At 68.1% G+C, this 54,737-nt stretch carries 51 protein-coding genes (1 of these 51 running past the window's edge); 21 read left to right on the top strand and 30 right to left on the bottom strand.

Translation table 11 applies throughout. The features are described from left to right. The 3 genes from ACE3Q6_RS16375 to ACE3Q6_RS16365 form a co-directional block, all read left to right on the top strand. Positions 1 to 335 carry the end of a lysophospholipid acyltransferase family protein gene (locus ACE3Q6_RS16375; RefSeq protein ID WP_374434635.1) on the top strand. It extends 394 nt beyond the left edge of the window, so the window shows 335 of its 729 coding nt (coding positions 395-729); its start codon lies off the left edge, out of view; it ends in the stop codon at positions 333 to 335. Further along, the gene (locus tag ACE3Q6_RS16370; protein WP_374434633.1) at positions 332 to 655 is read left to right on the top strand and encodes a TfoX/Sxy family protein; all 324 of its coding nucleotides are present in this window, start codon (positions 332 to 334) and stop codon (positions 653 to 655) included. Before ACE3Q6_RS16375 ends, ACE3Q6_RS16370 begins: the two co-directional genes overlap by 4 nt. A gap of 89 nt (positions 656 to 744) precedes the next feature. After that, positions 745 to 1,350: a pyridoxamine 5'-phosphate oxidase family protein gene (locus tag ACE3Q6_RS16365; RefSeq protein ID WP_374434631.1), complete on the top strand. Its 606-nt coding sequence runs from the start codon at positions 745 to 747 to the stop codon at positions 1,348 to 1,350. Positions 1,351 to 1,395: 45 nt separating this feature from the next. On the opposite strand, the gene ACE3Q6_RS16360 is transcribed toward ACE3Q6_RS16365, so the two are convergent. The 6 genes from ACE3Q6_RS16360 to ACE3Q6_RS16335 form a co-directional block, all read right to left on the bottom strand. Continuing rightward, positions 1,396 to 1,881, bottom strand: coding sequence for a hypothetical protein (locus ACE3Q6_RS16360; RefSeq protein ID WP_374434629.1), 486 nt, complete (start codon positions 1,879 to 1,881; stop codon positions 1,396 to 1,398). Beyond that, complete coding sequence (locus ACE3Q6_RS16355; RefSeq protein ID WP_374434627.1) at positions 1,878 to 2,192, bottom strand: multidrug efflux SMR transporter; 315 nt, start codon at positions 2,190 to 2,192, stop codon at positions 1,878 to 1,880. The genes ACE3Q6_RS16360 and ACE3Q6_RS16355 overlap by 4 nt, the downstream gene beginning before the upstream one ends. Continuing rightward, the gene (locus ACE3Q6_RS16350; protein WP_374434625.1) at positions 2,189 to 3,148 is read right to left on the bottom strand and encodes an acetyl-CoA carboxylase carboxyltransferase subunit alpha; all 960 of its coding nucleotides are present in this window, start codon (positions 3,146 to 3,148) and stop codon (positions 2,189 to 2,191) included. Before ACE3Q6_RS16350 ends, ACE3Q6_RS16355 begins: the two co-directional genes overlap by 4 nt. Before the next feature lie 80 nt (positions 3,149 to 3,228). Then, the gene (locus tag ACE3Q6_RS16345; RefSeq protein WP_374434622.1) at positions 3,229 to 3,996 is read right to left on the bottom strand and encodes an FCD domain-containing protein; all 768 of its coding nucleotides are present in this window, start codon (positions 3,994 to 3,996) and stop codon (positions 3,229 to 3,231) included. Positions 3,997 to 4,098: 102 nt separating this feature from the next. Beyond that, positions 4,099 to 4,755: an OmpA family protein gene (locus tag ACE3Q6_RS16340; protein ID WP_374434619.1), complete on the bottom strand. Its 657-nt coding sequence runs from the start codon at positions 4,753 to 4,755 to the stop codon at positions 4,099 to 4,101. Between the two features lie 119 nt (positions 4,756 to 4,874). Further along, on the bottom strand, positions 4,875 to 5,705 hold the full coding sequence (locus ACE3Q6_RS16335) for a methylated-DNA--[protein]-cysteine S-methyltransferase (RefSeq protein ID WP_374434617.1): 831 nt from the start codon (positions 5,703 to 5,705) through the stop codon (positions 4,875 to 4,877). A gap of 159 nt (positions 5,706 to 5,864) precedes the next feature. On the opposite strand from ACE3Q6_RS16335, the gene nth reads away from it, so the two are divergent. Beyond that, the gene (gene nth, locus ACE3Q6_RS16330; RefSeq protein WP_374434615.1) at positions 5,865 to 6,509 is read left to right on the top strand and encodes an endonuclease III; all 645 of its coding nucleotides are present in this window, start codon (positions 5,865 to 5,867) and stop codon (positions 6,507 to 6,509) included. Further along, positions 6,506 to 7,489: an adenosine kinase gene (locus ACE3Q6_RS16325; protein WP_374434613.1), complete on the top strand. Its 984-nt coding sequence runs from the start codon at positions 6,506 to 6,508 to the stop codon at positions 7,487 to 7,489. The genes nth and ACE3Q6_RS16325 overlap by 4 nt, the downstream gene beginning before the upstream one ends. Here the strand turns inward: ACE3Q6_RS16325 and selD are convergent. Continuing rightward, positions 7,486 to 9,666: a selenide, water dikinase SelD gene (selD, locus tag ACE3Q6_RS16320; RefSeq protein WP_374434611.1), complete on the bottom strand. Its 2,181-nt coding sequence runs from the start codon at positions 9,664 to 9,666 to the stop codon at positions 7,486 to 7,488. The genes ACE3Q6_RS16325 and selD overlap by 4 nt on opposite strands. Positions 9,667 to 9,769: 103 nt before the next feature. Between selD and ACE3Q6_RS16315 the strand changes: the two genes are divergently transcribed. Next, the gene (locus tag ACE3Q6_RS16315; protein ID WP_374434608.1) at positions 9,770 to 10,231 is read left to right on the top strand and encodes a GNAT family N-acetyltransferase; all 462 of its coding nucleotides are present in this window, start codon (positions 9,770 to 9,772) and stop codon (positions 10,229 to 10,231) included. On the opposite strand, the gene ACE3Q6_RS16310 is transcribed toward ACE3Q6_RS16315, so the two are convergent. Beyond that, positions 10,207 to 11,265, bottom strand: a complete 1,059-nt coding sequence (locus ACE3Q6_RS16310) for an NAD(P)/FAD-dependent oxidoreductase (RefSeq protein ID WP_374434605.1) — start codon at positions 11,263 to 11,265, stop codon at positions 10,207 to 10,209. The genes ACE3Q6_RS16315 and ACE3Q6_RS16310 overlap by 25 nt on opposite strands. 43 nt (positions 11,266 to 11,308) lie before the next feature. Between ACE3Q6_RS16310 and mnmD the strand changes: the two genes are divergently transcribed. Next, a complete protein-coding gene (gene mnmD / locus ACE3Q6_RS16305) occupies positions 11,309 to 12,010 on the top strand; it encodes a tRNA (5-methylaminomethyl-2-thiouridine)(34)-methyltransferase MnmD (protein WP_374434603.1) in 702 nt (233 codons plus the stop codon). Here mnmD and ACE3Q6_RS16300 read toward each other — a convergent pair. Continuing rightward, positions 11,971 to 12,180 carry a helix-turn-helix domain-containing protein gene (locus ACE3Q6_RS16300; protein ID WP_374434601.1) on the bottom strand — a complete coding sequence of 70 codons (210 nt, stop codon included), beginning with the start codon at positions 12,178 to 12,180 and terminating at the stop codon, positions 11,971 to 11,973. The genes mnmD and ACE3Q6_RS16300 overlap by 40 nt on opposite strands. After that, positions 12,180 to 12,707, bottom strand: a complete 528-nt coding sequence (locus ACE3Q6_RS16295) for a DUF2975 domain-containing protein (protein WP_374434598.1) — start codon at positions 12,705 to 12,707, stop codon at positions 12,180 to 12,182. The genes ACE3Q6_RS16300 and ACE3Q6_RS16295 overlap by 1 nt, the downstream gene beginning before the upstream one ends. Before the next feature lie 69 nt (positions 12,708 to 12,776). Between ACE3Q6_RS16295 and ACE3Q6_RS16290 the strand changes: the two genes are divergently transcribed. From ACE3Q6_RS16290 to rlmH, 3 genes are all read left to right on the top strand, one after another. Continuing rightward, the gene (locus tag ACE3Q6_RS16290) at positions 12,777 to 13,337 is read left to right on the top strand and encodes a hypothetical protein (protein ID WP_374434596.1); all 561 of its coding nucleotides are present in this window, start codon (positions 12,777 to 12,779) and stop codon (positions 13,335 to 13,337) included. Between the two features lie 209 nt (positions 13,338 to 13,546). Further along, a complete protein-coding gene (rsfS, locus tag ACE3Q6_RS16285) occupies positions 13,547 to 13,870 on the top strand; it encodes a ribosome silencing factor (RefSeq protein ID WP_374434717.1) in 324 nt (107 codons plus the stop codon). Next, the gene (gene rlmH, locus ACE3Q6_RS16280; RefSeq protein WP_374434593.1) at positions 13,870 to 14,340 is read left to right on the top strand and encodes a 23S rRNA (pseudouridine(1915)-N(3))-methyltransferase RlmH; all 471 of its coding nucleotides are present in this window, start codon (positions 13,870 to 13,872) and stop codon (positions 14,338 to 14,340) included. The genes rsfS and rlmH overlap by 1 nt, the downstream gene beginning before the upstream one ends. Here rlmH and ACE3Q6_RS16275 read toward each other — a convergent pair. Continuing rightward, positions 14,337 to 15,668, bottom strand: a complete 1,332-nt coding sequence (locus ACE3Q6_RS16275; protein ID WP_374434589.1) for an amidase — start codon at positions 15,666 to 15,668, stop codon at positions 14,337 to 14,339. The two genes, rlmH and ACE3Q6_RS16275, sit on opposite strands and share 4 nt — an antisense overlap. Positions 15,669 to 15,747: 79 nt before the next feature. Between ACE3Q6_RS16275 and ACE3Q6_RS16270 the strand changes: the two genes are divergently transcribed. Next, positions 15,748 to 16,977: an FAD-dependent monooxygenase gene (locus ACE3Q6_RS16270; RefSeq protein ID WP_374434586.1), complete on the top strand. Its 1,230-nt coding sequence runs from the start codon at positions 15,748 to 15,750 to the stop codon at positions 16,975 to 16,977. Here the strand turns inward: ACE3Q6_RS16270 and ACE3Q6_RS16265 are convergent. After that, on the bottom strand, positions 16,913 to 18,259 hold the full coding sequence (locus ACE3Q6_RS16265) for a cation:proton antiporter (RefSeq protein ID WP_374434584.1): 1,347 nt from the start codon (positions 18,257 to 18,259) through the stop codon (positions 16,913 to 16,915). The two genes, ACE3Q6_RS16270 and ACE3Q6_RS16265, sit on opposite strands and share 65 nt — an antisense overlap. Positions 18,260 to 18,444: 185 nt before the next feature. Here ACE3Q6_RS16265 and ACE3Q6_RS16260 point away from each other — a divergent pair, with 185 nt between their 5' ends. The 3 genes from ACE3Q6_RS16260 (at position 18,445) to ACE3Q6_RS16250 (ending at position 21,023) form a co-directional block, all read left to right on the top strand. Continuing rightward, the gene (locus tag ACE3Q6_RS16260) at positions 18,445 to 19,647 is read left to right on the top strand and encodes a winged helix-turn-helix domain-containing protein (RefSeq protein ID WP_374434580.1); all 1,203 of its coding nucleotides are present in this window, start codon (positions 18,445 to 18,447) and stop codon (positions 19,645 to 19,647) included. A gap of 147 nt (positions 19,648 to 19,794) precedes the next feature. Then, positions 19,795 to 20,190 carry a DUF2382 domain-containing protein gene (locus ACE3Q6_RS16255; RefSeq protein WP_374434577.1) on the top strand — a complete coding sequence of 132 codons (396 nt, stop codon included), beginning with the start codon at positions 19,795 to 19,797 and terminating at the stop codon, positions 20,188 to 20,190. Continuing rightward, a complete protein-coding gene (locus ACE3Q6_RS16250; RefSeq protein ID WP_374434573.1) occupies positions 20,190 to 21,023 on the top strand; it encodes a YsnF/AvaK domain-containing protein in 834 nt (277 codons plus the stop codon). Before ACE3Q6_RS16255 ends, ACE3Q6_RS16250 begins: the two co-directional genes overlap by 1 nt. Positions 21,024 to 21,058: 35 nt before the next feature. On the opposite strand, the gene ACE3Q6_RS16245 is transcribed toward ACE3Q6_RS16250, so the two are convergent. Next, positions 21,059 to 21,880 carry an LOG family protein gene (locus ACE3Q6_RS16245; RefSeq protein ID WP_374434571.1) on the bottom strand — a complete coding sequence of 274 codons (822 nt, stop codon included), beginning with the start codon at positions 21,878 to 21,880 and terminating at the stop codon, positions 21,059 to 21,061. Positions 21,881 to 21,962: 82 nt separating this feature from the next. On the opposite strand from ACE3Q6_RS16245, the gene ACE3Q6_RS16240 reads away from it, so the two are divergent. The 3 genes from ACE3Q6_RS16240 to ACE3Q6_RS16230 are packed head-to-tail and all read left to right on the top strand — an operon-like array spanning position 21,963 to position 24,056. After that, a complete protein-coding gene (locus ACE3Q6_RS16240; protein WP_374434569.1) occupies positions 21,963 to 22,835 on the top strand; it encodes an aminoglycoside phosphotransferase family protein in 873 nt (290 codons plus the stop codon). 54 nt (positions 22,836 to 22,889) lie between these two features. Next, positions 22,890 to 23,714: a 2,3,4,5-tetrahydropyridine-2,6-dicarboxylate N-succinyltransferase gene (gene dapD / locus ACE3Q6_RS16235; protein ID WP_374434567.1), complete on the top strand. Its 825-nt coding sequence runs from the start codon at positions 22,890 to 22,892 to the stop codon at positions 23,712 to 23,714. Positions 23,715 to 23,717: 3 nt separating this feature from the next. Then, entirely contained in the window at positions 23,718 to 24,056 is a 339-nt protein-coding gene (locus ACE3Q6_RS16230; protein WP_374434565.1) for a hypothetical protein, read from the top strand. A 3-nt stretch (positions 24,057 to 24,059) separates the two neighbouring features. On the opposite strand, the gene ACE3Q6_RS16225 is transcribed toward ACE3Q6_RS16230, so the two are convergent. The 7 genes from ACE3Q6_RS16225 to ACE3Q6_RS16195 form a co-directional block, all read right to left on the bottom strand. Continuing rightward, a complete protein-coding gene (locus tag ACE3Q6_RS16225) occupies positions 24,060 to 25,631 on the bottom strand; it encodes a choice-of-anchor L domain-containing protein (protein WP_374434563.1) in 1,572 nt (523 codons plus the stop codon). Between the two features lie 264 nt (positions 25,632 to 25,895). After that, on the bottom strand, positions 25,896 to 26,942 hold the full coding sequence (locus ACE3Q6_RS16220; RefSeq protein ID WP_374434561.1) for a serine protease: 1,047 nt from the start codon (positions 26,940 to 26,942) through the stop codon (positions 25,896 to 25,898). Next, positions 26,943 to 28,895, bottom strand: a complete 1,953-nt coding sequence (locus tag ACE3Q6_RS16215; RefSeq protein ID WP_374434559.1) for a caspase family protein — start codon at positions 28,893 to 28,895, stop codon at positions 26,943 to 26,945. It lies immediately after the preceding gene. A gap of 199 nt (positions 28,896 to 29,094) precedes the next feature. Then, the gene (locus ACE3Q6_RS16210) at positions 29,095 to 30,528 is read right to left on the bottom strand and encodes a patatin-like phospholipase family protein (protein ID WP_374434557.1); all 1,434 of its coding nucleotides are present in this window, start codon (positions 30,526 to 30,528) and stop codon (positions 29,095 to 29,097) included. Positions 30,529 to 30,544: 16 nt separating this feature from the next. Continuing rightward, positions 30,545 to 31,852 (bottom strand): ATP-binding protein, encoded by a 1,308-nt coding sequence (locus ACE3Q6_RS16205; RefSeq protein ID WP_374434554.1) that lies wholly within the window; start codon positions 31,850 to 31,852, stop codon positions 30,545 to 30,547. A gap of 50 nt (positions 31,853 to 31,902) precedes the next feature. Further along, positions 31,903 to 32,586, bottom strand: coding sequence for a response regulator transcription factor (locus tag ACE3Q6_RS16200; protein ID WP_374434551.1), 684 nt, complete (start codon positions 32,584 to 32,586; stop codon positions 31,903 to 31,905). Positions 32,587 to 32,595: 9 nt separating this feature from the next. Next, positions 32,596 to 33,909 (bottom strand): trypsin-like peptidase domain-containing protein, encoded by a 1,314-nt coding sequence (locus ACE3Q6_RS16195; protein ID WP_374434548.1) that lies wholly within the window; start codon positions 33,907 to 33,909, stop codon positions 32,596 to 32,598. A gap of 150 nt (positions 33,910 to 34,059) precedes the next feature. On the opposite strand from ACE3Q6_RS16195, the gene ACE3Q6_RS16190 reads away from it, so the two are divergent. Continuing rightward, positions 34,060 to 34,680, top strand: a complete 621-nt coding sequence (locus ACE3Q6_RS16190) for a hypothetical protein (RefSeq protein ID WP_374434546.1) — start codon at positions 34,060 to 34,062, stop codon at positions 34,678 to 34,680. Next, positions 34,680 to 36,728 (top strand): caspase domain-containing protein, encoded by a 2,049-nt coding sequence (locus ACE3Q6_RS16185; protein ID WP_374434544.1) that lies wholly within the window; start codon positions 34,680 to 34,682, stop codon positions 36,726 to 36,728. Before ACE3Q6_RS16190 ends, ACE3Q6_RS16185 begins: the two co-directional genes overlap by 1 nt. Positions 36,729 to 36,796: 68 nt before the next feature. Here ACE3Q6_RS16185 and ACE3Q6_RS16180 read toward each other — a convergent pair whose 3' ends face one another. Together ACE3Q6_RS16180 and ACE3Q6_RS16175 are read right to left on the bottom strand one after the other, a co-directional pair. Then, positions 36,797 to 37,987 carry an MFS transporter gene (locus ACE3Q6_RS16180; protein ID WP_374434542.1) on the bottom strand — a complete coding sequence of 397 codons (1,191 nt, stop codon included), beginning with the start codon at positions 37,985 to 37,987 and terminating at the stop codon, positions 36,797 to 36,799. 72 nt (positions 37,988 to 38,059) lie between these two features. After that, a complete protein-coding gene (locus ACE3Q6_RS16175; RefSeq protein ID WP_374434540.1) occupies positions 38,060 to 39,469 on the bottom strand; it encodes an FAD-binding oxidoreductase in 1,410 nt (469 codons plus the stop codon). A gap of 115 nt (positions 39,470 to 39,584) precedes the next feature. Between ACE3Q6_RS16175 and ACE3Q6_RS16170 the strand changes: the two genes are divergently transcribed. Then, positions 39,585 to 40,232, top strand: coding sequence for a YceI family protein (locus ACE3Q6_RS16170; RefSeq protein ID WP_374434538.1), 648 nt, complete (start codon positions 39,585 to 39,587; stop codon positions 40,230 to 40,232). Here ACE3Q6_RS16170 and ACE3Q6_RS16165 read toward each other — a convergent pair. From ACE3Q6_RS16165 to mnmH, 8 genes are all read right to left on the bottom strand, one after another. Further along, positions 40,223 to 40,882, bottom strand: a complete 660-nt coding sequence (locus tag ACE3Q6_RS16165) for a helix-turn-helix domain-containing protein (RefSeq protein ID WP_374434536.1) — start codon at positions 40,880 to 40,882, stop codon at positions 40,223 to 40,225. The two genes, ACE3Q6_RS16170 and ACE3Q6_RS16165, sit on opposite strands and share 10 nt — an antisense overlap. A gap of 69 nt (positions 40,883 to 40,951) precedes the next feature. Beyond that, entirely contained in the window at positions 40,952 to 41,512 is a 561-nt protein-coding gene (locus ACE3Q6_RS16160) for a sarcosine oxidase subunit gamma (RefSeq protein ID WP_374434534.1), read from the bottom strand. Next, the gene (locus ACE3Q6_RS16155) at positions 41,505 to 44,444 is read right to left on the bottom strand and encodes a sarcosine oxidase subunit alpha family protein (protein ID WP_374434532.1); all 2,940 of its coding nucleotides are present in this window, start codon (positions 44,442 to 44,444) and stop codon (positions 41,505 to 41,507) included. The genes ACE3Q6_RS16160 and ACE3Q6_RS16155 overlap by 8 nt, the downstream gene beginning before the upstream one ends. Continuing rightward, the gene (locus ACE3Q6_RS16150; RefSeq protein ID WP_374434530.1) at positions 44,441 to 44,725 is read right to left on the bottom strand and encodes a sarcosine oxidase subunit delta; all 285 of its coding nucleotides are present in this window, start codon (positions 44,723 to 44,725) and stop codon (positions 44,441 to 44,443) included. The genes ACE3Q6_RS16155 and ACE3Q6_RS16150 overlap by 4 nt, the downstream gene beginning before the upstream one ends. Positions 44,726 to 44,737: 12 nt before the next feature. After that, on the bottom strand, positions 44,738 to 45,988 hold the full coding sequence (locus tag ACE3Q6_RS16145) for a sarcosine oxidase subunit beta family protein (protein ID WP_374434528.1): 1,251 nt from the start codon (positions 45,986 to 45,988) through the stop codon (positions 44,738 to 44,740). Positions 45,989 to 46,314: 326 nt separating this feature from the next. Beyond that, the gene (gene smc, locus ACE3Q6_RS16140) at positions 46,315 to 49,770 is read right to left on the bottom strand and encodes a chromosome segregation protein SMC (protein ID WP_374434526.1); all 3,456 of its coding nucleotides are present in this window, start codon (positions 49,768 to 49,770) and stop codon (positions 46,315 to 46,317) included. A gap of 177 nt (positions 49,771 to 49,947) precedes the next feature. After that, a complete protein-coding gene (locus ACE3Q6_RS16135; RefSeq protein WP_374434523.1) occupies positions 49,948 to 52,788 on the bottom strand; it encodes an error-prone DNA polymerase in 2,841 nt (946 codons plus the stop codon). A 66-nt stretch (positions 52,789 to 52,854) separates the two neighbouring features. Then, positions 52,855 to 53,904: a tRNA 2-selenouridine(34) synthase MnmH gene (mnmH, locus tag ACE3Q6_RS16130; protein ID WP_374434521.1), complete on the bottom strand. Its 1,050-nt coding sequence runs from the start codon at positions 53,902 to 53,904 to the stop codon at positions 52,855 to 52,857. Positions 53,905 to 54,004: 100 nt separating this feature from the next. On the opposite strand from mnmH, the gene ACE3Q6_RS16125 reads away from it, so the two are divergent. Beyond that, on the top strand, positions 54,005 to 54,610 hold the full coding sequence (locus ACE3Q6_RS16125; protein WP_374434518.1) for a DUF1287 domain-containing protein: 606 nt from the start codon (positions 54,005 to 54,007) through the stop codon (positions 54,608 to 54,610). The last annotated feature ends 127 nt before the right edge of the window (positions 54,611 to 54,737 follow it).

The raw sequence follows: 54,737 nt of genomic DNA, 5'->3' as shown, positions 1-54,737 counted from the left end.
TGAAATCCGACGTCGCCGCCGGGGCAGCAGAGCCCGGGCAGCTCATCATCTACCCGCAGGGCACCCGCGTCGCGCCCGGGGCGACACTGCCCTACAAGGTCGGCACCGGCCTTCTGTATGAACAACTCGGCCAGCCCTGCGTCCCCGTCGCCGCCAATGTCGGTCTCTTCTGGCCGAAGCGTGGCATCCTGCGGAAACCCGGGCTTGCCGTGGTCGAATTCCTGGACCCGATCGCGCCGGGCCTGAAGGTGCAGGAGTTCATGGCGCGCCTGGAAGCCGAGGTCGAGACGCAGTCGAACCGCCTGATGGCCGAAGCCGGGTTCCGTGCGCCATGAGCACCCGGGCCGAGTCAATCGAGCACCTCCTCGACGCCCTCGCGCCCCTCCCGGTCAGCCCCCGCAAAATGTTCGGCGAATACGCCCTCTACCTGGATGGCAAGGTCGTGGCGCTTGTCTGCGACGACCAGCTTTTCCTGAAACCCACCCCCGGCGCGCAGGCGGCCTTCCCCGACTGCCCGCGGGGCGCGCCCTACCCCGGCGCGAAGCCGCATCTCCTGGTGACCGATGCGCTGGATGATCCCGACCCCGTTGTCCTCGCGCTAAGGGCCATCGCCGCAGACCTGCCCCCACCGAAGCCGAAGAAACCCAAGGCGTGACCCGGGCTTCCTTTCACATTTGCCCAGATATCCCACGGGAGGTCCGGAGGGTGTGAAACCCTCCGGGGCCAGACAAGAGGCGGAACGACATGAACTGGATCACCACTCTCGAAGACCTCCACGCCCACTACGGCACACCGGCCGAGGCCGCGACCGTCAAGGTCATGGCGCATCTCACCCCCGCCTACCGCGCCTGGATCGACCGCGCGCGGTTCTGCATCCTGACGACCGTGGGACCCGAGGGTACCGACGGAAGCCCGCGTGGGGACGAGGGACCGGTGGTCACGGTCCTAGACGCGCAGACTCTGGCGCTGCCGGACTGGCACGGCAACAACCGGATCGACAGTTTGCGCAACATCGTCCGCGATGGCCACGTGAGCCTGATGTTCCTGATCCCGGGCGCCAACAATGCGCTGCGCGTCAACGGCACCGCCCGGCTGACCGCCGACGCGGACCTTCTCGCCCGCTATGAAAGGGACGGCAAACAGCCCCGCACCGTGATCGTGATCCGCATCGCCGAGGTCTATTCGCAATGCGCCCGCGCGCTGATCCGCTCGGCACTCTGGACCTCGGGCGACCAGTCGGCGGGTCTGCCGACCGTGGGCGACATGCTCCGCGAGATCACCGAAGGCCGGATCGACGGGCAGGCCTACGACGCCAACTGGCCCGCCATCGCGGCCCGGACGATGTGGTAGGCGGCCGGGAAGGTAGCGTGGGGGACAGGCCCACCCTCGAACCGGTCAGCTGAGCGGGCAGTCCGCCACTTCGAGATCCAGCGCCAGCCGCGCCTCGGGTCCGTAGGCCAGCCCCGAGACGTTGATGTACAAGGCCCCCGTCTCGGCCCAGACCTCGGTCACCTTCATCGTGGTCGCCGTGGAATCCACCGTCACCTTCTCGAAAAGCGCACAGTCCGTCTCGAAGCGCAGGACATAGCCGTTGAACTGGGCCTCGTAGAACCGGCCGATCCCGGTCGGATAGCTCAGCTCGATCCGGCTTGGACCGATCTCTACCGCGACCGGCACCACGTCGAGCCCTCCGGTGAAGCCCTCCGGCCCCAGCCCGAACTCGGTCCCCTGGCCCACCGCCACGGTCCGCCCCCGCGCGACCAGAAGCGGGGCCTCGCGATCGTCCCAGGTCTCGACCGTGAAGGTGACCAGCCGCCCCTCAAGCGTCCCGGCCTCGACCGGCGAGACCAGCGCGGCGGCAAGGGCCAGCGGGCGGATCATGCGAACTTGAGCGCGGCGATCCCGGCAAGGATGAGAAGCACGCCCATCACACGCATCAGGTTCACAGGTTCCTGGAACAGGAACACCGCGGCGATGGCGGTGCCCACGGCCCCGATGCCGACCCAGACCGCGTAGGCCGTTCCGACCGGCAGCGACTTCATCGCGACCGAGAGCAGGTAGAACGACCCCAAGGCCAGCACGATGGTCACCACCGACGGCACCAGCCTAGTGAAGCCTTCGGAATACTTCAGCCCCAGCGCCCAGCCGGTCTCCATCAGCCCCGCGATGACGACGATCACCCAGGGGTTCACGCGGCCAGGCCCTTCGCGCCCATGTCGAGGAACTTCTGCCGCCGGTCCTTGATCAGCGCCTCGCGCTTCTTGCCCGAAAGTTCGGACAGCATCGCCTCGATGGCTTTGCCCACGGCATCCACCGCCTCTTTCGGGGCCCGCTGCGCACCGCCGAGCGGCTCCTTCACGATCCGGTCGATGATCCCCAGCTTCTGCAGGTCCTGCGCCGTCAGCCGAAGGGCTTCGGCCGCCTCGCGCATCTTCTCGGCGTCCTTCCACAGGATCGAGGCGCAGCCCTCGGGCGAGATGACCGAATAGATCGAATGCTCCAGCATCGCCACCCGGTTCGCCGTGGCAAAGGCCACCGCGCCGCCAGACCCGCCCTCGCCGATCACCACGGAAATCAGCGGAACGCCGATGGCGAGGCACTTCTCGGTCGACCGGGCGATGGCCTCGGCCTGGCCGCGTTCCTCGGCGCCCTTGCCGGGGTAGGCCCCGGCGGTGTCGATCAGCGTGATCACCGGCAGGCGGAAGCGGTCGGCCATGTCCATCAGCCGGATCGCCTTGCGGTAACCCTCGGGCCGCGCCATGCCGAAGTTGCGCTGGATGCGGCTTTTGGTGTCGTTCCCCTTCTCATGCCCGATCACCATGACCGGTTGGTCGTTGAACCGCGCCAGCCCGCCGATCACCGCATGGTCGTCGGCAAAGGCGCGGTCGCCGGCCAGCGAGGTGAACTCGGTGAAGAGCTGTTCGATGTAATCCTGGCAATGCGGCCGGTCGGGATGGCGGGCCACCTGGCACTTCTGCCACGCCGTCAGGTTCTTGTAGAGATCGCGCAGCGCCTGGTCCGCCTTGCGGTCCAGCGCCTCGGCCTCTTTCGAGACATCCATGCCGGGATTGGTCTTCGCCATCGCGCGAAGCTCTTCCGCCTTGCCTTCGATGTCGGCGAGAGGCTTTTCAAAGTCGAGATATTGCATGGCGCTTCCTTTACGGGACCGCCCTTATATGCCCGCGCGACCGCATCGATGCAACTCGGCAGGGCGGCAAGTGGCGAAGCCTAGCGGCTGGCTTCCTGCTCCAGCCGTTGGCGGGCGATGGATTCGTGTTTTTCGGCGCGCATCTGGTCGTGGAAGGCCTGTTCGACATAGGCCATATGCGCGCCAATCGCCGCACGTGCAGCCTCGGGGTCCCGCGCCTGGATCGCGGCGTTGATTGCCCGGTGCTGGTCCAGAAGCTGGTCGCGCGTCATCCGGTTCTTGAACATGACCTGGCGGTTGTAGAAGACCCCCTGCCGCAGAAGGTCGAACATCGACCGCAGCATGTGCAGCATGATGACGTTGTGGCTGGCTTCGATGATCGCCATGTGGAACTCGGCATCCAGCTGCGCCTCGTCCGAAGGGTCGCGCTTCTGGTGCGCGACCTCCATCTTGCCGAAGATCGTGGCGATGAGCTTGAGGTCGGTTTCCGACCCGAAGACCGCCGCGCGTTCGGCGGCCAACCCCTCCATGTCGCGCCGGAAGCTGATGTAGTCGAAGACGGCCTCGTCATGGGTGGAGAAGAGCTGCGTCAGGGCCGGCGAGAAGGCCGAACCCAGCACCTCGGCCACGAAGATGCCCGAGCCGGCCCGGCTGACCAGAAGGCCGCGTTCCGCAAGCTCGGCGATGGCATCGCGGAGTGAGGGTCGGGAAACGCCCATCTTGTCGGCAAGGTCGCGTTCCGAGGGCAGCCGCTCACCCGGGCGCAGGATGCCACGGAGGATCAGCTGCTCGATCTGGCGGACCACCGAACTGGACAGCTTCTCGGGCGTGACTTTCAGGAATGGCATGACGGACCCTGGTTATTGGTCCGAAAATATGACCGATTTTCGCGGGATCACAATGAAAAAGGGGCCAGGTGACCTGGCCCCCTTCGCATTTCTGCCGCGCGATCAGCGGGTCGGGCGGATGATGATCTCGACCCGGCGGTTCTGGGCGCGTCCTTCCGGCGTCAGGTTCGACGCGATCGGCTGGTCCTCGCCACGGCCAAAAGCCGCGACGCGGTTGCCCGGCACACCGCTTTCGCGCAGCACGCTGGCGACCGCCACGGCGCGGCGCTGCGACAGGTCCTGGTTGTAGGCCGCGCTGCCGGTGTTGTCGGTGTGGCCGATCACCTCGATCCGGCTGTTCGGATAGCGCAAGAGGCTGGAGGCCACGGTGTTCAGGTCGGCGCGCAGGTCCGGGCGGACCGAGGCGCTGTCGGTCGCGAAGAGGAGGTCCTGCGGCATGTTCACGATCAGGTATTCGCCCGTGTTCGTGACCGAGATGTTCGAGTTCAGCGAGCCGCGAAGTTCCGCCGCCTGCCGGTCGAGGTCGGCCCCGATCAGCGCCCCGGTACCGGCGCCCAGCGCGCCGCCGATGATTGCGCCCTTGAGCTCGTCCCCGTCGCCGGAAACGGCCACGCCGGCCACGGCACCCGTCAGGCCGCCGATGATTGCGCCCTGGCGCTGGCGTGCGTTCGGGTCGTTCGGGAATGCATTGGGATCAACGCAAGCGGTCAGGCCCAGCGTGCCCGCCACGGCCAGGATCAGGGGGGTCTTCATCTTCATGTCCACTCTCGCCTCGTGTAGTTCGCCCATTGGTGGGCCTGTGGTACGTCCCGTGCCACATTACATCAACGACGTCGAGAGGATGCCGGTTCCCATGGAACTCGGCAGGGTTCCGCGCATCACAATTCGGTCCGCGCGGCTTCCCAGGCCAGCATGGCCCGCTTGCGCGGCAGGCCCCAGTGATAGCCGCCAAGGCCGCCATCCCGGCGCAGGGCGCGGTGGCAGGGGATCAGGAAGCTGATCGGATTTCTTCCGACCGCCGTCCCCACGGCGCGGTGGGCCTGCGGATGGCCGATGGCGCTGGCGATGTCGGCATAGGTGGTGACATGGCCGGTCGGGATCGCCAGCAGCGCCTCCCAGACCTTGATCTGGAACGGGGCGCCGATCAGGTGAAGCGAGGTCGCCTTGCCACCGAAGGCCGCCTCGACCAGCGGACGGATCGTCAGGGGGTCCTCGACATAGCTGGCCCTGGGCCAACGGCTCACCAGGTCTTCGAGTGCCGCCTCGGCCCCGACCTCGTCAGCAAAGCCGATCCCGCAGATCCCTTTCTCGGTCGCCATGACCAGGGCGGGGCCGAAGGGGCTTTCGAACCAGCCCCACCGGATTTCCAGGCCCTCGCCGCCCCGGGCATATTCGCCGGGGGACATCGCTTCCCAGGTCAGGAACAGGTCGTGCAGCCGCCCGGTGCCCGACAGACCGGTTTCCAGTGCGGTGCCAAGGAGGGTGTGGCGCTCGGCCAGAAGGCGGCGGGCGTGGCCCAGGGTCAGGTATTGCTGGTAGCGCTTGGGGCTGACGCCCACCCATTGGCTGAAGAGCCGCTGGAAATGCGCGGGAGACATCTTCATCTCGGCGGCCAGCGCTTCGAGGGTCAGCGCCGGACCCGCGGCGTCGATCACCTGCAGGGCGCGGCCGATCACCTGGTAGTGGTAACTGGGGGACAGGTCGGTCATGGGTCATCTCCTTGCCCGCCACCTTAGCCAGCGGCACGCCGGGCCGCGACCCGCTTCCTGCGCATCCGGAAGGCGGGTCACGTCCGGTCACCGGCCCTGCGGCCACGGCCGCCGCGCTGACCCGTTGCGCGACGGGTTCCGCGCTGGCAGAAAGGCCCGATGACCCCACAGCTGCCCTATTCCGCCCTAAAACAGGTCTTCGCGCGCTTCGCCGAGGCCGAGCCGCGTCCGAAGGGCGAGCTTGAGCACGTGAACGCCTTCACCCTTCTGGTCGCGGTGGCCCTTTCGGCCCAGGCGACCGATGCCGGGGTGAACAAGGCCACGCGCCGGCTCTTCCAGATCGCGGATACGCCGCAGAAGATGCTGGAGCTTGGGGAAGAGGGGCTGATCGAGCACATCAAGACCATCGGCCTCTTCCGCAACAAGGCGAAGAACGTCATCAAGCTCTCGCGCCTTCTGATTGACAATTTCGGGGGCGAGGTCCCCTCGTCCCGCGCCGCGCTGGTCACCCTTCCGGGGGTGGGCCGCAAGACGGCGAACGTGGTGCTGAACATGTGGTTCCACCACCCCGCCCAGGCCGTCGACACCCATATCTTCAGGGTCGGCAACCGGACCGGGATCGCGCCGGGCAAGGACGAAACCGCCGTCGAGCGCGCCATCGAGGACAACGTCCCCGCTGAGTTCCAGCTCCATGCGCATCACTGGCTTATCCTGCATGGCCGGTATATCTGCGTCGCGCGCAAACCCAAATGCGGCATCTGCCCGATCCGGGACTGGTGCCTTTACCCGGAGAAGACCGCATGAAGTCCTACCAGGTCGTCGGCATCGGCAATGCCATCGTTGACGTGTTCTCGACTGCCGATGACTCGTTTCTGGACCTTATGGGGATCCAGAAGGGCATCATGCAGCTCGTCGAACGCGAGCGGGGCGAGATGCTGTATGGCGCGATGACCAACCGCCAGCAGGCCCCCGGCGGGTCAGTGGCGAACACGCTGGCCGGCCTTGGCAACCTCGGCCTTACGACGGCCTTCATCGGCCGCGTCCATGACGACGCGCTGGGTCGGTTCTATGCGCAGACGATGGCGCAGGAGGGCACCGATTTCGTCAACCCGCCGGTCCCGGGCGGCGAGCTTCCGACGTCGCGCTCGATGATCTTCGTGTCCCCGGATGGCGAGCGGTCGATGAACACCTACCTCGGGATTTCGTCCGAGCTTGGCCCCGACGACGTGTCCGACAGCGTGGCGGGCAAGGCCGAGATCCTGTTCCTGGAAGGCTATCTCTACGACAAGCCCAAGGGCAAGCAGGCCTTCGAGCGCGCCGTGGAACTTTGCCACAAGGCGGGCGGCAAGGCGGGGATCGCGCTGTCGGACCCGTTCTGCGTCGACCGTCACCGGGACGACTTCCGGCGGCTGGTCAAGTCGCTGGACTACGTGATCGGGAACGAGCACGAATGGTCGTCTCTTTACCAGACCGACCTGTCCGCCGCGCTGGAACAGGCCGCGCAGGACGCGGGGCTTGTCGTCTGCACCCGGTCGGGCCATGACGTCATCGTCGTCCGGGGCGATGAGGAAGCCGTGGTTCCGGTGCGGCGCGTGGTTCCGGTCGATGCCACGGGCGCGGGCGACCAGTTCGCCGCGGGCTTCCTTTACGGGCTTGCCACGGGCCAGTCGCTGGCGACCGCGGGCCGCATGGGTTGCGTTGCGGCGGCGGAGGTCATCTCCCACTTCGGCGCTCGGCCCGAGACCGACCTAAAGGCGCTGTTCCGTAAGGAAGGCCTGATCTAGACGACGGTCAGGCGCGGCTCCCCCGCGACGATCTCGCCGATCACCGCGGCCTGATGCCCGGCCTCCCGCAGCCGGGCCACCAGTCCCTGCGCCTCTCCGGCGGGGATCGAGGCCAGGAGCCCCCCGCAGGTCTGCGGGTCCGTCAGCAGCGCCACGCGGGCGTCCTGCGGCGCTTCCATCCGCCAGCTGACCGCCACAAGGTTCGCGGGTTGCAGCGACGAGCCAATACCGGCAGCGGCAAACTCCACCGCGCCCGGCATTAGCGGCACGTCGTCCAGTCGCAGCCGTGCCGCCACGCCCGAGGCCTCCAGCATCTCCAGAAGATGCCCGGCCAGCCCGAACCCCGTCACATCCGTCATCGCACGCGCGACCGGCGCCAGGATCGCCGAAGCCGTTCCCTGCGCCACGGACATCTGCGCGATGCACCCGGCCCAGACATCGCCCAGCATCGGCCCCGGCACCCGCGCCAGCGCCATCTCGGCCGCCAGGATCGTCCCCGAGCCCAGGGGCTTCGTCAGCACCAGCGCATCGCCCGGCTGCGCCCCGCCCTTGCCAATGGGCCGGTCTGCCAGTCCCGTCACCGTGAAGCCGACCGTCAGTTCGGCCCCCTCGGTGGAATGGCCCCCGACCACATCCGCCCCGGCGGCGCGGAAGACGGCGCCGGCCTCTTCCATCACCTCGGCCAGCATCCGCGCCTGCAGCTCTGGCCCCAAGGGAGGCAAGGTCACCTGCGCCAGCGCCACCTGCGGCGCGGCGCCCATCGCCCAGACATCGCCCAGCGAGTGGAGGGCCGACAGCCGCGCCATCAGCCGGGGATCATTGCAGAAAGCCCGCAGATGATCGGTCGTCAGCACCTGCACCCCCGACCCGGCCAGAAGGACGGCTGCGTCATCCCCGGGTCCCGAGCGCACCTCGGGACGGACCGGGAGGGGCAGCGCCACAAGCGACGCGGACAGCACCCCCGGCCCGAGTTTCGCGCCGCAGCCCCCACAAAGCGGCCGTCCGGCCAGATGTGCGGCCAGCCCCTCGGTCGCCTCCCGCGGAACGCCGGGCCTGCCCATCGCGGGATAGTCCGCGAACTTCGCCATGAACTTGCGGTCGATCCGGTCCTTGAGCCGCCACCAGCGCGGACCCGAGGCGATGAGGCCCCATTTCTCGGCCACGGCCGCCTGTTCGCCCAGCGAAACAAGCTTCAGGTAATCGCGCTGCGGCCGGAACGCCGTGAGCGGCTTGCCCGTCAACGATGCGCGCAGGTTGGCGTGCAGCACCTTCGCCGCCCGGACCGCAAAGACCCCAGCCTTCGGGCGCGGATCGCCCTCGATCCCTGCGCAATCGCCCGACGCGAAGATCAGCGGGTCCGAGGTCCGCAGCAAGGCGTCGGTGACCAGGAACCCGCCCTCTTGCCGCAGGCCGGTGTCCGCCAGCCAGCCATGCGGGCGCGCGCCGGTGACCGTGAGGGTGAAGTCCGATCCGATCTCCTCGCCCCCGGCCAGCGAGACGGATTGCGGGCCTATGGAAACCGCCTGAACGCCCAGCCGGAGGACGATGCCCGCCGTCCGAAGCCGCGCTTCCAGCGTGCGGCGGACCGCCGGGGCCAGCGACGGCAGAAAGGCCTCCGCCCGGTCGAGGAGGGTCACCTGCGCCCCCTGCCCGAGCAAGCGGTGCGCCGAGGCCAGGGCAAGCTCCACGCCGCCAAGGCCCGCGCCCAGGATCACCACCCGCGGACGAGCGGGCGGCGCGGCCGCGAACGCCTCCCAGGCCTCGGCATAGCGGCCAAGGGGCTTTGCCGCGACGGCATGCGCGGTCGCGCCAGGCAGGGACGGCAGGTCCGAGGTGATGCCGATGTCGATCGCCGCAAGGTCGTAGGGCAGCGACGGGCGCCCGGCCAGATGGATCAGCCGAGCCGCGCGGTCGATCCCGGTGGCCCGGTCCAGGATCACGCGTGCCTGGGCGAAACGGCCCAGGCGCACGAGGTCGATCATCAGCTCATCCCGCCGGTAATGCCCGGCGATCAGGCCCGGCAACATCCCGGTATAAGGTGCGACAGGGTCGGGATTGATGACCGTCAGCCGCGTTCCCGGCAGCGGGCTCATCCCCCACATCCGCAGGACCAGCGCATGGGCATGACCGCCTCCAATCAGCACAAGGTCGCGGATATGGGGATGGGCGGGGGTCATTCGGGCGTCCTGCAACGATCTGCGGCAGGATTATCCCACCTCGTGCGGAATGGCGAGGCGCCGGGCCTTGCGATCCGGGCCTGTGGGGCACAGACTGCCCGTGATGACCCCGCGCCTTGCCACCGACCCGGCCCTCTGGCCCGCCATCCTTGCGCTCCTGCGCGAAGCGTTCGCCTATATGGAGGGCCGGATCGCCCCACCATCCTCGCTGCATGACCTGAGCGAGACCGCCCTGACCCGCCAGGCGCAGACCGGCGAGATCTGGATCATCGGCGCGCCGGTCGCCTGCGTCTTCCTCACGCCGAAGCAGGAGGCGCTTTACATTGGCAAGCTGGCCGTGGCGGCAGAAAGCCGCGGCCAGGGCCTGGCGCGGCGGCTGATCGACCAGGCCGAGGCGCGGGCGCGCGCGATGGGCCTTCCCGCGCTGGAGCTGCAGACGCGGGTGGAACTGGTCGAGAACCAGGCCGCATTCCGGCAGATGGGGTTCGTCGAGGTGGGTCGAACGGCGCACAAGGGGTTCGACCGGCCGACGTCGATCACCTATCGCCGGGCGGTGGCCTTCTGAACCAGGGCCTCCAGCCGGAAATCGTCGGGGATGGCGTCCCGGCCCGCAAGGACCAGGTCGGCCATGACCTCGGCGACCTTGGGGGCCATGCCGAAGCCGATCTTGAAACCGCCGTTCGCCACGAAATGCCCGGGTCGGCCCGGCCAGGGACCCAGCACCGGGGCGCGGCTGGCGGCCTTGGGGCGAATCCCGGCCCAGCGGTCCACGACGTCCGCCCCTGCCAGCGCCGGAACCACTGCGAAGGCCTTGGCCAGAAGCGCCTTCAGCTGGTCATCCGGAGCCTCGCTGGTCCACCTCGTCTCGGAGGTCGAACCGATGGCCACAGTTCCATCGGCATGGGGAACGATGTGCAGGCCGTCGGCAAAGAGCTGCGGGAGGTCGCGCGCCTCATGGCGCAGGGCAAGGGCCTGGCCCTTCACGCCCGACCCCAGGTCGGCGGAGAAGGCCCGGGAAAGCTCTGCCAGTCCGGCAATGCCAGTCGCATGGACCACCGCACCCTCTTCGGGGCCGTCGCCCAGCACAAGCTCGGCCCCGCGGTCCCTCAGCGCCGTGACCAAAGCCGCCAGCCCCATCCGGGGCGACAGTCGCGCCGACAGCGTGTCGCGGACCAGCCAGCCTGACGGCGTCACCGGCTCCCAGGCCGCGCCCGTCGCCGGGACGACGCGCCAGTCCGCCCGGCCCTGCCAAAGCGTCGCAGCCTCGCCCTCTCGCCGTCGCGCGGCTTCGACAGCCCGGTCATCGGCAAGGGGCTGCAACCGGCCCAGACGGGCATAGCCCGACGGCTGACCCGAGGCCGCCTCCACCCCGGCCCACCAGCCTTCGGCCAGAAGCAGGCTTTCCAGCTGGAACGCCTTCTTGGCATTCCAGGCTTCGGGCACATGCGGAGACAGCGCGCCCACAAGTCCGCCCGATGAGCCCGCCCCCCAGCCCGCCGTCTCGATCACGCGGACCCGCGCGCCTTGGCACAAGCAGGCCCAGGCGGTGGAGAGAGCAAAGATCCCGCCGCCCCTGACCGTGACATCCACCCTTGCCATTCCGCCGCCCCGCGCCCATCACACGGCCAAAGGACTATCCGCGATGGCCAGCCCCGACCAGACCCCGATGCTCGACTGGCGCGACGAGACGATCCCGGTCTCGCGCCGGTTCGACGACCCGTATTTCTCGCTGGCCGGAGGTCTGGACGAGACCAGGCACGTGTTCCTGGCCGGAAACGGGTTGCCGGGGCGGTTTCGCGACGGGTTCCAGATCGCCGAGCTGGGCTTCGGGACCGGCCTGAACCTGCTGGCAACGCTTCTCGCACACCCCGGGCCGGGTCACCTGCACTTCACCAGTTTCGAGGCCTTCCCGATGGCGGCTGCGGACATCGCCCGCGCGCTGCAAGCGTTTCCCGAGGTGGCCGGGATCGCGCCGGGGTTCCTGCGCCAGTGGGAAAGCGGAGAGACGACGCTCCGCTTCCCGCATCTGACCGCGACGATCATCCTGGGCGATGCGCGCGAGACGCTTCCCGCTTGGCCAGGCAAGGCGGATGCCTGGTTCCTGGATGGGTTTTCGCCGGCGAAGAATCCCGAGCTCTGGTCGGCGGAGCTGATGGCCGCAGTCGGTCGTCACACTGCGCCGGGGGGCTCCTTTGCCACCTATACCGCGGCAGGCCATGTCCGCCGGGCGCTGGCCGAGGCCGGCTTCACGGTGACGCGCAAGCCCGGCTTCGGTCGCAAGCGGCATATGTCGGTGGGGGTCCTTCAGCCCTCGGCCACTGCTTCCAGGATGTCGCCCGGCTGACAGTCCAGCGCCGCGCAGATGGCGGCGAGGGTGTCGAAGCGAATGCCTTTGACCTTGCCGGATTTCAGGAGGCTGAGGTTCTGCTCGGTGATCCCCACCTTCTCGGCAAGCTCGCGCGAGCGCATCTTGCGGCGGGCCAGCATCACGTCGAGGCGCACGACGATCTGCATCAGACGAACCCCTCGTTCTCGGCCTTGACGCGCGCGGCTTCGCCCATCGCGTAGCCGATCACGGTGAGGAGGCCGGACGCCATGAGGAAGCCCAGCGTGCCGCCGTCGATCGCGATGGAGAGTGTCTTCTGCGTTGCGTGCCAGCTGAGGATCAGGGTTTGCAACGTGGGGAGGAGGACGGTGAAGACCGCGACGAGAAGGAGGTTGCGGCCGATGCGCAGGATGGTGTGGGCGTTGGTGTCGCTGAGGACCTCGCCATCGCGGTAGGCGCCGAAGAGCCGGACCATCCCGCGCAGGGCGGCGACCATCGGCAGGACGGAGATCAGCGCGACGGCGGCGACAAGGCCGGCCTGGGACGTGGAGACCGGGGTGCCGGCGGGGACCGTGCTGCGGGAGAGGAGCGAGGCCGGATCGGTCACGCCCTGGGCCGCGAAGATCAGGACGATGATCGGGAGAAGGACAGAGAGGACGAGGGCCACCCAGTAGAGCAGCCCGGACAGGGTCCGCAGGCGATTGGTGTCGGGCATGGTTTCCCTCTTTTCACGACGATAATTTATCGTATTACAGTAAATTTTGTCTGTCAAAGGAGATTCGCCATGTCCCCCTTCCACACCGCCATCCTGGCAATTCTTGCGCTTGCGGGTTGCACCTCGCTTGTCCATTCCACCGCCGCGCGGCTGGCCACGATGGACCCGCTGACCGCCGATCCCGCTGCTTTGGAGCTGGTCGTGGTCCTGCCTCCGGGCCTTGCCGTGACCCCCGGCAGCGCGAAGCTGGAGCTGTCCGCCGACCGGGGTGCGGAACACAAGTCGGGCAGTTTCCAGCTGGCTGAACGCCCGGCGGCGGCGGGGGTGGCGGTGCCGGAGGGCGGCTCGGCGCGGGGGTTTGCGATTGCCGAAGCGGACGTGCCAAAGATGCGTGCCCTGCAGGCGGAGATCGCGGCCTGGAAGCGCGAGGGGGCGGCAAAGGGCTCGCTCGGGATGGGGCTGGGCGGCTGCGCGGTGGATGGCGGACCGGCGGCGGATGCCAGGGGATCGGTGCTGATCCGGGTGCAGGAGGGCGGGCCGTTCCTGCCGCTGATCGCTGACGGAAAGCTCTCTGACCTGTTGGGCGCCCAGGTGCTGGCCGCGATCAAGCCTTGCAAAGGCGCGGAATAAGGCGTACCCGCCCGCCTTCGGTTGAGATTGCCGCCCCCGGGTGCTAGGCTTGACCCATCGGCCCGGCGCGGGGGCCTTTCCCGTCCGCGCTTCCTCTGGAGGACCCGGTCCTGTCGCATTCTGATCCCGCCACCGGCCTTCCGGTCGGTCCGCGTCCCAAATCCACCGATGCCGCCCCGCAAGAGCATCGGTCCGAGGATGTCCTCGCGCTGGTCCTGAAGTCCGTCGATGACGACAAGGCCGAGGACATCGTCCAGATCGACCTGCGCGGGCGGTCGGACGTGGCTGACTACATGGTCATCTGCTCTGGCCGATCGTCGCGCCAGGTCGCCTCGATCTCGGAAAAGCTGGCGGACCGGCTGAAGCAGGACATGCGCATTTCCGTGCGGATGGAAGGCAAGGAAACCGGCGACTGGGTGCTGATCGACGCGGGCGATGTGATCGTCCACGTCTTCCGCCCGGAAGTGCGCGAATTCTACCAGCTGGAAAAGATGTGGCTGCCGGCGGGGACCACCCGCTCTGCCCAGGGCTGATGCGCCTGCACCTCTGCGCCGTGGGTCGCCTGCGGGCGGGACCCGAGCGCGATCTGGTGGACGATTACCTGCAGCGTCTTGACCGGACCGGGCGTCCCCTGGGCCTTGGTCCTGCGACCGAGCACGAGGTCGAGGACAAGAAGGGCGGCGGTATGGCGGCCGAGGCGGTGCTTCTGGCCCGCGCGATTCCCGAAGGCGCGGCGCTTTGCATCCTGGATGAACGGGGCAAGACGCTGTCCAGCCCGGAGTTCGCCCAGGCGCTGGCGTCCTGGCGCGATGCGGGGCGGCAGGATGCGGCCCTCGTGATCGGCGGCGCGGACGGGGTGGACCCGTCGCTGCGCGCCAAAGCCGACCTCCAGATCAGTTTCGGCCGGATGGTCTGGCCCCACATGCTGGTGCGGGTGATGCTGGCCGAGCAGTTGTACCGGGCGGCGACGATCCTTGCGGGCTCGCCCTATCACCGGGTCTAGAGGAGCGCGCGCTCTGCCGCCGCGCCAAGACGCAAAAGCCGCGCTTCCTGCCCTGCCCCGCCCATCAGGCTGATCCCGCAGGACGGCTGCGAGGTCGGCAATGTCAGGGCGCAGACCCCCATCAGGTTTCCGATCCGGGTGTTGCGGAGCGACAGCAGATTTTCGGTCACGTAATAGCTGTCATCGGTCATCAGACGGTTGGCGTCCGGCGGCAGGATGGGCGAGGTCGGCAGGATCACCGCGTCATAGGCCGCGACCCGGGCGGCCCAGGTGATGCGGATCACTTCCAGCCGCCGCCAGGCTGCGACGTAATCGGCGGCCGTGACGGCTCCACCGGACCGGAACCGCTCCAGGATGCGGGGGAACATCTTCTGTGGCGCGGCCTCGATCACCTCGCGCCAGATGCCATAGGCCTCGGCGGTGAAGAGCGTGGCTGCCAGGCTCAGGGCTTCCGACACCTCCGGCGCGGTGATCCGGGTGATCTGCGCCCCCGCACGACCCAGCCGCGCCACCGTATCCTCGAAGCCAAGCGCCGGCCTTTCGCGCAGGTCGTCCAGCGCCACCGTCTCCAGCACGGCAAGGCGCTTGCCGGCGATCTCGGACCCCGCCAGATCGACAAGGGGCTCGCCTGTGATTGCTGCAAGAAGATGCGCGCAATCCTCGACCGAATGGGCCAGCGGCCCGATGGTGTCGAAGCGTTCGCAAAGCGGCACCGTGCCGGACAGCGGCAGGCTGCCCACCGTCGTCTTCAGCCCGACAAGATCGTTCCACGCCGCCGGGATGCGGACCGATCCGCCGGTGTCCGAGCCGATGGCCGCCGGGGCCAACCCGAAGGCGACCGAGGCCGCGGCGCCCGAAGAGGATCCGCCCGGCACGGCCTTGTCGTCGTTCAGGCAGGGCGGTGTCGCCGTCACCGGGTTCAGGCCCAGGCCAGAGAAGGCCAGCTCCGACATATGCGTCTTGCCCAGGCAGACGAGGCCCTGCAGGGTCGCGGTTTCCAGCACCGCCGCGTCACGGTCGGGCGTCCGCCCCTTCAAGAGCGCCGAGCCCGCCTCGGTCGCCACGCCCGCCGTGTCGAACAGGTCCTTCCAGCTGACCGGAACCCCGTCCAGAAGCCCCTTGCGCTGGCCCGCCTTGGCCCGCGCCGCCGCGGCCATCGCCTCGCCCCGGGCGCGGGCGGGGGTGGCGCGCGCGTAGATCCGCCCGGCCATCGGATGGCTTTCGATCCGGTCGAGAAAGAATTCGGTCAGCTCCACCGGGTTGATCCGGCCCTCGCCGATCTCGCGGCCCAACGCGGCCGCGGTCATGTGTGCCCAGGTTCCGCTCATCCCTGCCCCCAAATTTTCGGCGAGGGTAGCGGCTTGGCGACGCATGGACAATCCGTTCCAAGGCGGCCAAACAGGGGCAATGACCTGGGACACCGACATCCTTATCGCGGGCGGGGGGCTCAACGGCCCGGCCCTGGCCCTGGCGCTGGCTCAGGGCGGGTTCCGTGTGACCGTGATCGACGCCCGCCCCGCGCCCGACCGGGCCGAGACCGGCTTTGACGGGCGGGCCTACGCGCTGGCCATCGCCTCGGTCCGGCTTCTGAAGGCCATCGGCATCTGGGACAGCGTGGCGGACAAGGCCCAGCCGATCCTGGAAATCAAGGCCAGCGACGGTCGTGCGGGGGAAGGCTCTGCCCCGTTCTTCCTGCATTTCGACGCGGCCGAGATCGAGGAAGGGCCGATGGGCCACATGCTGGAAGACCGCTTCCTGTACGCGGCCTTCCTGCGGGCCATGCAAAAGACCCCCGGGATCACCCTTCTGTCCGGCGAGACGGTCGTGGCCCAGGATGTCGCTTTGTCCGGGGTGACGGTCATGCTCGCTTCGGGCCGCAGGCTGACCGGGCGGCTTCTCGTCGGCTGCGACGGGCGCGGTTCGGGCACGGCCGAGCGGGCGGGGATCCGGCGGGTGGGCTGGGGATATGGCCAGACCGCGCTTGTCACCGCGATCCACCATCAGCACGACCATCACGGCACGGCGCACCAGTTCTTCATGCCCGCGGGCCCGCTGGCCATCCTGCCCCTGAAGGGCGGCCACCATTCCAGCATCGTCTGGAGCGAAGAGGAGGCCACCGCAGCGGCGATCCAGGCCCTGCCGGACGCCGCGAATCTGGAGGCGCTCCGCCCGCGGTTCGGCGATTTCCTGGGCGAGATCCAGCTTGCCGGGGCGCGGTTCACCTACCCCCTGTCCCTGTCGCTGGCCGAGCGATTCATCGCCCCCCGCCTCGCCCTGGTCGGGGATGCGGCGCATGGCGTGCATCCCATTGCGGGTCAGGGGCTGAACCTGGGCCTTCGCGATGTGGCCGCCCTGGCCGAGGTCCTGATCCTGGCCCACCGCCGCGGCGAAGAGCCGGGAAGCCTCACCGCGCTGGAGGAATATCAGCGCTGGCGCCGGTTCGACGCCACGGCGCTGGCGCTGGGGATGGACACGGTGAACCGCATCTTCTCCAGCGACAACCCCCTTTTGCGGCTGGGCCGGGACCTTGGCATGGGGCTGGTCAGCGCGGCACCGGCCCTGCGGCGCGGCTTCATGCGGCAGGCGGCAGGCTTGACGGGAGAGCTGCCGAAGCTTCTGACGGGGCGCCCGATCTAGTCCCCGCCGGGTCGTCGCCGGGGTTGGCCTTCGCATCTTCCGTCTGCGTCGCCTTCCGCGCCTCGCGCCGGTCCAGAAGGTGGAACAACAGCGGGTTCGCCAGGATCGAGATCATCGCTCCCGCCACGACCAGATCCCGCGCCTCGTTCGGCACGATCTGCAGGGTGACACCCATCGTGATCAGGATGAAGGAAAACTCGCCGATCTGCGCAAGGCTTGCCGCGATGGTCAGTCCCTTGTCGTGGTCATGCCCAAAGCCCCGCACGATGTAGTAGGCGGCGGCCGACTTAACGAGGACGATGATCAGCACCGTTCCCACCAGGGCCAGCGGAGAGCTCAGGATCACGCCCGGGTTGAACAGCATCCCCACCGACACGAAGAACAGCACGGCGAAGGCGTCGCGCAGGGGCAAGGTCTCGCGCATGGCTTGCTGCGACAGTGTCGACGAGGACATGACCATCCCGGCGAAGAACGCCCCCAGCGCAAAGGAGACGCCGAAGAAATGCGTCGCCCCATAGGCCACGCCCAGCGCGATGGCCAGAACGGACAGGCGGAACAGCTCGCGCGAGCGGGTCTGCGAAACGAAGTGCAGGACCCAGGGCACGACCCGCTGGCCGACGATCAGCATCAGCGCCACGAAGGCCGCCGCCTTGGCCAAGGTGATCAGCACCGTCGCGGCAATGGGGCCGATGCCGATGTTGCTGGTGACTTCCGCCACCGCCTCGGCCTCTTCGGCGACGGGGATGGCGGTCCCGCCCAGCAGTCCCGCCAGCGGCGGGATCAGGACCAGGGAGATGACCATCACCAGGTCCTCGACGATGAGCCACCCCACCGCCACGCGCCCCTTGTCGGTCGTCACCAGATCGCGGTCCTGCAGCGCGCGCAAGAGGACCACTGTCGAGGCGACCGAGAGCGCCAGCCCGAAGATCAGCCCCGCCCCCAGATTCCAGCCCAGCGCCCAGCCCATCGCGGTGCCGAAGGCGGTGGCGACCGCGATCTGCCCGATGGCCCCTGGCACGGCGATGGCCCGCACCGCCATCAGGTCCCGCGGCGAGAAATGCAGCCCGACCCCGAACATCAGCAGGATGACCCCAAGCTCGGCCAGTTCCGTCGCCAGCTTCATGTCCGCGACGTAACCCGGCGTGAACGGCCCGATCACCACGCCGGCCAGCAGATACCCCGCGATCAGCGGCAGCTTCAGGCGTTGCGCCAGAAGGCCGAACAGAAAGGCGAGGCCGAAGCCGGCGACAAGAGTGGTGATCAGGGGCGTTTCGTGGGGCAATGCTTCATGGTCCTTTCCGGTGCACAGTCCGGCAAAGCCGGGCGCCACCACCTTCGTTTCGGGGAATTCTGTCAGGAGACAAAAGGATAGTAGGGACTGATTCGGTCTTTGCAACCGGCTGGACCGGCGACCGCGATAACAATTCCACCATTTGCCGAAACAGTCTGAAATGTTAGGCAGTGTCGATGCCCGACCTCATCCCGAACCGCGCTGCGCGGCACCTGTTCCTTCACCGCCACGCCCTTTCCGCAGCGCCCGTGGGCCCGGCCTCTGGGACGGCGTTGCTGGATCTTATCGAGCGGATCGGCTTCGTTCAGGTCGACAGCATCAACACGGTCGCGCGGGCCCATGACATGATCCTGTGGTCCCGGCGACAGTCCTACCGGCCGCAGGCGCTCAAGCGATTGCTCGAGCGGGACAGGACCTTGTGGGAACACTGGACGCATGACGCCTCGATCCTGCCCGCGCGGCTGCACGGGATATGGCAGCACCGCTTCCGACGGGACGAACAACGGCTTCACGCCAACTGGAAGCGCTGGTTCCGCGAGGGGTACGAAGCGCAGTTCGACAGCATCCTGGACCGGATCGCCCGGGATGGCCCCGTCGGCACGGCAGACGTCGGCGAGGGCGAGGTGCGCGGCAAAGGCGGCTGGTGGGACTGGCACCCGTCGAAGACCGCGCTGGAATGGCTGTGGCGCACGGGACGGCTGGCGATCACCCGGCGCGACGGCTTCGCCAAGATCTACGACCTGACCGAACGGGTGATCCCCGAAGCGCACCGCAGTCCGGTCCCGGCCGAACTGGTCAGCGACTGGGCCTGCCGGTCCGCCCTGCAGAACCTGGGGTTCGGCACATCGGGAGAGATCGTCGCCTACTGGAGCGCGATCAGCCCCGAAGCCGCGCGGACATGGTGCAAGTCGGCCCTCGCGCGGGGAGAGATCCGGGAGGTCGAGATCGAAGGTGCCCGTGGCCAGCGGCGCAAGGCCTTCGTCTTCGATCTTCCCCAGGAGACTTTGCCGGAACCCGCCTCCCGGCTCCGCATCCTTTCGCCCTTCGACCCTGCGCTGCGTGACCGGGACCGGGCGGAATTCCTGTTCGGCTTCCATTACCGGATCGAGGTTTTCGTACCCGAACCGAAGCGGGTCTATGGCTACTACGTCTTCCCGGTCCTCGAGGGTGACAGACTGGTGGGCCGGATCGACGTCAAGGCGTACCGGGACGCCGGCAGCCTGCGGGTGAAGGCATTCTGGCCGGAAGCCGGGATCACGCTGACCAAGGCGCGCAGATCGAAGCTGGAAACGGAACTTGCGCGCCTTGCCGCATTCGCTGGCTGCGACAGGGTCGAATTCCTGGACGGCTGGGAACGGGAGACCCTTCGCCAGGGCTAGGGCAAGACGGCTGCCCGAGGAACAAGCGGTGGCTGTCGCGGTTGAGAGGACAGTGGGCCACGGTCTGCTGCCTTCCAGCAAAAAGATCCAGCAACCGTGCCGAACTCAAAGCCGCCCCCTCCTTTCGACCCGGATGTCACGATCGCCTTGGCTTCCGAGACGGCTTCGGTCTCCGCGGTTCCGCGCGTTACCGGGACCGTCCGGGTGGATGTGCGGACCGAGACCGTCGAGGAACTGGTCAGGCTAAATCTGTCCCGAACCGACGTGGCGGTGACCCGGCACGAAGTCGACCGGATGCTCGACCCGGCCGAGGACCTGCCCGGCATCCGTTCCGAAGACGGGGTGACCATCGTTCCGATCCTGGAAGAGCGGGTGGTCGTCGAGGTCAGGCCTTACCTCAAGGCCGAACTGCACATCACCACGACGACCCGGACCGAAGATGTCGCGATGCCCGTCACGCTTCGGCGCCAGACGGCAGAAGTGACGCGCAAGAGCGTGGACGCAGACACGGGGCCCCATTCACAGCAACCTGGAGAAGACTGATGCAAACCACCGACCAGACCCGCCGCGAGCTTGCGGCGCTATACGACGACCTCGACGCCGCCAAGCGCGCACAGAGCTCCCTTCTGGATCTTGGCATCCCAAGTTCGGACATCCGACTGCTGGAAGGTGAAGGACAGGGCAACGGCGAAGTCCGTCGTGAAAGCATGGGCTTCTTTGAAGCGCTGGCCGACCTTTTCATGCCCGATGATGACCGGACCACCTATGCCGAGGGACTGACCCGCGGGGGTCACCTTCTGACGGTCCGGGTTCCTGACCATCTCACGGACGCCACCCTTGATGTCCTCGACAACGAAGGCGCGGTCGACATGGAAGACCGGATCCGCCAGTGGCAGGGCGAAGGCTGGACGGCACCCGGCAGCGGATCGTTCGAAGAGACGCGGATGTCCGCCGCCCCGACGATGGGCGATGTAGCGGGCGAAACCGGCGGCCTTGCGCGCGACCACGAAACCATCAACCGCGTCGAGGAGCGGCTGGCCGTGGGCAAGCGGGACGTGTCGCTGGGGCGTGTCCGGGTTCGGTCCTACGTTGTCGAAGAACCCGTAAGCGCGGACGTCGCGCTGCGCTCCGAGCGGGTCCAGATCGACCGCCGCGCCGTAGACCGGCCGCTTTCGGAAGCGGACGAGGCATTCCGGGACCGGACCATCGAGGTCGAGGAACGGGCGGAAGAGCCGGTCGTCGCCAAGACCGCGCGGGTGGTGGAAGAGATCGATGTGTCGAAGACCGTCGATGAGCACCGCGAGACCGTCACCGACACCGTGCGGCGGACCGAGGTCGAGATCGAAGACGACCGCGACGACGACCTGCAGCGCTGAGACAAGACAAAGGGGGCCAGGCGGCCCCCTTTGCTTCAGCCCTCCACCGTCCAGCCGTCGATGACGCTGACCGCCTCTTCAGCGGTTTCGACCATCGCGAACAGGGACAGGTCCTCGGGCGAGATGACCCCGGCCTCGGCCAGATGGTTCCAGTTGACCACCGTCTCCCACCACTCGCGGCCGAACAGCAGGAAGGGGATCGGCTTCATCCGTCCGGTCTGGATCAGGGTGAGGCTTTCGAACAGCTCGTCCATCGTGCCGAAGCCGCCGGGAAAGACCACGACCGCCTTCGCGCGCATCAGGAAGTGCATCTTCCGGATGGCGAAATAGTGGAAGTTGAAGCTGAGGTCCGGGGTCACGAACTGGTTCGGTGCCTGTTCATGCGGCAGGACGATGTTCAGGCCGATGGACTGCCCCCCGGCCTCGTCCGCGCCGCGGTTGCCGGCCTCCATCACGCCCGGCCCGCCGCCGGTGACGATGACGTTCTCGCGCCCGTAGGTTTCCAGGCTGCGCTCGGTCATGATCTTCGCGAAGCGCCGCGCCTCGTCATAGTAATGCGACAGGCCGGCAAGGATCGGCGTCCGCGCCTGGTCGCGATGTTCCGGCGCGGGGATGCGGGCACCGCCGAACATCACGATGGTCGATTCGATCCCGCGCTCGTCCATGATGAGCTGGGGCTTCAGCAGCTCCAGCTGCAGGCGGACCGGGCGCAGCTCTTCGCGCGTCAGGAAATCGCGGTCGGCGAAGGCCAGGCGATAGGCGGGCGCACGGGTCTGCGGCGTGTCGGGGATGCGCTTGGCGGCGGCGATGTCCTCGACGCTGTCGCGGAACGGATGGCTGCGGGGTTCGTCTTTCATGGCGCACTCGGCAATTGGGGTTGACCCTAGGCTTAGCGGCACGGGACCATGAGGGCCACCCGTAGTTTGAGGGCCCGCGCCGATGCATGAAGGGGAAACGGTCATTTCGGTTGCACAGGCGCGGGCGCTGGTGGCGGCGCAGCTGCCGCAATGGGCGGGGCTGGCGCTGCGGCCCCTGGCGGTGGCGGGAAGCGACAACGTCATGCTGCGGCTGGGCGACGGGCTGGTGCTGCGGTTTCCCCGGCATGTCGGCGCGGTCGCGGGTCTGGAGGTCGAGGCGCGCTGGCCAGCCCTGCTTTGCGGTGTCGGCCCCCTGGCCGTGCCGGAGGTCCTGCACACGGGCGCTCCGGGAGAGGGCTATCCGTTTCCCTGGCTGGTCCTGCGCTGGATCGAGGGGCGGGATGCGCTGGCAGAGCCGGTCGCCGACCTTGAGTTGGCGGGGACACTGGCAGGGTTCGTAAGCAGGCTGCGGGATTGCGCGGTGCCGGAAGGGGTGCCGCCCAGGCCCGGGAGGCTGCGGGACCGCGACGGCTTCCTGCGGCAGATGATTGGGCAGGTGGTGGACGAGGCGGACCCCGGCCAGGTGACGCGCGCCTGGGAGGCGGCGCTGGACCTGCCCGACCGGGAGGGCGCGCCGGTGCTGGTTCACGCCGACCTGCATCCGCTGAACCTGATCGTGCGGGACGGCGCGGTGGCGGCCGTGATCGACTGGGGTGGAATGGGGGCCGGGGACCCGGCGCTGGACCTGATCTGTGGCTGGACCGCCCTCGAGGCAGAGGGCCGGGCCGTATTCCGGCAGCGGCTGGCCGTCGACGACGCGACTTGGGCACGGGGCTGGGCCCATGCGTTCTCGAAGGCGGTGATGGCTGCACCCTATTACCGCGAAACGAACCCCGCCCTGCGCGCGGTCATGCTGCGGACCCTGCGGCGCTGCCTGTCGGACCTTCCGTGGTGATTGCATGGGACGCCCCCGATGGCTATGAGGGCGCGGACTAAAGGGGAGAGCATCATGTCGAACGCCGCGCTGGAAACCGCCATCGAAGCCGCCTGGGAGGCCCGCGAGGGGATTTCCCCTGCCACCAAGGGCGAGGTGCGCGACGCCATCGAGGCGACGCTGAGCGCGCTCGACTCTGGGACGCTGCGGGTGGCCGAAAAGCGCGGCAACGACTGGCACGTGAACCAGTGGGCCAAGAAGGCGGTCCTGCTGTCCTTCCGCCTGACCGACATGTACGAAATCTCGGGCTCGAACGGCGGGTCGAACTGGTGGGACAAGGTCCCGTCGAAGTGGCAGGGCTGGACGGCCGAGGACTGGCGCAAGGCGGGCTTCCGGGCGGTTCCGGGGTCCATCGTGCGGCGCTCGGCCTATATCGCCAGGGGCGTGGTGCTGATGCCGTCCTTCGTGAACATCGGGGCCTATGTTGACGAAGGGTCCATGGTCGATGGCTGGGCCACCGTGGGGTCCTGCGCGCAGATCGGCAAGAACGTCCACCTGTCCGGCGGCGTCGGGATCGGCGGCGTCCTTGAACCGATGCAGGCGGGGCCGACGATCATCGAGGACAACTGCTTCATCGGCGCGCGGTCCGAAGTGGTCGAGGGCTGCATCGTTCGCGAAGGCTCGGTCCTTGGCATGGGCGTCTTCATCGGCAAGTCCACCAAGATTGTCGACCGCGAGACCGGCGAGGTGATGTACGGCGAGGTCCCGGCAGGCTCGGTCGTCGTCGCGGGGTCGATGCCGTCGAAAGGCGGGATCAACCTCTACTGCGCGGTGATCGTGAAGAAGGTCGATGCCCAGACCCGGGCGAAGACGTCGATCAACGAACTTCTCCGGGACTGAGGAATGCGGCTGGCAGTCCTTCTGGTGCTTGCCGCAACCCCGGCCACCGCTTTCGACGGTCTTTACCGGCCGAACGAACCTTGGGCCGAGGGCTGGGATTGCCAGACGATCGGCATGGACGGCGGGGCGATTGCCGTGCAGGACGGCAAGTTCTACGGCGTCGAAAACACCTGCGAGCTGACCAATCCGACTTCGATCCGCGGAATGAGCGGCATCCTTTACGACGCCGTCTGCAGCGGTGAGGGCATGACCGAGACCTTCCGGCTGATGCTGATGCAGGTCGACGGTGGCCTTGCGGTGATCCGCGACGGGTCGGCCAACATCCTCAAACGCTGCGACTGACGCTTACGCCGCCAGGAGAGCCGCGACATGCGCGCGAACCTCGGGGCGGGCCGTCGGTCCGTAACCGTTGACCGGATCACGGCGCAGCTCGGGAAACAGGGTCAGAAGTTCTTCCTGCACCTCGGCGTCGTGGCTCGCCAGTGTGGCGGTTCCGGGATAATAGCTTTCGCTCCACAGCCCTTCGGCGCAGATGATCTCGTGCCGGGAAAAGAGCAGGTGGTGATACGTCACCGGCGCGCCGGACTGGTCCTGCACAAGACGGCCCGCACGGACGAGGTGGATGGCCTTGACCAGCACCTCGTCCTCGCCCGCGTAAAGCTGGGCCCGCCAGCCCGCGAAGTGCAGGCGATGCTGCGGCGACACCGCCAGCGCCGCGTGGTCCCCGAAGGCACCGGCCGGAATGCGCACGGCGGCCAGCGCCCCTTGGGAGAGGACTTGCCGCACCCCATGCCAGGCGACGGGCTGGAAGCCATGGTCAAGCGTCAGGACAAGATCGCCCACCTCTATCTCTTCGATCGGGACGGGGCCGCGGACGGTTTCGATCCTCGTCCCCTCGACGAAACAGGGCACGACCTCTGCGGTGACAAACCCCACATCGGTGATCCCGTTCTGGTTGGTCACTTCGTATGAGAAGTTCGTCTCGCCGAGAGGATCGTTCCACTCGGACACGGCGGTGATCGTGCCATCGGCGTTCACCACGATTTCCAGGCCAGAGGGCAGGACCACATGGTCCCCCGCATTGACCGGCACGCCGTTGATCTTGGTGATCGTCAGGATGCCGCCTGCGGTGTTGGTGTCATTCCCGACCAGGTTCACCGTGGTCTGGCTGTTCAGGCCGACCGTGAAGACATCGGCCTGCGCGATCACCCCGGTCTGGATCGAATCGCCTGCGATCAGAAGGTTGCTGTCATAGGCACTGTCCCCCCCGTCGGCGATGCCGATGCGGATCGTGTTCACCTGGCCCGGGATGACTGGCGCCTTCAGCGTCAGGGTGACGGTGAAGCCGTCCATCTCGGTGTTGTAGATGTCGTTGGCGTTGTCGACGTACAGGTTGCCATTGGTCGACGGGTTGATGTTGTTGATCGAGATGTCGCCGTCCCCGACCGTCAGCTGCGCCTTCTGCCCGTTGACCCAGACGCCCACGGCGTCGTTGAAGCCCGAGCCCACGTATTCCAGATACTCCTCGGACGAGAAGGTGATCTGCATGGTCAGCGTCGACCCCGCCGGGATGAAATCGGCCTGGAAGATCGCGCCGTCGAAGGTCGGCGCCCCCGCGATGGCGTTCAGCCCGCTGTCGCCGTCCACCCCGGCGGTGTCCGTGGTGGTCGACGAAATGAGGTTCACGTCACCGGAAGAGTTGGTGAAATCCGATGCCCGGCCGGTGGACAGGATGACCCCCCTGTCGGCCGGCGTCACCTCCGGCGCGATGGTATCGCCCTCGCTGTAGATACCGGCCGAGGCGGGATCGCCCTGATAGGTCGCGCTGACGATCTGGATGCCGGTCCCGAACATCGCCTCGGCCATCTGCATGGCGCTGACATTCGTCTGGATCGGCAGTTCCGCTGCTTCCGCCATTCCCGTGTTGCCTTCTGCACACCGTTGCTGACGACGGAAAGGCTGGGCTGCAACATCTCAGGATTGGTTAATCGCCCTTCTGGAAATGCCTAAAATTGTCCGGACCGATGACGGTCGACGGCGGGCACCGTGACCGGATAGCCCGCAGGCATCGGTCCTTCCTGCGAGGGTCTGCCAGTGCGCTGGGTAGTGCCCACGCGTACCGCGGGGGATCGGGCCCCCTGCGATGGAATGGCCCCGGTCGGGTACGGGCGGGCCGAGGGCTTAAGGATTGGCCGCGATCACCTCGTTCAGCCAGGGCACGAATTTCGAGATGTTGGTGTAGGCCGAGAAAAGGGCCGTTTCCTCGCAGCCCTGGCCTGATGTCGCGGAGAGGCCCCAGCTGACGATGCCCGCCTGGATGTAGCCGCCGCCGTCCACGGGCACGACCAGGGGTCCGCCTGAGTCGCCATTGCAGGACGTCTTGCCGCCCTCGAAGGTGCCCGAGCAGATCATGTTCTCGGACACGGACTCGGGCGCGCGGGCGATGAGTTCGTCCCAGATCGCATAGGCGTCCTGTTCGGCGATCCCAAGGGTCTGCACGGCATATCCGAAGCCCCCGGCGGCGTCCTCGGCTCGGGCTTCCAGCATCGCCTGGTTGCAAAGCGCGCGGTCGAGGACCTGGATCTGCGCCTGGCGCAGCTCGGGCGAAGGCTGGGCGCCTTCCTGCAGGCCCCAGCCGGTGACGATGGTCGTCACGCCCTGCTGGTTCAGAAGGTCGCCGTACTCGGCATCGGGAACCTCGATGGTCTGGTAGGGGACCTGGGGCGCGCGGGAGAGCTTGATCAGCGCGATGTCGAAGTCGAACTGGGTGCCCTGGTACGAGGGGTGGCGGAAGATGCCCTCGACCGGGATCAGGTCGCCCGCGCCGGGGGCAAGGGTATTGGTGCCGACGAGGATATTGACTTCCTCCGGCCTGAGGTCGGCGAAGCTGCCGTCGTCCTGGGGCATGTGGACGCAATGGGCGGCGGTCAGGACCCAGCGGTCCATGACCATCGAGCCGCCGCAGAACTGGGCGTCCGTGCCGACGGGCGCGCCGCCGACAAGAAGCGCGACCTGCCAGGGCCAGGCGCCCTCGGCCGCAACCTCACCGCCGATGACCTTGGCCCCGGCCTCGCCCGCCGACTTCGCCCTTTCGGCCTTCGCCCCGGACTTGGCGTAGAGGTAGGGCGAGGCAGTTGCGGCCTTGGGGGCGGCAAAGCCGGTCTCTTCGGCCAGGGCCGGGACCGTGAGGAGGAGGGCAAGGGCGGCGGGAAGGAACCGGCGGGGCATTCAGTTCTCCATCGTGGCGGGGGCGACATCCGCCCCGGTCAGGCGCACCACTTGGCGAAGCATCGTCAAAGGCGCGGGTTTCAGCGTGAAGCCGCGAGTCGCGGCCTCGGGGTCAAGGCGGGCTTCAAGCCAGGCGGTCATCGGATCGGCGGGCGTGGCGCGGGTGGTCTCGGTCGTGGCGAGGCGGGTCAGGTCGACACGGGGGGCGTCGGACGCGGCGGGGACGGCAAGGGCCCAGATCTCCTCGAGCCCCGCGGTGCTGCCCGGTTCGATCATCAGGCCGACACGGGCGCTTTCGCCGGGGGCAAGGCGGTTTGCCAGGTTCTGCGCAGGCCAGATCGGCTGCACGCGGAAGTCGGCGGTGAAGTACAGGACCGACACGTCCTGCGGAGTGCCCGAGGTGTTCGCAAGCGTCAGCCAGAGCTGGTCGCAGGGACCCGCGCCTTCTGCCGGGTCGAAGGGTACCGGATCGGCGGCCTGGCCGCAGGGGCCGGAGGTGGGGCGGCGCTCGATGGTCATGGCAAGCGCGGCCTTGCCCGTCAGGCTACGCCCCGTCGCCCCTGCCAGCACCTGGCGCAGCGCAAGGCCGTGGGCCGCCTGGTCCAGCATGCGGGCCAGGGCGTCGGCGGGGGTCTCGCCGGGCTCAAGCCGGACGCGAGGCGTGGAACCTGCGCCTTGCGGGTCTAGAAGGCCGTCGGGGCCGGCAAGCGCGATCTGGCCTTCGGTGAAGATCGGGATGAGGTCGGGGTCCGGCCCGGCGGGCGGCAAGGCGGCGCGCCACGGGGAGTAGTCGAAGCGGTCGGTGGTGTCAGCCAGGACTGGCTCGCCCAGGGTGAGGGGCGGTGGCGGCGGGGCAGAGACGAGCTCGGCCCAGGCCGTACCTGCTGGCGCGGGGGAGGCGAGGCTGGATTGCCGGGCGATGACGGCGGTCAATGGCAGCACGGCAAGCGGCTCGCCCCCGGACGGGTTGGCGTAAAGCGCGACCTCGGCCCCGTCCGCCAGGCCGTGAAGAAGGCCCGCAGCCAGTTTGTCCCCCGCCACGGGGAAGCGGACGGTGCTCTGGCCGGTGCCGAAGACCGGGGCGGACAGGAGCGGGCCTTCGCCCTCGGGCATCTGGCGGGCGGGGCCCTGGACCATCGCCTCCGTCGTGGCGGCAAGGACCTGGGCCCAGCTGGCGTCCGGTGCGTCGCGCAGGGTTTGTGCAAGGCGAAGGGTGAACTCGCCGTGCCAGGTGCCGTCCGCCATCGGATATTCGAAGGATCGCTGGTCGGACTGCGAAGAATACAGGAAGACGAAGTCCCCCGTCAGCGGCGGCTCGGGGGTGCCAGCGACGGGGGCAATGTCGTCGGGGATGCCGAGTTTGGCTTCGTCGATCACGCGGGCGACCCCCCGCCCACCGAGTGCCCGAAAGCCGGTGGCCGAATGGCAGGCGTCGATCAGGCCGACGACCCGGACCCCGCGCGACAGGGCGGTCTGCGCCCAGGCGTGCAGTTCGTCGTCGAGGATGGCGTTTTCCACCGCGCCGATGCTGCCCTTCCAGCCTGCGGCGTCGGCGGGCAACAGGATCTCGTCGTACCCGCCGCCTTCGTCTCCGGAAAGGTCCGGGGCCTGCGCGCCGTGGCCGGAGAAATAGAACAGGACCGTGTCGCCGGGCACCGAGGTCGTGGCGGCGGCCTCCAACGCAGAGAGGATCGCGTCACGCCCGGGTGTGCCGGTGGTGATGCCATCGGGCAGGCCCATCGCGTCCGAGGAGAGGACGGTAATCCCCTTGGGATCGACGCCGCGGAGGACGAGCGTTTCGGCCATCAGACGCACGTCGTTCGCGGGGCCCTTCAGATCGGCGTCGAGCCTCTGGTAGTCCGACACGCCCACCAGCACGGCGCGGATTTCGGCCATGGCGGGCTGGGCCAGGATCGTCAGGGAAATCGCGAATGAGAAAAGGCCCGTGCGCATGGCCCGCAGATTACCCGCCGCGCGATGTGGAACAAGTAGGGGAAGCCGGGTGACGGGATTTGTCATCGTCCGTGGTTCGGGTGGCTTTCAAATCGAGCGCTTGCGCGCACGGCTTTGTCTCACCGCTTTGCGTGAAAGACGCAAAGCGGCTCGGAGGCGCCTCCGGCGGGGATATTTGGTCCAGTATGAAAGGCAGGTGTCAGTGCACCGGCAAGACCCGTCGCCCCCCGGCCGCGATGCCCTCCTGGATGCGCGCGTCGACGTTGTTGCCTGCGAGCGAGGCGAGGAAGCCGTTGAACTCGGGTGTCGCGCGGGTGGCAAGGCGTCCGGCCTCGATGACCATGTCCACCTGCGCCTCGGGGAGCTTGAGGCGGGTCGGCACGGCGTCCAGTCGGTCGCGCTGGTCCTTGGGAAGCGAGGCAAAGCTGGCCTCGCCGACGAAAATCTTGACGTCCGTGCAGTCCCAGCCTTGGGTGCTGCCGCGCAGTTTGCGAACCTCGGACAAAGGCAGGGCGCAGCGCCATTCGATGAGCTCGCGTTCCCACAGCCGCAACTCGCCCCGCATGGAATCGTAGCCCGAGCGGGAAGCGGCGGCCATGGCGGAGGTGGCGATGGACATCGCGAGGTTGACGCCACCCGGCCCTTCGACGCGGCGGGTCCAGTCATAGTCCTTGTCCACCCCGGCGTTGGCCACCAGGAACAGCATCCGCTTCAGCTTCACGGCCTCTTCGGCGGTCAGGGGCGCATAGGGGACCTGGGCCCGCGCGCGTTCCACGGCGAGGCCCGTGGTGCCGAAGTTGTCGGTGATGCCGCCGTCGAGGAGTTTGACGAATTTCACCTCGTTGGGGTTGGTGTAGCTTTCCAGCGCCCTGGCATGGGCGCGCATGGCGGCGGTGGCTTCGGGGTTGTAGCGGGCCGCCGTCAGCCAGTCGGGCTCGCGGTAGGTGCATTTGCCCTGGTGGGCCTCGAGCACGATGGGGGTGAAGACCAGCGGGAAGGCGGCCGAGGCGGCGACGGCCTCGGATAGTCTGACCTTGGAGAGGTCCGAGCAGAGGGCGTCGAAGGTTTCCGGGCTGAACAGGAAGGGCGTGTTGTTCGCCATGTCAGTGGCGTTGATCCAGGTCTTGATCCGCGAGCGGCGAAGGTCGGCGAAGGTCGCGCCCTTGAAGAGCGTGTCGTCCAGATAGCGGCCAAAGGTATCGCGACCATTCACGCCCCCGGCGACGCCCTTGATGATCGTCAGAGGGTTGAAACCCGAGGTGGTCATGTAGGCCTCGGCGTCGGTGATCAGGAAGCGCTCGCGGAAGCCGTCGATTCCGGACGGGCCGTAAAGCCCAAGCTGCGCCGCCATCACTGACCCGCCAGAGACGCCCGAGACCAGGCGGACTTCGTCCAGCAGGCCGTCCGGGCGGCCGGTCTCGACCCCCGCCGCCTGCAGTTCCTGCAGCATCCCATAGGCGAAGGCCGTGGCCCGCATTCCGCCGCCCGAGAAGGCAAGGCCGACATACAGCTCTCCGTCGCCCGCGGCAGGGGTGGACAGCGCGGCGTTTTCGCCTTCCAGCGCCACGTTCTGCGGCTGGTTCCACGGGGCGCAGCCAAGCAGGATCAGAAGGGGCAGAAGGGCGCGGCGCATGGGGCTTCCCGGGTTGTCAGTCCGATTGCTGCAACCTTGGCCAGCGGATTTCAAGCGCGAAACCCTTCGGGCCGTCGGGAAGCGCAAGGCGGGCACCGTGGCGGGCGGCGATGGCGCGGACAAGCGCCAGGCCCAGGCCGTGGCCGGGCGTGCTCCGGTCCCGCTCGGCCCGGGTGAAGCGGTCGAAGGCCTGGGCCTTCAGATCCTCGGGCAGACCGGGGCCGGTGTCGGCGACGCGCATCAGGATGCGGTCGCCTTCAGGGATGAGGGTGAGGGTCAGTTGGTCCCCGGCGGCGCAGTACTTGATGGCGTTGTCGAGGAGGTTCGACAGGACCTGGGCGATCAGGTTGCGGTCGCCAAGGATTTGCAGGCCGGGGGTGATGTGGGCTTCGGTGACCAGGCCCTTGTCCTCGGCCAGGGGGTCGTAAAGCTCCCAGACTTCGGCGGCGGTGGTGGAAAGGTCGACGGGGACAAGGCCACCGCCGGTGCCCTGGTCGGCCTCGGCGCGGGAGATGTCGAGAAGGCTGTCGAACATGCGGATGGCCTGGCGCATCTCGGCCCGAAGGTCGGCGGTCAGGTCCTCCTGGCCTGCGATCCGGGCAAGCTTCTGCAGCATCCGGTTCAGGGGGGTGCGAAGCTCATGCGCGATGGTGTCGGACAGACGGTGCGTGGCGCGGTTGAGGTTCTGGATCCGGTCCAGCATCGCGTGGACATGGGTCTCCAGAAGGCCGAATTCGTCGTCAGAGCGGGGGCCGGGAAGGCGGGCGTCGAGTTGGCCGTCGGCCACGCGGTCAGCCAGCGCATTGATCCGGTTGATCCGGCCCATGACCGAGCGCGCGGCAAGCCAGCCGACCAGCGCCCCCGCGACGAGGAGGGCTCCGACAAGGCCAAGGATGCCGCGTCCAAGGGCCGCGAGCGTATCGTCCACCGGCTGCAGGCTGCGCGCGACGAGAAGCGGAAAACCTCCTGGCAGGTCACGGGCGACGGCCAGCCAGCGCGTGCCGCCTTCGATGAATTCCACCGCACCGTCGCTGGTGAAGCCCTGGCCTGCCGGGGCAAGGGTTTCGGGCCAGTCTTGCCGCGTTCCAGCCAGGATGGTGCCGTTCCGGTCCATGAGGAGGAACATCTCATCCCCCGTGGCGGCGGTGGCGCGGTCGTCGATAGCCTGGCGCAGCGCGATGATCCGGCGCTGGTCGTAAAGCGCGGCGAGGCCATTCAGGTCTGCGGTGAGGAGGGTCTGCTGAGCCTGCATCAGACGGGTCTCGACCAGGCGGTACTGCAGGGCCATCGCGGCGAGTGACAGGATCGTTACGGCCAGAGCCATGAGCGCAGCAAGACGCAGGGTGGCCTTGGCGGCGAAGGGTCTGGAGGTCGTCACGCGGGGCGGGGGGCGAAGATGTAACCCTCGCCCCGGGCGGTCTGGATCGCGATTGCCCCGGCCTCTTCCAGCTTGCGGCGCAGGCGGCCGACATGGACGTCGACGACATTGGTGCCGGGATCGAAATGCAGGTTCCAGACGTTTTCCAGAAGCTGCATCCGGGTGACGACCTGGCCTGCGTTACGCGCGAAATAGGTCAGAAGCTCGAATTCCTTGGGACTCGTGGGCACGTGGCTGCGCCGCACGTGGACGGTGCGGGCCTTGAGGCGGATTTCCAGGTCGCCGAAGGCCATCAGGTCGTTGTCGAGGACCTGGATCGTGCCCCTTCGCAACAGCGCGCGGAGGCGGGCGCGGAGTTCTTCGGGCTCGAAGGGCTTGGGGAGGTAGTCGTCGGCGCCCTTTTCCAGCCCCTCGACGCGGTTGGCGGCGCGGCCAAGGGCAGAGAGGATCAGGATGAGAGCGGTGGAGCCGCCCGCGCGGATGCGGGCCATGGCTTCCACCCCGTCGCCCCCGGGAAGCATCCGGTCCAGCACGATCACGTTGTACGGGGCGCTGGTGGCGGCCTCGATCCCGGCGGGAAGGGTGTCGCGGTGGTCGGTGTCGCACCCCAGCGCTTCGGCCTCGGCCCGGATGGCGGCGGCAGTCTCGGGGTCGTCCTCGATGATCAGGATGCGGTCCATTGCGGTCATTCAAAACACCACTACGTCGGGGTCAAGGACATTTGCGCCGCCCACAGGCCGGACGCCTTCGGGGGCGTGCCAAGGATCGAGGCGGATATGCCGGGTCGCGCCCCCGGGCGCTTCGATCAGCAGAAGAACAGGCGCGGACAGCGCGTAGGTGGCGGGGTCCTGCGGGATGCCATTGATGGCCAGGATACGGTCGCCCGTCGCAAGCCCGGCAAGAAGCGCTGGGGAATTGGCCGTCAGGTCGGTGACGGTGCCCCCTTCGTCCAGCGTCACGCCAAGTGTGGCGAAGGTGTAGGACGTGACGGCTGCTGGCAGACGGGGCGCCTCGCGGGTGCGAAGACCCCTGTCGCTGACGATGGAAAGCGGGAGGGTCAGGGTCAATTCCTTGCCAGCGCGGAGCAGGGTCAGATGGGCCGCGCCGTCCAGGGTCGCGGATTCGATGGCGAAGGCGAAGTCTCCCGGCTGGGTCAGGGTCGTGCCGGAGGCCTGAGTGATGATGTCGCCGGGTTTGATGCCCGCAGTTTCGGCAAGGGAGCCGGCGGCGACGGCGTCGACGAGAAGGCCTTCGGCTTCGGTGCCGAGGGTCTCGGCGATCTGGCGGTCGACGGGGCGGGCGGTGAGGCCGAGGGTGGGGAACGGGGGGAGCGTTTCCTCGATCAGGCCCTGGACGATACGCGTCAGTTCTGGGGTCGGGATGGCATAGGCAATGCCCACGAACATGCGGCTGCCGTCGGCGATGCGGGAGTTCATGCCGACGAGGCGGCCGTCGAGGTCGACGAGCGGGCCGCCGGACGAGCCGGGGTTCACGGCAGCGTCGTGCTGCAGCAGAAGCATCGGGACAGCGACGTCGACCTGCCGGGCGAGGGTGGAGATCCGGCCTTCGGTCAGGGTGAACTCGATCCCCAGCGGCGCGCCGAGAGCGAAGACTTCGTCGCCGAGCTGAAGCGTTCTGGCGGCAAGGGGCAGGCCCTCGGTGCGGCTGGGCAGCGAGATCACTGCGACGTCGCGGACGGGGTCGCGGGCGATGACCAGGCCCGTAACCTCAAGGCCGTGGCGGTCGATCAGGCGGACCTCTGCGGCGTCGCCGACGACGTGGGCATTGGTGACGGCAACTTCGCCCCCCTCCCAGACGAAGGCAGAACCGAGGAAGCGGTCCTCGGCGTCGCTGGACCGGACGGTGAAGACCTTGTCCATCGCGTCATCAAGCGGCGCGGCGCTGGCGGGGCTTAGGACGGCGATCAGCGCCAGGGCCAGAAGCGCCGCCAGCGCCTCGATGACGGGGGGCGGTCCTTGCCGCTTTTTCCGGTTGACCTGCATGGGGAAACCCTTGTTCTGCCTCGCTGCCGGATTGCTAGCGGGCGGATCCTCGCGGGGCACGTGACAAAGGCTGTCATCTGGAATTCCTGCATTTACAGGCAGCAGCCCGCACCGCATCTTCAGGCGATGCCGAACCAGACGAGTTTTCCAATGCGCCCTTTCCTTCTTGGCTTTTCCATCGCGACCCTTGCCCTGCCGGCCCTCGCCGAAGGGCCGTCCCCGGTGAAGATCGCCGAACTTTCCGCGCGGCTTTACGCGGCCGGGATCGAGGCGGGCGATCCGCTTCTGGTCCTGTCGGCGGCGAAGCTGCGCAAGACCCTGGCCCCCGTGGCAGGGGAGAGGACGGCGGTGGACGGCGTGGCAGGCCAGGGGGCTCCGATGGGCTGGGACGAGATGCTGGAGGCCGCGGCCGGGCTCGCCGCAGGGGACGAGATCGTCCTCGGGCTGATCGAGGACGCCCGGGTCGAGACGCTGAAGGGGGTGGCCTCGGGCCCGGTCTACAACATCGGGTCACTGGGGAACGGGAAGGGCGACACCTACCCGCCGATCGAGTTCCGGGGCGGGGAATATGCCGAGGTCTACGTCGAGGCGAAGGCCGCGACGAACCTCAACCTCGCGATCTATGACGACAAGGGGCGGCTCGTCTGTTCGGACACGGACATCAGCCACATCGCCTATTGCGGCTGGACCCCGGCGAGCGCGGGAACCTTCACGCTGAAGGTGGACAACAAGGGCCCGGTGGGGGCCGATTATGCGTTGATGACGAATTGATGAAAGTACTTTTCACGATTGCGCTATGCCTGGTGGCTGCTCCTGCCCTGGCGCGGGAGAATTATGCGCTGCTGATCGGTGCGAACCAGTATCCCAGCCTGGAGGAGCGCTGGTGGCTGAAGGGGCCAGCAAACGATGTGCAGCTGGTGGCGCAGTATCTGACGACCGAGGCTCCGGTGGCCTTTGCGGCTGACAATGTCACAGTGCTGTCGGATGGCGTGGCGGGGGCTGGGACGCCGACCTTGGCCGCGATCCGGGGGGCATTTGCGGAGCTCACGGCGAAGGTCGAGGCGGGGGACTTCGTCTACCTGCATTTCTCCGGCCATGGGACGCAGGCCCCTGCCCTGGACCCGGCGACCGAACTGGATGGGCTGGACGAGCTGTTCCTGCCGGTGGACATCGGACCCTGGTCGAACCAGGTGGGCGAGGTGCAGAACGCGCTGGTCGATGACGAGATCGGGGCGCTGATCGACGCCCTCAGGGCCAAGGGCGCGAATGTCTGGGCGGTGTTTGACAGCTGCCATTCGGGCACGGCGACGCGGGCGGTCGAGACGGACGACGTGCGGGTGCGCCAGCTCCCGCCGGAGGCGCTGGGGATCGACCCGGACGGGGTGGAGGTCAGCCGGTCGGTGGACCCGAGGGCGACGGAGCCTCCGTTCGATGGGGGGAGCGGCGATGGGTCCTTCGTGGCCTTCTTCGCGGCGCAGACCAACGAGGTGACGCCGGAGAAGAACCTGCCCAAGGGCAAGCCGGGGCGGAAGCCGCAGGGGGTGTTCACCTGGACGCTGATGGAGGTGCTGGCGGAATACCCGAACGCGACCTACGGGCAGGTCGGGCAGGAAGTGCTGCGGCGCTATGCGGTGAGGAACCTGGCGAAGTCGACGCCGCTGTTCGAGGGCGACCTGGATCAGGTGGTGTTCGGCGGCGATGGCGGCGCGCGGGTGTCGCAATGGGCGGCGGAGGTGTCTGAGGCGGGGTTCGTGATCCCGGCGGGGGAGCTGCATGGGTTGGCCGTGGGGGACGTGCTGGCGGTGATGGGGTCGGCGGCTGCGGCGGATGATGAGGCGCTGGGGTATGTGGAGTTGACCTCGGTGGAGACGTTTTCGGCCACGGGTCGGGCGGTGGAGAAGGATGGGAACGTCCTACCGGCGGAACTGCCGAAGGGTGTTACGCTGCGGAAGCTGGACACGGGGCTGGACTTCACGCTGACCGTGGCGCTGCCGGTGGCGGGGTCCGCCCCGGCGGATGCTTTGTTGGCCGCACTTGGGGAGTTGCAGGCGGCGGCGGGGCCTCGGCTGAACTTCGTGGCGGCGGATCAGGAGGCGGACCTGCGGCTGGCGGTGCTGCCGGAGAGCCCGCGCCCGGATGCGATCTGGGTGCTGCCCTCGACGGGGCTGGCGGAGGACCTGGAGGCGACGCCTTCGGTCTCGACGGGCGACAAGGATGGGGCGGAACTGGCGGCGGTGCTGGCCGATACGCTGACCACGATGGCGCGGGCGCAGAACCTGTTGAAGCTGGCGGGCGCAGTGGGGGCGTCGAACCCGGAGGTGGAGGTGGAGCTGCTGACGCGGACGCCCGAGGACCGGACGCTGCGCCCCCTGCCCTTCGCCCCGGTCCCGACGCTGGTGCCGGATGACGAGGTGCATGTGCTGGCGAAGAACAACGGCGAGGGGCCGGTGGACGTGAATGTCCTTTACATCGGGGCGGACTGGTCGATCAGCCATTGGTTCAGTGGCCGGTTGCAGCCGGGGGACGAGCTGAAGAAGGGGCTGTTCAAGATCTCGGCCGACGTGCTGGGGCAGGAGCGGATGCTGGTGGTGGTGACCCCGGCCAAGCAGCAGAGCCCAGTGGAGGACCTGAGCTATCTGGCGCAGGATGCGCTGGATACGACGCGGTCGTTGGGTGGCTCGGCCTTTGGGGAGGCGCTGGCGGAGGCAGGGTTTGGGGAAACGACGCGGGGGGCGGTGGCCTTGACCGATGATGCGGAGGAGACGGGTCCGGGGCCTTCGATCCTGACGCTGGAGTTGCGGACGGTTTCCGGAGACTAAGTCACTGGATTTTCAGGGTTGCTGCGCAGCATTCGTCGCAGCATCGCTGCGGTTTCGCTGCGCAGAAATCAGCGACGGTCGGCGGCCCAGAGGGCGGTAGCTCCGATCAGCGAGGCGGCGACCCCCAGCAGGGCCACGGTTCCGTAACCGGCCAGCGTGGTGCCGAGGGCAAAGCAGGTGGCGGCGGTGGCGTCTCCGGCGAGCCGCTGGACCGCCATGAGCGAGGCCCCTGCCCCGGGCCGGTCGGACAACAGGTCCTGCAGGTAGGCGATGGGGACGGTGAGGGTCACGGCGCCTCCGATAGCGGCGGGGAGGACGAGGAGCCAGACGAAGGGCGTCGCGGCGAGGACGGGGAGGAGAGCCACGTGGATGCAGTAGAGCGCGGCCCCCATCAGGATCAGGCGGGTGCGGGGGATGCCTCGGGTCAGGCTGGGGATCAGGAGCATGAAGGGGACTTCGAGGCCCGCCACGAGGCCCACGTAAAGGGCGACGTCCTGGGTCCCGCGGCCGATCTCGGGCACCATGACCAGCGAGATGATCGCCATGTAGACGGTGGAGGCGCTGAAGACGGCCCCCAGGGCAATGACGCGGGCGGCGATGCGGGGGTGGCCCATCTCGGACAAGGCGGCGCGGAAGGTGAGGCCAGAGGGGCGATCCTCCCAGGGGGTACTGCCGTCAGCGGGCCAGAGGCGGAGCACGGCGATCAGCATGGCGGCGGTCAGGAGGAGCGCGACGGGGAAGATCAGGGTGACTTGCGCTCCGGCGGCGAAGGCCAGCGACCAGAGGGGGAGGACGACGATGAAGGGCGCGGCGAAGAGGGCGCGGATGACGGCCATGATGCCGTCGCGGTCGTCGAGCGGATAGCTTGTGGCGGCTAGGCGGGCGAGCGCGAAGACCTGGCCGAAGGTGATGCTGCTGACGGGTATCAGGAGCGCGGCGGTGAGCGCGAAGACCCAGGGGCCGGGCGTGACGCTCATCAGGAAGGTGCCGAGGAGGAGGAAGGAGACGGCGATCAGGGTGACCTGGCGGCGGTTCGCGGTCTGGTCGGCGCGGATGCCGCCGATGACGGAGGCGGAGACGGAGACCAGGGAGGAGAGCGCGAGGAGAACGGCATAGCCATGGTCGCCGAAGCCGAAGGAGTGGACGGCGAGAGTGGAGAAATAGGGGCCGAAGGAGCAGACGACAGCGCCTTGCAGGGCCATGACAAGGCCCGCAGCTCGCAGCGCCGGGTCGGTGAGGCAGAGGCGGATGGCGGACATGGCGCTTGGGTATTCCGGCCGCACGGGGGCTGCAAGGAGGTCGGGCGGTGTTCTGTGAGGGTTTGTGGGGCGTTAGCCGGGGATGACCTTGCCGGGGTTCATGAGGTTCTGCGGGTCGAGGGCTTGCTTGAGGGTCCGCATGACGTCGAGAGCGACGGGGTCCTTCCTACGGCGCATGGAGGGGAGTTTGGAGAGGCCGACGCCGTGTTCGGCGGAGAAGCTGCCGCCGAGGTTGGCGACGACGTCCTCGATGGCCTCTAGGACCTGGTCCTTGAGGTCCTTGTCGTCGCGGGTCGGGTAGGCGGTGAAGTGGAGGTTGCCGTCGCCGAGGTGGGCCACGGTGATGGTGCGGGCTCCCGGGTCGAGGGTTTCGAGTTTCGCGATGGCCCGGGTGAGGAAGGTGTCGACCTTGTCGAGGGGGAGGCAGACGTCGGTATCGACCTCGGGGTGAAGGCCCACGCCGATCTCGGCGGCGGCTTCGCGGCGGGCCCACATCGCGCGGCGCTGCTGTTCGCTGCGGGCGAGGATGGCGTCGGTGATGAGGCCTTGGTCCATCATCTCGGCCAGGATGGTTTCAAGTTTGAGGACGAGGGGGATGTCGCCGTTCTGGTCGGGGATGGCTTCGGAGGGGACGGTGGTGGCGGCCTCGATCAGGATGGTGACTTCGGGGATGGGATCGAACGGAAGGCCGAGGTCGGGGCGGGCTTCGCGGAGGCGTTCGGAGTAGGTGCGGGGCATGAACTCGAAGGCCTCGACGCGGCCGCCGGTGGCTTCCTGCATGCGGTTGAGAAGGGTGAGAGCGTCGGGCAGCGAACGGGCGGCGAGGGTGGCGGTTGCGTGGGCGCGTGGTGCGGGGACCAGCTTCATCACGGCGGCGGTGATGATGCCGAGGGTACCTTCCGCCCCAATGAAAAGGTTTTTCAGGTCATAGCCGGAGTTGTCCTTGTGAAGCTCTGACATCAGGTTCAACACGCGGCCGTCGGGGAGGACGACTTCGAGGCCGAGACAGAGCCCGCGGGTGGAGCCGTAGCGGAGGACGTTGGAGCCCCCGGCATTGGTGGAGAGTACCCCGCCCAGCATGGCCGACCCCCGGGCGCCGAACCAGAGGGGGAAGTAAAGCCCTTCCTTTTCAGCGGCTTCGTGGAGGCGGGTGAGGATGACGCCGGCCTCGGCGATGACCAGTTTCGCGACGGGCTTGAGGTCGCGGATGCGGTTCATCCGTTCGAGGGTGAGGAGGAGGCCACCCCTCGTCATGGTGCCGCCGACGAGGCCGGTGTTGCCGGAGATCGGGACCACGGGCACGGAATGCTGCGCAGCAATCTTGACGCAAGCGGCGACCTCCTCGGTGGAAGCGGGGCGGACGACGGCCACCGGTTGGCCTTCGTAGCGGCCCATCCAGTCGCGGGCGTAGCGGGCCATGTCGGGGCCGGTCAGGACGTTCGCCGCGCCCACTGCCGCCGTGAGGTCTTCGACCATTCCCATTCTCGCCCCCTGCCCTTTTCGGCTCAAGCCTAAGTCCGCCCAGCGGGGGCCGCAACGGGTTGACCGGGGGAATTTGGTTAGCTAATCTGCTAACCTTTCCCGATGGAGGCGCCCCATGCTGCGCACGCTGATTCTTATGGCCTTCTTGGCCACCCCCGCCCTGGCGCAGGAGGAGATGGACCTCGGCTCGCCGCCAGCCGGGACCTACCGACCCGACCCGGCGCATACGCGACTGTGGTTCATCGTCGATCACCTGGGCTTCTCGAAATACATGGCGCTGTTCACCAAGGTGGACGCGACCTTGCAGTTCGATCCGGAGCATCCGGAGGCGATGTCGGTGACGGCCACGGTGGACCTGCGGTCGCTGGAGACGCACAACCCCGCCACGGACTACAATTTCAACGAGATCGTCTCCGGCGAGGATTTGCTGAACGCTCCGGCGCATCCGGAGGCGACGTTCGTCTCGACCAAGGTGGCGCTGACGGGGGAGACTACGGCCGACGTCACGGGAGACATGACGCTGAACGGGGTGACGAAGCCGGTCACCTGGAAGGCCAGCTACAACGGCGGCTGGGGGCATATGCCGCTGGACCCGATGGGCGCGCGGGCCGGGTTTTCGCTGGAGACGGTGATCAAGCGGTCGGACTTCGGGATCGACTTCGGCATCCCGGAGCCGGGCAGCGAGATGGGCGTCGGCGACGAAGTGCAGATCTTCTTCGAGGTCGAGATGGTTAACCCCGAGGCGCCGAAGCCTCAGCCCTGAGGGTAGGCGATCACCGAGAGATACCGCGCCGGGAGCTTCACCAGCGTCTCCGGCCCGTGCGGGGAGTCGGCGTCGAAGAACAGGCTGTCGCCGGGTTTCAGCGGGTAGACGGCGTCGCCGTGGCGGTAGTCGACCTCACCCTCCAGCATGTAGAGGAGTTCCAGGCCCTCGTGCTGGAAGGCCGGGAAGGTGTCGGATTCGGTAGTCAGCGTGATGATGTAAGGTTCGACCACGACGCCGGAATTGTTCGAGCCGATGTGCCCCAGAAGGTTGTACTGGTGCCCGGCGCGGGTGCCGCGGCGTTCGATTTCGACGTGCTCCCCGGCGCGGACGTGCTGCGCCTCGCGCCGTTCCTCGTAGCTGCGGAAGAAGGCGGTGACGGGGACCGAGAAGGCGTGGCTGAGAACCTGAAGGGTGGTCAGCGAGGGCGAGGTGTTGCCGTTCTCGATCTTCGAGAGCATCCCGATGGAGAGGCCGGTGACATTGGCCAGGTCCGCCACGGTCATGCCCTGCTGGCGGCGGAAGTTCCGGACCTCACGGCCGATGGCGGCTTCGAGGTTGCGCTCGGTGATCTCGCGGACGCGGTGCGGATCCTGGTCGAAGGCAGGCTTGCCGCGCGGAAGCGTTGAATGGACGATACCGTCAGACATGGGCAACTATCCCCAAGTGAAACCAATACGAAAGGTTTCACTACAGGGAAACATTCTGTCAAGCAATTGCTACCAGACCGAATGTGCGGCCGTCTCGAGGGCGTGGAGCAGGCTTTCGGCGCTGGACCGGGGGCCGTAGAGGCGGGCCGCACCGGGGCCGTGCTTGATCAGGTACACGCCGAGGTGCTCCATCACGGTGCGGGTGGCGTAACCGGTTGGGCGGGTTGCGTAATCCGCGTTGCAGAGCCGTTCGAGAAGGGGCGTCAGGTCGTCGGCCGAAAGGTCGAAGGCGACCCAGGCGTCGGTCTGTTCGGTGATGCTGGCCGCGTCGCCAAGCGCCGACTTCAGCATGTCCGCGACGAGTTCGTGGGTGGCGTAGGGGGCCTCGACGAACCACATTTCGGGCGCGACCCAGAATGCCGAGTATGGGGTGCCCGGCTGGTAGCTGGCGGGGCCGGGAAGCGGCACGCCCGCCTTCTGCGCGGCGGCGGAGAGGTCTTGTGCGCGCCCTTTGCGGGCGGCGACCGAGGCGAGGGCAACTTCGCTGCGTTCGCTGATGGTCAGCGGCCCGTGGGTGACGGTCGTTGCTTCGCGCTTACCCAGCGCGGTGAGGGGCTGCAGGCTAGCCACGGAGGCGTTCTCCTTCCGGGTCGAACATGTGGGGCGAGATGATCTCGACCTCGGTTTCCAGACCGGCGAGCAGGTTCACGATCCGCATCCGCTGGCCGATCTTCTTGTCGCCCCCCTTGAGGTAGCCAAGCGCGATGTCGCAGCCGAGGTGCGGCGAGTAGACCTTCGAGGTCAGCCAGCCGCCGTCGTTCGCCGCCACGGGCGCCGCGCCCTTTTCCAGGAAGTGGGAGCCGGCGGTCAGCTTGCCGTTGGGGTTCACCGGCTTGACGCCGACGAGGCGGTAGCCGTTCTCGGCGGTCATCCCCTCGCGCTGGGACAGGACCATGCCGATGGAGTCCTTCTTCTTCGACACCATCTTGCCAAGGCCCATGTTCATAGCGGTGGACTGGCCGTTGAGCTCGCCGCCCGCGACGTGGCCCTTTTCGATCCGCATGACGCCCAGGGCCTCGGTGCCGTAGACGATGGGGGCGAACTCCTTGCCGCGCGCCAGCATCTCGCGCAGGAGCGCGTCGCCGTAGCGGGTGGGGACGGCGATCTCATAGGCGAGTTCGCCGGAGAAGCTGATCCGGAACAGCCGTGCCCGTAGGCCGCCACAGACGGTGATGTTACCGGCGCCCATGTAGGGGAAGGCGGCGTCGGAGATGTCCTGGTCGACGACTTTTTCCAGCAGTTTCCGCGCGTTGGGACCCGCGACCGAGAACTGCGCCCAGGCCTCGGTGGTGGAAATGAGCTGGACGTCCATCTCGGGCCAGAGGCATTGGCGGCAGAATTCCAGGTGCCGGAACACCGTCACGGCGTTGGCCGTGGTGGTGGTCATGACATATTCGTTCTCGCCCATCCGCGCGGTGGTGCCGTCGTCGAAGACGATCCCGTCCTCGCGCAGCATCAGCCCGTAGCGGCACTTGCCGACGGCGAGGGTGGAGAAGGTGTTGGCGTAGACCTTGTCGAGGAAGGCCCCGGCATCGGTGCCCTGGATGTCGATCTTGCCGAGCGTGGTCACGTCGCAGATGCCGACGGATTTGCGGGTCGCCAGGACCTCACGGTCGACCGACTGCCGCCATTCCGTTTCGCCCGCCTTCGGGACCCATTGGGTGCGCAGCCAGTTGCCGACCTCGACGAAGATCGCGCCCTGTTCCTTGGCCCAGTGGTGGCTGGGGGTGAGGCGGAAGGGTTTGAATTCCTTGCCCCTTGAGCGTCCGGCAAGCGCCCCCATCGCGACGGGGGTGTAGGGCGGGCGGTAGATCGTGGTGCCGGTCTCGGGGATCGAGCGGCCGGTCAGCTCGGCCATGATGGCGAGGCCGATGACGTTCGAGGTCTTGCCCTGGTCGGTCGCCATGCCAAGCGTGGTGTAGCGCTTCAGGTGCTCGACGGAGGTGAAGTTCTCCTGCTTCGCGAGCTTCACGTCCTTGACGGTCACGTCGTTCTGCTGATCGACCCAGGCGCGGCCTTTGCCGTGGTGGACGTACCAGAGCGGCGAGATGCGGACCGGCGCATCCTCGGCCTGCGGGAGGTCGGGGGCGGAGCCGAGGTCCAGCGCTGCGATGGCGGCGTCGCGGCCGGTCTTGAGAGCCGCGTGGGTGGACATATGTCCCGCAGCGGCACCAGCGACGAGAAGGCCGGGAGGCCCTTCCGGGCCGGGGACGAAGGCCGCGATGGCGGCGTCGTAGACGGGGCGGGAGCGGTGATGTGAGTGGATGTTCACATTCGGGTTCCAGCCACCCGACACGCCAAGGGCATCGACGGCGATGGTTTCCGAACGACCGTTCGCCTGGCGCACGGTGATCGAGGTCAGGCCCAGCTTGCCGGAGGTGTCGATGACCTCGGCCCCCTGCAGGTGGCGAACGCCGGGGAGGAGATCGCCACCCTGGCGGCTGTCGATCACGGCCACCACATCGACGCCCTTGGCCTTCAGGTCCAGCGCGGTACGGATGCCGTCGTCATTGTTGGTGAAGACCGCAACACGCTGCCCCACGGCAACGCCCCAGCGGTTGGCATAGGCCCGCAGCGCGCCGGCCATCATGATGCCGGGACGGTCGTTGTTTTCAAACGCGATGGGGCGTTCGGTGGCACCGCCTGCGAGAATCGCCTTCCCCGCATAGATGCGCCAGAGGACCTGGCGGGGCTTGCCCTTGGCGGGGGTGGGCAGGTGGTCGGAGACCCGCTCGACCGCGCCGTAGATGCCGTGGTCGAAGGCCCCGATGACCGTGGTGCGGGTCATCAGGCGAACGTTGGGCAGGGTCGCAAGTTCGGCCACGGTGGCGTCGGCCCAGTCCGCGCCGGAGGTGTTGCCGATGGCATAGGTCTCGGCATTGAGACGGCCGCCCATGCGGAAATCCTCATCCGCCAGGATGACCCGCTTGCCTGCCCGACCTGCGGTCAGGGCGGCCATCAGGCCCGTGGGACCGGCCCCGATGACCAGGAGGTCGCAGTGCAGGAAACCCTTGTCGTAATCGTCCGGGTCCTCCTCGCGGGTGACCGAGCCAAGGCCCGCAGCGCGGCGGATGATCGGCTCATAAAGCTTTTCCCAGAAGGACTTGGGCCACATGAAGGTCTTGTAGTAGAACCCGGCCGCGAAGAAGGTCGACAGCTTGTCGTTGATCCCCATCGCGTCGAAGCGGAGGGAGGGCCAGCGGTTCTGGCTGTTCGCCGTCAGGCCGTCGAACAATTCGGCCACCGTGGCGCGGGTGTTCGGCTCCTGCCGCCCGCCGGTGCGCAGTTCGACGATGGCGTTCGGTTCTTCCGAGCCCGAGGAGATCGGCCCGCGCGGGCGGTGGTACTTGAAGCTGCGGCCCATCAGGCGGACGCCGTTGGCCAGCAGCGCCGAGGCCAGCGTGTCGCCCGGATGGCCCTGGTAGGGGATGCCGTCGAAGGTGAAGCGGAGAGTCTTGCTGCGGTCGATCTGGCCGCCCGTGATGCGGTTGGATTGGCTCATTTCGTGCGCCCCCGTGCCCGCGCGACATCCCGCGCCAGTTCGACCTTGGTGATCTCATGCGTGACGGTGTTGCGGGTGACGACCAGCCAGGAGCGGTCGCCCTGCTCGTGGTACCAGAGCTCCTGGTGTTCGCCGGCCGGGTTGGTCCGCTGATAGAGATATTCGTGGAATTCCTCGACACCGGCGGTCATGCCATCAGGGCGGTCGATGAGGGAGGCATCGCCAAGATAGACGAATTCCTGCGCGTCGCGGGGGCCGAGGATCGGATGGTGAATGATCATTCGCTTATTCCGTCAATGCAGGTTCGGCTGGGCGCCCTGGCCCTTTTCGTCGATCGTCAGGCCCTTGCGGAAGCGGTCGAGGCGATAGGCCGTCGCGGTCTTGTGCGGCTCGTCCTTGGCCATCAGGTGCGCGAAGCACCAGCCCGAGGCCGGGGTCGCCTTGAACCCGCCGTAGCACCAGCCGCCGTTGAAATAGAGGCCCTCGACATGGGTCTTGTCGATGAAGGGCGAGCCGTCCATCGACATGTCCATGATCCCGCCCCAGGTCCGCAGCAGCCGCACGCGCCCGATGGCGGGCATCAGGGCCATGCCGCCCTCGGCCACGTCCTCGATCACCGGCAGGTTGCCGCGTTGGGCGTAGGAGTTGTAGCCGTCGATGTCGCCGCCGAAGACGAGGCCGCCCTTGTCGGACTGGCTGACGTAGAAGTGCCCGGCGCCGAAGGTCATGACGCCGTCGATCAGGGGCTTCAGGCCCTCGGAGACGAAGGCTTGCAACACGTGGCTTTCAATGGGCAGGCGCATCCCGGCATGGGCCATGACCTTGGAGGACGACCCCGCGACGGCCACGCCGACCTTCTTCGCGCCGATGTAGCCACGGGTCGTTTCCACGCCCTTGATGCGGCCGTTCTCGATCCGCATCCCGGTGACTTCGCAGTTCTGGATCAGGTCGACGCCGCGCTGGTCCGCGCCGCGCGCATAGCCCCAGGCCACCGCGTCGTGCCGCACCGTACCGCCGCGCGGCTGCATCAGCGCGCCCTTGATCGGGAAGCGGGCGTTGTCGAAGTTGAGCCAGGGGTACATCTGGCGGACCTCGTCGCGGGACAGAAGCCGCGCATCCGCGCCATGCATGATCATCGCATTGCCGCGCCTTGTGGCCGCGTCGCGCTGCGCGTCGGTGTGGATCAGGTTGATGATCCCGCGCTGGCTGACCATGGCGTTGTAGTTGAAGTCCTGCTCCAGGCCCTCCCAGAGCTTCAGCGAGAATTCGTAGAAAGGTTCGTTCCCGTCGAGCAGGTAGTTCGACCGGATGATCGTGGTGTTCCGGCCCACGTTGCCGCCGCCGAGGTAGCCCTTTTCCAGCACCGCGATCCGGGCCTGGCCGAATTCCTTGGCGAGGTAATAGGCAGTGGCCAGCCCGTGGCCACCCCCGCCGATGATGATGTAGTCGTATTCGGCCTGGGGTGTGGGGTCGCGCCAGACGGGTTTCCAGCCCTTGTGGCCGGTGAGTGCCTCGGCAATGACCCGAAATCCGGAATAGCGCACGGCGGTTCTCCTGCTTCTGGGCCTGTTCTAGGCCCGAACTGCTGCAGGAAGCCGTTGGTTTTCGCCATCACCTTGGCCGTTTCGGCCATCGGCTGTCAGTCGACGCCGCGGTTGATCGTGGGCTGCGACAATGCCGGAACGTCGATCACAAGGGATCCATCCGACAGGGCGAACAGGGTCAGAATCGTTGCGACGGTAATCAGGCTGTGCATGGGGTGCTCCAGGCGTTTGTTCACGACCCGTTCTGCCTGATTCTGATTTCCAGCAGGTTAACCAAGCGCACCCGCCGGTTATCGGCGAGGGGGAACGACGGCTCGGAACGGCGCTTACGCGACCAGCGCCTCGGCTTTCTTGAGGTCCACGCTGACAAGCTGGCTGACCCCCTGTTCCTGCATCGTCACGCCGAACAGGCGGTCCATCCGGGCCATGGTCACGGCGTGGTGCGTGATGATGAGGAAGCGCGTCTCGGTGCGGCGGGTCATCTCGTCCAGAAGGTCGCAGAAGCGGGTGACGTTGGCGTCGTCCAGGGGGGCGTCGACTTCGTCCAGGACGCAGATCGGCGCGGGGTTGGCGAGGAAGACGCCGAAGATGAGCGCGAGCGCGGTAAGGGTCTGTTCGCCGCCGGAGAGGAGGCTGAGGGTCGCAAGCTTCTTGCCGGGGGGTTGGCAGAGGATCTCCAGCCCAGCCTCCAGCGGGTCGTCGGACTCGACCAGGACCAGCCGCGCCTCGCCGCCGCCGAAAAGGTGGGTGAAGAGGGTGGAGAAGTTTGCGTTGACCTGTTCGAAGGCGGTCAGCAGGCGTTCCCGGCCCTCCTTGTTCAAGCCCGCGATCCCGGCGCGGAGTTTCTTGATCGCCTCCTCAAGGTCGGACTTTTCGGCCGCGAGCGTTTCGTATTCCGTCTCGACCGCCTTGGCGTCCTCTTCGGCCCGCAGGTTCACGGCGCCCAGGGCCTCGCGCTGGCGTTTCAGGCGGCTGACGTCGTGGTCCAGCGTCTCGGCGTCGGGCATCTTGTCGGGGTCCGTCCGCAGGGACGTCAGCAGCTCATCCGGCGTGCGGTCGTCCTCCTCGGCGATACGCTCGGCGGCCAGTGCCACGCCTTCGCGGGCGGCATCGAGGCGGGCTTCGGCGCGGGCGCGGGATTCGCGGGCCTCACCGGCCAGGCGTTCGGCCTCACGTTCGGCCATGGCGGCATCGCGCAGGGCACCTTCGGCTTCGGCCAGGGCATCGGCGGCCTTGCGGCGGCGCTCTTCGGCCTCGGCGATGGCGTCCACCAACTCGTCGCGTTTGGCGGCGATTTCCTCCGGGGCAAGCATCGCCTCGGCCAGCTCCTCCTCGGTCTCGGTCCGGCGTTCGGTCAGCTCCTCGGTCCGGCGCGAGGCGGTTTCCAGGCGGTGCTTCCAGCCGGAAAGCTCCTTGGTCGCTTCCTGACGGCGGCGGGTGCGCGCCTCGCCCTCGCGGCGGACTTCGTCCTGGGCCGAGCGGCGGGTCATCATGGTGATGCGGGCGGCTTCGACGGTGATCTTCGCGGCCTCCACCGCCCCACGGGCGGCGTCGAGGTCGCCAAGGTCGGCCACCGCCGCCTCCGCTTCTTTCAGCCGCGCGCGGGCGGCCATGGCTTCGTCCTCGAAGCGGCTGACGGCCAGCTTTGCAGCTTCAAGCTTGCCCCCGGCGATGGAGCGGTCGGCTTCGGCGCGGGCCAGGGCACGGTTGGCCTCAGCCAGGCGAGCGTCGGCGGCGCGGCGGGCGTCGCGGGCGCGTTGGTCGGCCGTTGCCAGTTCTGACAGGCGTGCCTGCAGGGCTTCGTGGGCCTGCCGGGCGCCGTCGGCGCGGGCGGCGACGTCTTCGAGGTCGCGCTTCAGCTGGACGAGGCGGTTGAGCTGCTGCAGGCGCAGGGCGGCGGCGGAGGGGGCATCCTCGGCCCCGGCGCGGAAGCCATCCCAGCGCCAGAGGTCGCCCTCGATGGAGACGAGGCGCTGGCCGGGGCGAAGCTGCGGCTGAAGCTGGAAGCCCTGGTCGCGGGTGACAAGGCCGATCTGCGACAGGCGGCGGCTGAGGACGGCGGGGGCCTTTACATGCCCGGTCAGGGGTTCTGCCCCGGCGGGAAGGGCTTGGGCCTCGGCATAAGGCGCAAGGACGGCCCAGCCAGAGCGGGCGTCGGCAGCCACTTCCGGGGCGCGGAGGTCGTCGGAGAGCGCCGCGCCGAGAGCCTTTTCGAAGCCAGGTTCAACTTCCAGGCGGTCAAGAAGCTGATGCCCCGCCTGCGACTCCCGTTCGACCAGGCGCGCGAGGGCCGCGACTTCCGCGCGCAGCGCCGAGGCCTCGCCTTCGGCCGAGGAGCGGGCGGCGCGGGCGTCGGCCTCGCGGGTCTGGGTCTCGGCGCGGGCGGCTTCGGCGGCTTCCAAGGCGGCTTCGGTCGCTTCGCCTTCAGCGAGGGCGGCTTCCTGGGCCTCTTCGGCGGCCTCGAAGGCCTCACCTGCTGCTTCCAGCGCACCGGCGGCGGCGGCGACGGCTTCGCGGGCGGTGGCGGCCTGATCCTCGGCCCGGTCGAGGACCGAGCGGGTGTCGGCCAGCATCCGCTGGGTCGACTGGTGCCGGGCGGCAAGGCGGGCGGCGTCTTCGGTCAGTTCCGAAAGCGCAGCCTCGCGTTCGCCCAGCACGGCAGCGGCTTCGCGGGCGGCTTCGACGGCCTCGGCCAGCTTCTCCTCATGCCCATCATGGGCACGGGCGAGCTGTTCGATCTCACATTCCAGCCGCTCGATCACCTCCCCGGCGTCGCGGTTCAGGCCTGCCTCGCGCTCCATGTCGCGGGTCAGCTGGTCGATCCGGCCCTTCAGCGCGTCAATCTGGGCAAGCGCCCGGGCCTCCTGGTCGCCCAATGCATCGCGTTGCAGGACCAAACGCTGAAGGATGGCTGACGCAATGGCCTCCTCCTCGCGCTTTGGGGGCAGCGCGTCTTCGGCGGCTTCGCGGGCCTTGCCGGAGGCACGGGCGGCGGCTTCGGCCTGGTGCTGGGCGATCAGGCGTTCGCGCAAGGCGCCTTCGGCCTGGTTCCGCGCCTCGTCAGCCTCGCGCCAGCGCCGCCAGAGGAGCATGCCTTCCGACTTCCGCAATTCCTCGGAAATCTCGCGGTAGCGGGCGGCCTGCTTGGCCTGTCGGGTGAGGACCGACAGTTGTTGCGCCAGCTGCTCCAGCGCGTCATCGACGCGGGTCAGGTTCTGTTCGGCACCGGAAAGCTTCAGTTCCGCTTCATGCCGGCGGGCGTAAAGGCCAGAGATCCCGGCGGCTTCCTCAAGGATGCGGCGGCGGGATTTGGGCTTGGCGTTGATCAGTTCGGAAATCTGCCCCTGCCGCACCAGCGCCGGGGAATGCGAGCCGGTCGAGGCATCGGCAAACAGCATCTGCACGTCGCGGGCGCGGACGTCTTTGGAGTTGCAGCGATAGGCGCTGCCCGCGTCGCGGGTGATGCGGCGGACGATCTCGATCTGGTCGCTATCGTTGAAGCCGGAGGGCGCGAGGCGGTCCTGGTTGTCGATGACGAGGGCGACCTCGGCGAAGTGGCGGGCACCGCGCGTGGCAGCACCGTTGAAGATCACGTCCTCCATCCCGCCACCGCGCATGGCCGAGGGGCGGTTTTCGCCCATGACCCAGCGGAGCGCCTCCAGCAGGTTCGACTTGCCGCAGCCATTGGGGCCGACAACGCCGGTCAGCCCCTCGTGGATCACCAGATCCGTGGGGTCGACGAAGCTTTTGAAGCCGTTGAGGCGCAGGCGGGTCAGGCGCAAGGGGTCACTTTCCGAGTCGGGTGGATGATGTTCCCGCCGGGGGGCACAGGAGTCAACCCGAAGCCCCCGCATATGGCCGATACCTGCCCCGTTATCCCCAAGATGTTGCGGTGTCCTGCTGTCCCGCGGATGCGCCGTCGCAGGGGGTTCGATGCCCCCTGCGACGGCTCCCCCGATTCAGGCAGCGTCCAGCACGGGGCGGAGAAGCGCCATCGGATGGGCCCTTAGCGTCAGGCGCATCGCCACGTAATCCTCGACCACCGCCTCGCCCAGCGTCATCTCGCGGAAGCGGACGGCGGGTTCCACGATCCCCTCGCCCTCCATGTCCGTGGCGAACAAGGGCAGCGGCTCGTCCTTCACCAGCGCTGCCGCCGCCCAAAGCGCATCGCGGCGCGACAGGCCCAGCGCGGCGAAGGCATCCGCCTCGGCCAGGCGGCTCAGCGTCGCGGGACCGACCCCGGCGCGGCGCCAGACATCTTCCACGGTCTGATACCCGTTTCCCCGCGCCCCGGTGATCCAGCGCGCCTCCTCCTCGGCGATGCCCTTGATCTGCCGGAACCCCAGCCGCAACGCGAGTTCCGGCGACCGCCCCGCCCGGTCCAGCCATTCCATCCGGTTGTCCCAATGGCTCGCCTGGATGCAGGGCGGCAGCACGATGACGCCATGTTCCCGCGCGTCGCGCACGATCTGGGCAGGGGCGTAGAAGCCCATCGGCTGCGAGTTGAGAAGCGCGCAGGCGAAGATGCCGGGGTGGTGGCGCTTGACCCAGGCCGAGGCGTAGACGAGGAGCGCGAAGCTCGCCGCATGGCTTTCGGGGAAGCCGTAACTCCCGAACCCCTCGATCTGCGCAAAACAGCGGCGGGCAAAGTCCTCGTCATAGCCCCGCGCCAGCATGCCCCCGATGAAGCGGTCGCTGAATTCGCTGACATTCCCGTGCTTCTTGAACGTCGCCAGCGACCGCCGCAGCCGGTCCGCCTCGTCTGGGGTGAACCCGGCCCCCACGATGGCAATCTGCATCGCCTGTTCCTGAAAGAGCGGCACCCCCAGCGTCTTGCCCAAGACCCGGCCCAGCTCGTCCGAGGGGAAACTCACCTGCTCCTGCCCGTTCCGGCGGCGGAGGAAAGGGTGCACCATGTCCCCCTGGATCGGCCCCGGCCGGATGATCGCCACCTGGATCACCAGGTCGTAGAAGCACTTGGGCTTCATCCGCGGCAGGAAGTTCATCTGGGCGCGTGATTCCACCTGGAACACGCCCAGCGAGTCCGCCCGGCAGAGCATCCGGTAAGTCTCCGGGTCCTCGGGCGGCAAGGTGGCCAGGGTGAAGCGCTGGTGGTGGTGTTTCTCCAGCAGGTCAAACGCCTTGCGGATGCAGCTCAGCATCCCCAGCGCAAGGATATCCACCTTCAGGATCTTCAGCGTGTCGATGTCGTCCTTGTCCCAGGGGATGACCGTCCGGTCCTCCATCGTGGCGTTCTCCACCGGGCAGAGCTCATCCAGCCGGCCTTCCGTGATGATGAACCCGCCGACGTGCTGGGAAAGGTGCCGGGGAAACCCCTGGATCTCGTCGATCAGCTGCATGGTCTGGGTCAGCCGGTGGTCCGTCGGGTCCAGCCCGATCTCCTTCAGCCGAGTCTCCGTCACCGCCCCCGGCCCGCCCCAGCCCCAGATCTGGCTGGACATGGCGGCCAGCGTATCCTCGCTGAGGCCCATCGCCCGCCCCACCTCCCGCACCGCCCGCTTGCCGCGGTAGTGGATCACCGTCGCGCAGAGGCCCGCCCGGTGGCGGCCGTATTTCTCGTAGATATGCTGGATCACCTCTTCGCGCCGCTCGTGCTCGAAGTCGACGTCGATGTCCGGCGGCTCGTTCCGCGCCTCGCTGATGAAGCGCTCAAAGACCATCGTCCCGATCTCAGGGCTGACGGAGGTCACCCCCAGCGCATAGCACACGACCGAGTTCGCCGCCGACCCTCGCCCCTGGCAGAGGATCCCGCGCTTGCGGGCGAAGTCGACGATGTCATGGACGGTCAGGAAATAGGGCTCATACCGCAGCTTCCCGATTAGGGCGAGTTCATGCGCCATCTGCGCCCGCACCCGGTCCGGCACGCCCTCGGGATAGCGCCAGTGCAGCCCCGCCTCGGCCAGCCGGGCGAGCCGCTCCGAGGCCGTCTCCCCACCCGTCACCTCCGACGGATATTCATACTGCAACTCGTCCAGCGAAAAAGCCGCCCGCGCCGCGACCTCACCCGCCCGAGCCACCGCCGCCTCGTGCCCGGCAAACAGCCGCAGCATCTCGCCCTCGCTCCGCAGCCGCCCCTCGTTGTTCGGCAAGGCCTTCCGGCCCAGCTTGTCGACCGGCACCCCCAGCCGGATCGCCGTCAGCACATCCGCCAGCCGCCGCCGCCGCCCGTGATGCAGGAACGGCAGCGCCGTGGCCACCGTGGGCACCCCCAACGCCGCCGCCACCCGGGACAACCGCTGGAACCGCGCCGTGTCCTGCCCATCATAGCGGGGAGCCATCCCCAGGCTCACCTGGCCGGGAAACCGGGCCACCAGCTTCTGGACATGGCCCTTCCACAGCCGCCCCTCCATGACCTCGCCCACTGCGGCCAATGTCAGGCGCTGGTCGGGGGGCAGGACCAGAAGCTCCATCCCCTCGCCCCACTCCAGCACATCGGCCAGCTCCAGCCGACACTCCCCCTTCACCGCGCGCAGCCGGCCGAGGCTCAAGAGGCGACACAGCCGCCCCCACCCCGCCCGGTCGCGCGGCAGGCAGGTCACCTGGAACCCGTCCGCCAGCACCACTCGCGCCGCCGGGATCAGCCGCACCTTCGGCCCGCCATCCCGCGCCAGCTCGCGGCACTTGGTATGCGCCCGCACGATCCCCGCGACCGAGTTCACATCGGCCACCGCGATCGCGTCCATCCCCATCTCGGCCGCGCGCAACACCATTTCCTCGGGGTGCGAGGCCCCGGTGAGGAAGGTGAAATTCGTCAGCGCCGAAAGCTCGACGAAGGGCATGGCAGCGACTCGGGGTAAGAACAAAGGAAGAACATTCTGCCATATCCGGCCCAATGAGGCCAGAGCTCAGGCCAGCCGCTTCACCGCCTGGGCCACGGCTTCCGCGATACCCGGCAGGGCCTCGGGCCGCAGGTCGGGGGCCGCAACCTCTTGAAACGGCAAGGCCATCCGCGCCCGGTGCTTGCCATAGCGCGGGTCATAATGCCGCTCCATCAGGCTGTCGGCCAAGGCCGCGTGCTGGCCGGAAGCGGCCAGGGCCAGCCATTCCTCCATCACCTCGGCCGCATGCATCGGCTTCAGAAGCCCCACCGTGGCCGCCAGCCGGTCCGCGTTGCAGGTCAGGTCGGCATAGGCCCGCGCCAAGTATTCCGCCCGCGCACCCCGCGGCGCGGCGATCGCCACCCGGGGCGCGGCCACCATCGCCTTCCAGATTTCCGGCGGCAGGCGGCAGTTGCCGATCTTGGAGCTTTCCGCCTCGACCACCACCGGCCGCGTCGGGTCCAGCTGCGCCAGCGTCAGCGCCAAGGCCCCCTCGAAGGCCTTCTGCGACGGCTGCGGCCCGACATTGCCGAACAGCGAGCCGCGATGCCGCGCCAGGCCCTCAAGGTCGATCACCTGCACCCCGAAGCGCGGCAGAAGGTTCAGCACCTCGGTCTTGGCCGAGCCGGTGTTCCCGTCCAGCACCACCACCGGCGCCCTGACCGGAGTGTCATAAACCTCACGCACCACCAGCCCGCGCCAGGTCTTGTAGCCGCCCACCAGCGTCTCCACCCGCCAGCCGATCTGGCCCAGGATCGTCGCAAAGGACCCCGACCGCTGCCCGCCCCGCCAGCAATAGACCAAGGGCCGCCAGCCCCCCGGCTTGTCGGCCAAGGGCCCCTGCAGATGGGCCGCGGCGTTCTTCGCTACCAGCGCCGCACCGATCTTGCGGGCGGAAAAGGGCGAGACCTGCTTGTAGATCGTCCCCACCCGCGCCCGTTCCTCGTCGTCCAGCACAGGAAGCGAGATCGCGCCGGGCAGGTGATCCTCGGCAAATTCCGCCGGCGCGCGGACGTCGATGATGTCATCGAAGCCATGCGTTGCAAGATCGGCGAGGGAGGTGAGTGTAACAGCCATCACGGAACTCTTACCGGCGCCGGCGGAAAGGTGCCAGCCCGTCCGGATCACGGGAAATCCGGACTACCCACGCGGGCGTGAACAGGGCATGATTCCGCCCATGCGTTCCCTGCCCCTCATCCTCTCCTTGGTGCTTGCGGCGCCCGCCTTCGCGGGGTCCGAGCCGTCGCGCCTGACCGCCGCCGCGCGGGACCAGGTGGGGGTCACGGTGACCTACGACCCGGCCTATGTCGCACTGGAGTTTCCGGGCGGCGACATTCCCCGCGACCGGGGCGTCTGCACCGACGTGGTGATCCGCGCCCTGCGCGACGCCTGGGGGATCGACCTGCAGCTGGCCGTGAACCGGGACATGAAAGCTGCCTTCGACGCCTACCCCGCGCTGTGGGGCCTGACGACGACGGACCGCAACATCGACCACCGCCGGGTGCCGAACCTGCAGACGCTCTTCGCCCGCATCGGGGCCGAGGTGCCGCTGGACGAAGGGCCGACCCCCTACCTTCCCGGCGACATCATCACCTGGAAACTGCCCGGCAACCTCGACCACATAGGCATCGTCTCCGACCGACGGACCGAGGCGGGCGTGCCGCTGATCCTGCACAACATCGGCGCGGGGGCCAAGGAAGAGGACATCCTCTTCGCCTTCCCGATGACCGGCCACTACCGGATCGGCAAGGACGAGGCCGACAGCCTGAAGGCGCTGCAATAGGCGCAAGAAGCGCGCAGTTCGCGGCTCACCTCCTGACGCTTCAGCCGAGTCCCCTTTCACATTTGCACAAATATCCCACGGGGGTCCGGGGGTGTGAAACCCCCGGGGAGCAGTCACAGTGGGCGCG

The organism is Tabrizicola sp., from assembly GCF_041913445.1.
GTDB lineage: Bacteria > Pseudomonadota > Alphaproteobacteria > Rhodobacterales > Rhodobacteraceae > Tabrizicola.
Note: the sequence above shows the minus strand (reverse complement) of the source record. Positions and strands in the feature narration are given on the sequence as shown.

What these genes read in the sequence shown, in the direction of transcription:
- ACE3Q6_RS16225 (WP_374434563.1), bottom strand. Translation starts at nt 25,631, where the DNA reads ATGGCGGAAGCAGCGGAACTGCCGATCCAGACGAATGTCAGCGCCATG.
- ACE3Q6_RS16155 (WP_374434532.1), bottom strand. Translation starts at nt 44,444, where the DNA reads ATGAGCCAATCCAACCGCATCACGGGCGGCCAGATCGACCGCAGCAAG.
- ACE3Q6_RS16240 (WP_374434569.1), top strand. Translation starts at nt 21,963, where the DNA reads ATGCATGAAGGGGAAACGGTCATTTCGGTTGCACAGGCGCGGGCGCTG.
- ACE3Q6_RS16200 (WP_374434551.1), bottom strand. Translation starts at nt 32,586, where the DNA reads ATGGACCGCATCCTGATCATCGAGGACGACCCCGAGACTGCCGCCGCC.
- ACE3Q6_RS16340 (WP_374434619.1), bottom strand. Translation starts at nt 4,755, where the DNA reads ATGAAGATGAAGACCCCCCTGATCCTGGCCGTGGCGGGCACGCTGGGC.
- ACE3Q6_RS16365 (WP_374434631.1), top strand. Translation starts at nt 745, where the DNA reads ATGAACTGGATCACCACTCTCGAAGACCTCCACGCCCACTACGGCACA.
- ACE3Q6_RS16150 (WP_374434530.1), bottom strand. Translation starts at nt 44,725, where the DNA reads ATGATCATTCACCATCCGATCCTCGGCCCCCGCGACGCGCAGGAATTC.
- nth (WP_374434615.1), top strand. Translation starts at nt 5,865, where the DNA reads ATGACCCCACAGCTGCCCTATTCCGCCCTAAAACAGGTCTTCGCGCGC.
- ACE3Q6_RS16315 (WP_374434608.1), top strand. Translation starts at nt 9,770, where the DNA reads ATGACCCCGCGCCTTGCCACCGACCCGGCCCTCTGGCCCGCCATCCTT.
- ACE3Q6_RS16230 (WP_374434565.1), top strand. Translation starts at nt 23,718, where the DNA reads ATGCGGCTGGCAGTCCTTCTGGTGCTTGCCGCAACCCCGGCCACCGCT.
- ACE3Q6_RS16300 (WP_374434601.1), bottom strand. Translation starts at nt 12,180, where the DNA reads ATGCAGATCGTCGTGCGCCTCGACGTGATGCTGGCCCGCCGCAAGATG.
- ACE3Q6_RS16275 (WP_374434589.1), bottom strand. Translation starts at nt 15,668, where the DNA reads ATGAGCGGAACCTGGGCACACATGACCGCGGCCGCGTTGGGCCGCGAG.
- selD (WP_374434611.1), bottom strand. Translation starts at nt 9,666, where the DNA reads ATGACCCCCGCCCATCCCCATATCCGCGACCTTGTGCTGATTGGAGGC.
- ACE3Q6_RS16185 (WP_374434544.1), top strand. Translation starts at nt 34,680, where the DNA reads ATGAAAGTACTTTTCACGATTGCGCTATGCCTGGTGGCTGCTCCTGCC.
- ACE3Q6_RS16325 (WP_374434613.1), top strand. Translation starts at nt 6,506, where the DNA reads ATGAAGTCCTACCAGGTCGTCGGCATCGGCAATGCCATCGTTGACGTG.
- ACE3Q6_RS16345 (WP_374434622.1), bottom strand. Translation starts at nt 3,996, where the DNA reads ATGCCATTCCTGAAAGTCACGCCCGAGAAGCTGTCCAGTTCGGTGGTC.
- ACE3Q6_RS16260 (WP_374434580.1), top strand. Translation starts at nt 18,445, where the DNA reads ATGCCCGACCTCATCCCGAACCGCGCTGCGCGGCACCTGTTCCTTCAC.
- dapD (WP_374434567.1), top strand. Translation starts at nt 22,890, where the DNA reads ATGTCGAACGCCGCGCTGGAAACCGCCATCGAAGCCGCCTGGGAGGCC.
- ACE3Q6_RS16295 (WP_374434598.1), bottom strand. Translation starts at nt 12,707, where the DNA reads ATGCCCGACACCAATCGCCTGCGGACCCTGTCCGGGCTGCTCTACTGG.
- ACE3Q6_RS16135 (WP_374434523.1), bottom strand. Translation starts at nt 52,788, where the DNA reads ATGCCCTTCGTCGAGCTTTCGGCGCTGACGAATTTCACCTTCCTCACC.
- ACE3Q6_RS16250 (WP_374434573.1), top strand. Translation starts at nt 20,190, where the DNA reads ATGCAAACCACCGACCAGACCCGCCGCGAGCTTGCGGCGCTATACGAC.
- ACE3Q6_RS16190 (WP_374434546.1), top strand. Translation starts at nt 34,060, where the DNA reads ATGCGCCCTTTCCTTCTTGGCTTTTCCATCGCGACCCTTGCCCTGCCG.
- ACE3Q6_RS16180 (WP_374434542.1), bottom strand. Translation starts at nt 37,987, where the DNA reads ATGTCCGCCATCCGCCTCTGCCTCACCGACCCGGCGCTGCGAGCTGCG.
- ACE3Q6_RS16205 (WP_374434554.1), bottom strand. Translation starts at nt 31,852, where the DNA reads ATGGCTCTGGCCGTAACGATCCTGTCACTCGCCGCGATGGCCCTGCAG.
- ACE3Q6_RS16215 (WP_374434559.1), bottom strand. Translation starts at nt 28,895, where the DNA reads ATGCGCACGGGCCTTTTCTCATTCGCGATTTCCCTGACGATCCTGGCC.
- ACE3Q6_RS16165 (WP_374434536.1), bottom strand. Translation starts at nt 40,882, where the DNA reads ATGTCTGACGGTATCGTCCATTCAACGCTTCCGCGCGGCAAGCCTGCC.
- ACE3Q6_RS16350 (WP_374434625.1), bottom strand. Translation starts at nt 3,148, where the DNA reads ATGCAATATCTCGACTTTGAAAAGCCTCTCGCCGACATCGAAGGCAAG.
- mnmD (WP_374434603.1), top strand. Translation starts at nt 11,309, where the DNA reads ATGGCCAGCCCCGACCAGACCCCGATGCTCGACTGGCGCGACGAGACG.
- rlmH (WP_374434593.1), top strand. Translation starts at nt 13,870, where the DNA reads ATGCGCCTGCACCTCTGCGCCGTGGGTCGCCTGCGGGCGGGACCCGAG.
- ACE3Q6_RS16170 (WP_374434538.1), top strand. Translation starts at nt 39,585, where the DNA reads ATGCTGCGCACGCTGATTCTTATGGCCTTCTTGGCCACCCCCGCCCTG.
- ACE3Q6_RS16270 (WP_374434586.1), top strand. Translation starts at nt 15,748, where the DNA reads ATGACCTGGGACACCGACATCCTTATCGCGGGCGGGGGGCTCAACGGC.
- ACE3Q6_RS16360 (WP_374434629.1), bottom strand. Translation starts at nt 1,881, where the DNA reads ATGATCCGCCCGCTGGCCCTTGCCGCCGCGCTGGTCTCGCCGGTCGAG.
- mnmH (WP_374434521.1), bottom strand. Translation starts at nt 53,904, where the DNA reads ATGGCTGTTACACTCACCTCCCTCGCCGATCTTGCAACGCATGGCTTC.
- ACE3Q6_RS16195 (WP_374434548.1), bottom strand. Translation starts at nt 33,909, where the DNA reads ATGCAGGTCAACCGGAAAAAGCGGCAAGGACCGCCCCCCGTCATCGAG.
- ACE3Q6_RS16125 (WP_374434518.1), top strand. Translation starts at nt 54,005, where the DNA reads ATGCGTTCCCTGCCCCTCATCCTCTCCTTGGTGCTTGCGGCGCCCGCC.
- ACE3Q6_RS16310 (WP_374434605.1), bottom strand. Translation starts at nt 11,265, where the DNA reads ATGGCAAGGGTGGATGTCACGGTCAGGGGCGGCGGGATCTTTGCTCTC.
- ACE3Q6_RS16335 (WP_374434617.1), bottom strand. Translation starts at nt 5,705, where the DNA reads ATGACCGACCTGTCCCCCAGTTACCACTACCAGGTGATCGGCCGCGCC.
- ACE3Q6_RS16370 (WP_374434633.1), top strand. Translation starts at nt 332, where the DNA reads ATGAGCACCCGGGCCGAGTCAATCGAGCACCTCCTCGACGCCCTCGCG.
- ACE3Q6_RS16220 (WP_374434561.1), bottom strand. Translation starts at nt 26,942, where the DNA reads ATGCCCCGCCGGTTCCTTCCCGCCGCCCTTGCCCTCCTCCTCACGGTC.
- ACE3Q6_RS16290 (WP_374434596.1), top strand. Translation starts at nt 12,777, where the DNA reads ATGTCCCCCTTCCACACCGCCATCCTGGCAATTCTTGCGCTTGCGGGT.
- ACE3Q6_RS16245 (WP_374434571.1), bottom strand. Translation starts at nt 21,880, where the DNA reads ATGAAAGACGAACCCCGCAGCCATCCGTTCCGCGACAGCGTCGAGGAC.
- ACE3Q6_RS16210 (WP_374434557.1), bottom strand. Translation starts at nt 30,528, where the DNA reads ATGCGCCGCGCCCTTCTGCCCCTTCTGATCCTGCTTGGCTGCGCCCCG.
- ACE3Q6_RS16175 (WP_374434540.1), bottom strand. Translation starts at nt 39,469, where the DNA reads ATGGGAATGGTCGAAGACCTCACGGCGGCAGTGGGCGCGGCGAACGTC.